We start from the raw sequence: 57259 nt of genomic DNA, 5'->3' as shown, positions 1-57259 counted from the left end.
GGCTTCAAGGCGGTCGGGCAGGGCACCTTCTACGGCATTCCCTATGTCATCCTGATCTTCGTCGCGGTCGTCATCCTGTTCGATTTCCTGCTGCGCCGGGCGACCGCCTTCCGCAAGGTCTTCTACACCGGCAGCAACGAGAAGGCCGCGCTCTATTCGGGCATCAAGACCAACCAGGTGAAATTCTGGGTGACGGTGCTGTGCTCGACGCTCGCCGGTGTCGCAGGGGTCATCTACATGTCCCGCTTCGGGGCTGCCACGCCGACCTTCGGCGCCGGCATGGAGCTGAACATCATTGCCGCTGCGGTCATCGGCGGGGCCTCGCTCAGCGGCGGATCGGGCACTGTCCTCGGCGCCATCCTCGGCATGGCGCTGCTCTCGCTCGTCACCTCGTCGCTGATCCTGCTCAACGTCTCCGTCTACTGGCAGGACATGATCAAGGGCTGCATCCTGCTCGCGGCCGTGTCCATCGATCATTTCATGCACAAGCGGAAGGCCAGCTGACATGCCGATCGCCAAACTGAAACCCAAGACATCAGCGCCGCGTGAAGAGATCGTCATCGCCCGCCAGATGCACCAGGCGCTTGTGCTGCACTTCCTGGAGGGCCTGACGCAGGCGCAGATCGCCGACCAGCTCGGGCTGTCGCACGCCACCGTCAACCGCCTCATCAAGCGCGGCCGTCAGCTCGGCCTCGTCGAGATCAAGATCAGGTCGCCGATGGAGCCGCTGGTCGATCTGGAGGAACGGCTTCTGGCGCTCGGCGGCATCAGCCGCGCCGTGGTGGTGCCGACCGTCTCCGACAATCCCCAGACAGCCCTTCAGGCGGTGGGGGAGGCGGCTGCGAGGCTGCTTCTGGAAGAGATCGCCGACGGCGATACGATCTGCATCACCGGCGGCAAGGGCGTCAGTGCCGTCGTGGCCGGGTTGCAGGCCGCGCGCCGTTACGATGTCGAGGTCATCCCCGCCACCGGCTGCGTGCAGGGAAAACACTATACCGACGTCAATCACGTCTCGACGATGATGGCCGACCGGCTGGGCGGACGTTCCTACCAGATCCATGCGCCGCTCTTTGCCGACGATGCCGCACAGCGCGCGATGCTGATGAACATGCGCTCCGTCGCCGACGTCTTTCAGCGGGCACGCGAGGCCAAGGTCGCGGTGGTCGGTATCGGCTCGATCCTGAGCCAGGATTCGACCTATTACGACCTGCATCCCTCCTCCAGCGAAGACCGCAACGCCATCGAACATTCCGGCGCGAGCGCGGAACTTCTTGCCCATCTGCTGGATGGCGAGGGTCGGGTCTGCGACTACAGCCTCAACCGCGCGCTGGTTTCGCTGACGCTCGGAGAATTCGAATCCATCCCGGCGAAGATCGGCGTGGCGAGCGGCCTCAACAAGGCCGGCTCCATCCTCAGCGTGCTGCGCGGCAACCATCTCGACACGCTCGTCACCGACGAGGCGACCGGTGCGCGCATCCTTGAACTGGCATCCGAAGAAGGACTTTGTGCATGAACGGCGAACAGTTGACCCGTCCAATCGGACGCTCCGGCGTAAATGCCTCCGCCGTCGGCCTCGGCACCTGGGCAATCGGCGGCTGGATGTGGGGCGGCACGGACGAGGCGCAATCCATCGCAGCCATCCAGGCCTCGCTCGAGGCTGGCGTGACGCTCATCGACACCGCGCCCGCCTACGGCCTCGGCCGCTCGGAGGAGATCGTCGGCAAGGCCCTTGCCGGGCGCCGCGACAAGGCCGTCATCGCCACGAAATGCGGCCTCGTCTGGCACACCGCGAAGGGCAATCATTTCTTCGATCAGGACGGCAAGCCGGTCCACCGCTATCTCGGCCGCGACGGGATCATCCATGAGGTCGAGGAAAGCCTGCGCCGGCTCGGCACTGACTATATCGACCTCTACATCACGCACTGGCAGGACCCGACCACGCCCATCGAGGAGACGGTCGCGGCGCTGCAGGAGCTGAAAAAGGCCGGAAAGATCCGGGCGATCGGTGCGAGCAATGTCAACCGGTCGGAACTCGAACAGTATATTGCTACCGGGTCGCTCGACGCGATCCAGGAGCGGTTCAGCATGATCGATCGCGAGATCGAGGCGGACCTGCTGCCGCTCACTCTTGCCAGCGGCGTTTCGACGCTGAGCTACTCCTCGCTGGCGCTCGGTCTGCTCTCCGGCACGATCGGACCGGACCGGGTGTTTGCCGGCGACGACCAGCGCAAGGACAATCCACGTTTCTCGGTCGCCAACCGGCAGAAGGCGACGGATTTTTCCGACGCGATCCGCGCGATCGCGGAGCGGCATGGCGCCAGCATCGCGCAGGTGGTGATCGCCTGGACGCTGGCGCAGCCGGGCGTCACCTTCGCGCTCTGCGGCGCCCGAAATCCGGCGCAGGCGCTCGACAATGCCCGGGCCGGCACACTCCGGCTCAATGCGGACGATCTTGCGGCCATCGACGCCGGTATAGCGGCAAAACTGGCCAATATGGACGGATAACGGACTGTCATCATGAACCGGACAGAGACATTGCACGGGCTTCGTGAGAGCCCGAAGGTGGACGTGTGCGTCCTCGGCGGCGGCATCAACGGGCTCAGCGTCTTCCGCGAGCTGGCGCTGCAGGGCGTCGACGTGCTGCTCGTCGAGCAGGCGGACTATTGCTCCGGCGCGAGTGCTGCACTCTCGCGCATGGTGCATGGCGGCCTGCGCTACCTGGAAAACGGCGAGTTCAGCCTCGTCAAGGAATCGCTCGTCGAGCGTGACCGGTTGCTGCGCAATGCTCCCCACTATGTCGCACCGCTGCCGACCACGGTGCCGATCTTCGACACTTTTTCCGGACTCGCCAACGGTGTGGTGCGTTTTCTCGGCCTCACCCGCCGCCCCAGCCGCCGCGGCGCCATCGCCATCAAGGCGGGCCTCGGCATCTACGATTTCCTGACGCGCAAGCGCGCGCTGATGCCGAAGCATCAGTTCCGCAGCCGCAGGGCGACGCTCTCGAAATGGCCGGCGCTCAATCCGTCGGTCCGCAATTCCGCGACCTATTTCGACGCCTGGGTCAGCCATCCCGAGCGCATCGGCATCGAGCTGTTGCGCGATGGCCTGTCTGCCGGTCCGAATGCAGGTGCGTTGAACTATGCGACGATCGAGGAGGCCGGTGCCGGTCGCTTCGTCCTGCGCGACGGCCTGTCCGGCGAGGCGCTCCCGCTTGAGCCGCGCCTGATCATCAACGCGACGGGCGGCTGGATCGACATTGCGAACGCCACGCTGTTTCCAAGCGAGGCGAGGCCGGCGCCGCTGGTGGGGGGCACCAAGGGATCGCATCTCATCGTCGATAACCCGCGGCTGCGCGACATGCTCGACGGTCACATGATCTATTACGAGAACGAGGACGGCCGCATCTGCATCCTGTTCCCCTATCTCGGCAAGGTGCTGGTCGGCTCGACGGATATCCGCGTCGATGACCCCGGCACGGTGCGCTGCGAGGCGGATGAACGCGACTACATCCTGCAATCGCTCGCCTTCGTGCTGCCGGGCGTCACAATCCGGCCGGAGGAGATCGTCTTCCAGTTTGCCGGCGTGCGCCCGCTGCCGGCCAGCAAGGACAGTTTTACCGGCCGCATCCCGCGCGACCATTTCTGCACCGTGCTGGACGGCCGGAACGGCGGGCCGCCGGTGCTCTGCATGATCGGCGGCAAGTGGACGACCTTCCGCTCCTTCGGCGAGCTCGCCGCAGACATGGCGCTGGAACAGCTGGGCGTGACACGCCGTGTCGATACGGCGGAACGAGCGATCGGCGGCGGGCGCGTCTTCCCGAAAGATCGCGACGCCTGGATCCGCAACCTTGCTGCATCGACAGGTCTTTCCGTCGTGCGCCTCGCGGTTCTCTTCGAGCGCTACGGCACGGAGGCCGAGGATATCGCCCGTTTTATCGCGGCGAAACCGGATCAACCGCTGCCGCACGCTCTCTACAGCACGCGGGAACTCCAATATCTCATCCGCGCCGAGGCGGCCGAGCACCTGGACGACATGCTGCTGCGCCGTACGACGCTTGCGATTTCCGGCGAGCTTTCGCTTGCCATGGCCGAGGCCGTGCTCGAGCTGCTTGCCGCCGAAAAGGGCTGGTCCGCACAGCGCATCGCCGATGAGCGCATCCGTTTTCTAACCCTCATGCGTGAACGCCACGGCGTCACCGAACAAACCCTTTCCGCAAGGAACGAACACAGGAGTGAAGTATGCGAGACAACCGCAAGGTCCGGATGAACCGGCTGTTCGGCAATGGCCGTTGCCTGGATGTGGCGATCGATCATGGTGTGTGCAACGAACCGTCCTTCCTGGACGGACTGGAAGACGTGCCGACCGTTGTGAAGGCGCTGGTCGATGCGGGGCCGGATGCGATCCAGATGAACTATGGCCAGGCCGACCTGCTGCAGGACATCCCCGGCAAGGACAAGCCGGCGCTCGTCATGCGCATCGACATGGGCAATCCCTACAATCGCATTCGCCACCGCGACATGTGGGCCGTGCTGCAGAACGAGGCCGAGCCGCTGATCGGGGCATTGCAGATGGATGCGGCCTGTGTGGTCGTGAACCTCTTCATGCTGCCGGATGAGCCCGATCTCTTCCGCCAGTGCGTGCAGAACATTTCGCGCGTTCGGGCCGATTGCGAGAAATACGGCATGCCGCTGATGATCGAGCCGCTCGTCATGCAGCCCGTCACCGAACGCGGCGGCTACATGGTGGATGGCGATGCGGACAAGATCGTCACCCTGACGCGGCTTGCCCGCGAGATGGGCGCCGATATCGTCAAGGCCGACCCGACGACCAATGCCGAGGATTTCCACCGTGTCGTCGAGGCGGCGCGCTGCCCGGTTCTGGTGCGCGGCGGCGGTAAGGAAGACCTTTCCGCCGTCTTCGCGAAATCTGCCGCCTTGATGCGACAGGGTGCAATGGGCATGGTCTATGGACGCAACATCTACCAGCACGCCAATCCGAGCGCCGTGGTGCGCGGGCTGATGGCGATCATCCATGCGGATGCGAGCGGCGAGGAGGCTTTTTCGCTCTATCAGCAGGGATAACGGGTCGACGAACCTGGGAGGGGTTCCACATGCAAAAATATCTTCTGGGGCTCGATGCGGGCAACACGGTCATCAAGGCTGTCATCTTCGATCTTGAGGGCCGTGAGCTCGCCCATGCCGGGGAGGAGGGGCACAGCCGCATGCCGTGCCCCGGCCATGTCGAGCGGGATCTCGGCGAGCTCTGGGCCAATGCCCGACGCGTTATCCGTATCTGCCTCGACAAGGCGGGCATCGCGGCAAGCGATATCGCTGCGATCGGCTGCGCCGGCCACGGCAACGGGCTCTATGCGCTCGACAGGAGCGGCGAGCCACTGATCGGCATCCAGTCTATCGACACACGCGCGACCGGCCTCGTCGAGGAATGGCTGGCCGAAGGTGTCGGCGACCGCACCTATCCGATCGCCCGCCAGCGCCCCTGGCCATCCCAGACGCCGACGCTGCTCGCCTGGCTGAAGCGCTACCGGCCCGACGTCTTCAAGCGTATCGGTACGGTGTTCTATTCCAAGGATTTCGTCGTCAACCGCTTGACGGGGCAACGCGTCAGCGAGGTCTCGGACATGTCCGGCGCCGGCCTGCTCGACCTTGCGGCGCGGCGCTACGACAAGGCGCTGATGGACGCCTACGGCCTTGGCGACTGCATGGACCTCCTGCCGCCGCTCGTCGAAAGCGCTGACATTGCCGGGCGCGTGACCGAGGCTGTTGCGGCGGAAACCGGGCTTGCCGCCGGCACGCCTGTCGTCGGCGGGCTCTTCGACGTCGTCGCCTCGGCGCTCGGCTCGGGTGTTTCGCGCACGGGCAGCGCCTCGGTCATCGCCGGCACCTGGAGCATCAACCAGGTGATCATCGACGGTCCCGATCTCGACGGTCCGGTCTTCATGTCGTCCACCTTCGACCGGACGCGCTACATGGCGATGGAAAACAGCGCCACGTCGGCCGCCAATCTCGAATGGCTGGTACGGGAATTCTTTGAAGGCGACCATCACGCCGGCGTCTCGCCCTTCGACGCCTGCTGCGCGCTGGCGGCGGCCGTCGAGCCCGCCGCGGATGACCCGCTTTACCATCCCTACCTCTATGGCGCCCAGCAGGATGGCCACGCAAGGGCGGGTTTCTACGGCATGGCCGGCTGGCACACCAAGGGGCATCTGGTGCGGGCTCTGCTGGAAGGCGTCGCCTTCGGCCATCGCCAGCATATCGAGACGATCCGCAAGGCAGGCGCTAGGTTCGAGGAAGCGGTGCTGTCGGGCGGCGGATCGCGCAGCACGCTCTGGCCGCAGATATTCGCCGATGTGCTCGGCGTGCCGGTCTCGGTTGCCGCTTCGCGGGAAACGGGCGCACTCGGTGCGGCGATTGCGGCGGGTACGGGCGTCGGCCTCTTTGCCGACTTCACCGAGGGGGCGGAGGCCATGGTCCGCATGGAGCGGCATTACAGGCCGAATGCAGCCCTTGGCGCCCACTACGCCAGGCGCTACGCACTCTACAAGGACATCGCCGAGGCGATGGCCCCGCTCTGGCGGCGGTTGTCGGCTTCGGAAAGAATGGCAACGGGAGTTGCGGCGTGAACCAGCATGTAAGCGAAACACCCGTCGATGAAGGCACGTACGATTTCATCGTCGTCGGTGCCGGTTCGGCCGGATGCGTTCTGGCCAACCGCCTTTCGGCCGATCCGAAGAACCGGGTTCTGCTGCTCGAGGCGGGCGGCTCGGACCGTTACCATTGGGTCCATGTGCCGATCGGCTATCTCTACTGCATGGGCAATCCGCGTACCGACTGGATGATGAAGACGGCGGCGGAAGCCGGCCTCAACGGTCGTGCGCTGAATTACCCCCGTGGAAAGTTGCTCGGCGGCTGCTCGTCGATCAACGGCATGATCTACATGCGCGGCCAGGCGGCGGATTACGACGGCTGGCGGCAGGCGGGCAATGCCGGCTGGAGCTGGGACGACGTGCTGCCCTATTTCGTGAAGTCGGAAGACAACTACCGCGGAAACTCGGCCATGCACGGGGCAGGCGGGGAATGGCGCGTCGAGCGCCAACGCCTCTCCTGGCCGATCCTCGACGCCTTTCGTGATGCGGCTGAAGAGCTTGGTATCCGCAAGACCGAGGATTTCAACGACGGCGACAACGAGGGCTCGGGTTACTTCGAGGTCAACCAACGCGGCGGCGTGCGGTGGAACACGACGAAGGCGTTCCTGCGCCCCGCGATGAAGCGCAGGAACCTGCGCGTTCTCACCGGTGCCGAGACGGAGCGGCTGGAATTCGACGGCAGGGCCGTGACAGGCGTGCGCTTCCGCCTCGGCGGACGGCTCTGCATCGCGCGGGCCTCGCGCGAGGTCGTGCTGTCGGCCGGGGCGATCAACTCGCCGAAGATCCTGGAATTGTCGGGCGTCGGCCGACCGGACCTGCTGTCCGGCCTCGGGATCCCCGTGCAGCACGAGCTGAGGGGCGTCGGCGAGAACCTGCAGGATCATCTGCAGATCCGCACGGTCTTCAAAATCGAGGGTGCGCGCACGCTGAACCAGCTTTACCACAATCTCTTCAGCCGTGCCGGCATGGGACTGCAATATGCGTTTCGGCGCTCCGGTCCGCTCTCCATGGCGCCGAGCCAGCTCGGCATCTTCGCCAAGAGCGATCCGGCCGTCGCCACGGCCGATCTCGAATACCATGTCCAGCCGCTCAGCACCGACCGGCTCGGCGAACCGCTGCACCGCTATCCGGCGGTGACGGTATCCGTCTGCAATCTCAGGCCCGAAAGCCGCGGAACGGTGCATGTGACGGCGCGCGATGCCGGGCTTCCGCCGGAAATCCGGCCAAACTACCTTTCGACCGCAGGCGACCGGTTGCTGGCGGCCAAATCCATCCGCCACGCGCGCAGTCTCATGCAGGCCAGGGCGATCGCGCAATTCCGTCCGCAGGAAATGCTCCCCGGTCGCGAATATCAGAGCGAGGAGGAGTTGATCCGCCGCGCCGGCGATATCGCAACGACGATCTTCCATCCTGTCGGCACCTGCAAGATGGGCAGCGACCCCATGGCCGTGGTGGATGCCAGACTGCGTGTGCACGGGCTCGACCGGCTGCGCGTCGTCGATGCCTCCATCATGCCGACCATCGTTTCCGGCAACACGAACTCGCCCGTGATCATGATCGCGGAAAAGGCGGCGGAGGCGATGCTGGAGCGGGCCTAACGGCCGATCCGGTCAAGGAAGTGCAAAACAGCGTCGTTGAAGAGCGCCGGCCGCTGTAGCGGCGCGAAATGGCTGACGCCGGGGAGGATGGCGAGTGTGGCTCCCGGAATGGTCTGTGCGAGATAGGCGGCATGCTCGCGGCGGATGAATTCATCGTGCTCGCCGAGCACGATGGTGACGGGGACCGCGATCCCGGCAAGGTCTTCAGCGGTGTAGTTCGGTTCGGTCTCCATCATCCGCGAAACGTCGGCGACGAACGTGTCGAAGATGTCGGGCGTTGCCGACAGGGCCTCGTAGTCCAGGCGGTGCCGGTGGAAACAGCGGTCGAGCACGGGCGTCGGCCGGAACTCGAGCGTGCCGCCCGGATCCATGTTGCAGGCGAAGAAAAAGACGCTGTCGACGCGCTCCGGATGCCGGTCGGCGAGGATGAGCGCGGTGCAGCCGCCATCGCTCCAGCCGAGGAGGCTAGCTTTTCCGATACCGAGATGATCCATCACCGCCACGATATCGCCGGCCATGCGGACATAGCTGAACGGTCCGGCATCGCGGGTGCTGCGTCCATGGCCGCGGCTGTCGATGGCGATGACCGTCTTGCCCGCGGCGACAAGCGCCGGCACCTGGTTTCCCCAGTTCCCGGCATTGCCGAGCCCGCCATGCAGTAGGATGACGGCCGGCCCGTTGCCAAAGACCGCATGCCAGATCCGAGCGCCGTCGTTTTCGACATGACCTTCCACGAGAGCTGAAGGCAGCGGCGGTGTGCCCTGCCGCTCGAACCGCACGAGATCGTCATCTGTAAGCATCGGTCTCTCCTCCCACCTTTCACAAAAGACGCGCAGCGGGGCCGCCTTCCGACATCTCCGGGAAAAAACTGCAGAAAGCCGGCCGCGAAACCGGTGGTGAGCAGCGCGGCATTTGCATAGCTGCATTGCACAATAAATGTTTTCCATCTGGTCAAAAACTGGGCATAGTGCATGCAGTTGATGCACACGGCGGTTTTCCTCCCAGTGCCGCCGCATCAGCTGTTCCCCTCTGGAGGTTTTTAACCTTCACACTTCAATGGGCCGCGATTTTCGCTGGCCCATTTTTTTTGCCTGCCCTTGGCGTTGTGAAAAAAGATCCGTTCGAAATGACGCAGATAGAATGCAATCTTTTGGTTGCATTAGCACTTTCATTACGCTCTTGTGCTCCAATCCCCTTGCTGACGTAGTGGCGCATAACCCGGATTTCCGGTCGCCATGGGCAGGGATGCGCGTAATGAGACTGGCAGGCAAGACGACGGTGATCGCGAACAGGCAAAGGCAACCGGCCCGCGGCACGGCAACCTTTTACCTGCAGAGCCGGGGTTTTGCATGACGCAGTCCCCAAAAACGACACTGCGCCTTATCGCCGTCGCCTGGCCGTTCGTTCTCATCGTCCTTCTGCAGACCGCGCTTGCCACCTTCAGCCTGCAGGTGACCTCGTCGCTGCGTGCCTTCGTGACGGGCGAGAGCCTCTGGTCGAAAGGCCAGCATGACGCTCTCTACTACCTCAACCGCTATGCCGAATCCGGCAACCGCGCCTTCGTCGCGCGCTATCACGAGGCGATGGCGATGCCGATGGGCGATCGTGCGGCGCGGTTGGCGCTGGAGGCCGATCCGCCTGATGTAGATGCGGCCTTCAGGGGCTTCCTCGCCGCCGGCAACCATCCTGACGACATTCCGAACATCATCTGGCTCTTCCGGTACTTCCGTTGGCTTCCGGTCATGGAGGCCAGCATCCGCGACTGGCGCACGGCCGAGGGCGTGCTGATGCAGTTGATCCCGATCGGCGAAGCGATCGATGCCTCGCGGCATATCAATGAGGTCGATCGTCGCGACATCACCCGCCAGCTCGACGAGATAAACGCGCTCGTCACGCCCCTTACGAGGCGCTTCTCGGACCGGCTGGGGGAGGGGATGCGGCAGGTGCAGACCGTCCTCTTCATCAGCAATGCCGCGATGGCGCTGGTTTTCATCCTGCTGATCGTCTGGCGGCTGAACAGTTTCCTGGCGCATCGCCGCAATATCGAGGGCCAGCTTTCCCACAATGCCAATCATGACGGCCTCACCGGTCTGCCGAATCGCCGGCTCTTCGAGGAGCGGCTAACCCGCGCACTGGAGCAACCCGGCAGTCGCCATGCGCTGATGTTCATCGATCTCGACCAGTTCAAAGCCGTCAACGACAATGGCGGCCATGCGGCCGGCGACGAGCTGCTGCGCCGCATTTCGCGCGATCTCGACAAGGCCATTCGTGGTACGGATCTGCTCGCCCGCCTGGGCGGCGACGAATTCGGCATCATTTTGCCGAACTGCTCGCCGGAAGATGCACTCCGTATCGCCCTGCGGCTGCGCGAGATTGCCGAAGCGATCGATTTCGTCTGGAATGGTCATCGTTACTCGATCAGCGCCAGCATCGGCGTCGTTCATCTCGCCGAACGGCGCTTTACGCCGCAGGAGGCGCTGCGGGCGGCCGATATCGCCTGCTACATGGCAAAGGAGAAGGGCCGCAACCGCGTGCATGTCTTCGAGACGACGGATGCGGCGCAGACCCAGTTCACCGCCAATCTCAACTGGGTGCAGCGTCTGCATCGCGCGCTGGAGGAAGACCGCTTCCAGTTGTATTGCCAGGAAATCGCCACCATCGACGGCGACGAGGCACCGGCGGAGCACTGTGAAATTCTGCTGCGCCTGGAAGAGAACGGCAGGTTGCTCGCGCCGGGCGCTTTCATTCCTGCGGCCGAGCGCTTCGGCCTGATGCCTGCCCTCGATCGCTGGGTCGTGCGCCATGCGCTCGACGTCATCGGCCAGCGCAAGGGCGTTGCGACCGGCACCTATTCGATCAATCTCAGTGGCCTGACGCTGAAGGACGAGACGTTCCTGCCCTTCCTGCGCGAGGCGCTGCATCGCAGCCGCGTGCCGGCGGATGTGCTCTGCTTCGAGATCACCGAAACGAGTGCCATCGAAAACCTCGACGAGGCCATCGCCTTCATGAACGCCATGCGCGCCATGGGCTGCCGCTTCGCGCTCGACGATTTCGGCGTCGGCATGTCCTCGCTGACCTATCTGAAGCGCCTGCCCGTCGACTATGTGAAGATCGACGGCAGTTTCGTGCGCGACATGCTGACGGACAAGGCGGACTGGATGACGGTCGAGATGATCAACCAGATTTCGCATCTCGCCGGCCGACGGACGATCGCCGAGTTCGTGGAGAACGCGGACATCCTCGCCGCGCTCCGCACGATCGGCGTCGATTATGCGCAGGGCTACTTCCTCGGCCGCCCGGAACCGTTCCTGCCGGACGCCACAGGCTCCGTCATCCCGCTGCGCCGTGCCGGCGTCGCTTAAGCCTGCTCGGCTCGCTCCAGCGCCTTCAGCATCGTGCGTTCGGCGAGGTTGAGATAGGTCTCCATCAGCGCGGCGGCCTCCGCCGGCTTTCCCTCTTCCAGAAGGGTGACGATCGCGTCGTTCATGTCGACGAAGGGCGAGTGCAGGTGCTCGGGGTCGTTCAAGAGCCCGAAGCAGAGGCGCAGTTCCGCCGAGATGCGCTCGTAGAATTCGGTCAGCCGCGCGCTGTCCGAGAGATCTATGATGGCGGTGTGAAAGATCATGTTGGCGCTGCCGACGCCGACCCAGTCGCCCCGATCACGTTGCTCGCGCGCATTGTTGACTGCCTCGCGCATCACCCGGATTGCCGGATGCTGCTGCCAGGCCTGGCGCAGCGCGCCGCATTCCAGCATGCGCCGTACGCGGTAGATATCGATGACCGAAGACATGGACGGGACGGTGACGAAGACGCCGCGATTGGCCTCGTGGCGCAAAAGCCCGTCCTTGGTCAGCAGGCGGAAGGCTTCGCGCAGCGAATTGCGCGAGACGTCGAAGCGCTCGCTGAAGGCTGCTTCCGAGAGGCGCTGGCCGGGCGACAGCTCGCCCGAAATCAGCAGTGTGCGAATGTGCCGTGCCAAGCGGTCCGCCAGCGGCAGGCCTTCTCCGTCTTCCGTCATGTCATTCTCCCTGCCGGACAGGTTGTGCCCGGCGACCCACTTTCCCGTCTGCCCTTAGCATGAATGCAAGTGCAATGGGGTCGGAAATTGTGGCGAATCTGGTGCTATGTGGTTGGTAAAGCGGCCATAATAAGGAACGATACCGAAATATTGTTGAACAATATTGACATTTTTGTGTAGCAGAGCATGATATTCCCCCATGAGCTACCGTCAGCACGGCGGCAGACCCGGGAGGACACCCATGCAGCAGAACGAGCTTGCGGCAATCCACGCCGTACCCCCGGCGCAAAACAAGGCGACCCAGCGCCGCGCCCTGCTTTCGGCCATGTTCCTGATGTCGATGTCGGCTGTCGGGCCGGGCTTCATCACGCAGACGGCCAATTTCACCGTCAAGCTTGGTGCAGCCTTCGCCTTCGCCATCCTCGTCTCCATCCTGATCGACTTCGTCGTGCAGGCGAACATCTGGCGCATCGTCGCCGTGACGCGCATGCGCGCGCCGGCCATCGCCAATGCCGCGATTCCCGGCTCCGGCTATCTGCTCGCGGTTCTCGTCATCATCGGCGGCCTGTTCTTCAACATCGGCAATATCGGCGGCGCCGGCCTCGGCTTCAATGCGATGATCGATCTCGACCCGAAGATCGGGGGGGCGATCGGCGCGCTGGCTGCCATCGGCATCTTCCTGTCGCGTCGCGCCGGCATTGCCATGGACCGCGTCGTCATCGTCGCCGCCTTCGTCAAGCTGGCGCTGATCGTCTATGCGGCCATTGCGTCCGGCCCGCCGGTCGCCGAAGCCTTCCGCCAAACCTTCCTGCCCGATACGATCGACTTCGCCACCATCACCACCATCGTCGGCGGCACGGTCGGCGGTTACATCACCTATGCCGGCGCACATCGCCTGCTCGACAAGGGCACGTCCGGCGTCGAAAACATCGGTGCCATCAACCGCGCGGCCTTCAGCGGCATCGCGATAACGGGCGTGCTGCGCTACATCCTCTTCCTCGCCATCCTCGGCGTTGTCGCAAGCGGCGTGGTGATCGACCTCTCCGGCCAGGCCGCGAACCCCGCCGGTCAGGCTTTCCATGCGGCCTCCGGCAATATCGGCTTCCGCCTGTTCGGGGCCGTCTTCCTCGCTTCGGCCATGACCAGCATCATCGGTGCGGCTTATACGTCCGTCTCGTTCCTGACGGCCTTCAAGCCCGACATGACCGAGCGCCAGCGCAATCTCGCGACCGTCGCCTTCATCGCCTTCTCGCTGGTCTGCTACATCCTGATCACCACGCCGCCGGCTGCCATGCTGGTCTTCGTGGGCGGCCTCAACGGTCTCGTCCTGCCGATCGGTTTCTCGATCTTCATGTATGCCGCCTGGGCGCGCCCCGACCTGATGAACGGCTACCACTATCCGCGCTGGCTGCTGATCCTCGGCGTCCTGACCTGCGCGCTGACGTGGTATATGGGCTACAAGTCGGCCGGCAACATCTTCAGCCTGCTCGGCGCATAGGGGAGGGGACCATGACAGCGATCGATCTCAACAGCGATCTCGGCGAAAGCTACGGCGCCTGGCGCATGGGCGACGATGCGGCTATGCTCGCTGTCGTCTCCTCCGCCAACATCGCCTGCGGTTTCCATGCCGGCGATCCGGCCGGCATTTTTCGCACGGTGAAGGCGGCTGCGGCAAACGGCGTCGTCATCGGTGCCCACGTTTCCTATCCCGACCGCGTCGGTTTTGGCCGCCGCGATCTGGACGCCACGTCCGAAGAGCTGATCGCCGACGTGATCTACCAGATCGGTGCGATCAAGGGCGTTGCCGCCGCGGCGGGCACGACGGTGCGCTACGTCAAGCCGCATGGCGCGCTCTACAACCGCATCGCCTATGATGCGAAACAGGGCCAGGCGGTGATCGACGGTATCAAGGCGGTCGATCCTTCGCTCGTCCTGATGGGCCTTGCCAATGCGCCGATCCTCGATCTCGCCCGCAAGTCCGGCCTTGCCGTCGTCGCGGAGGCCTTTGCCGACCGTGCCTATACGCCTAAGGGGGAGCTCGTTTCCCGCCGTGAAGCCGGTTCCGTGCTGCATGACGAGAAGAAAATCGCCGACCGGATGGTGCAGCTCGCCCGGGAGGGCACGCTGGAAGCCATCGACGGCAGCACCATCCGCATCGAGGCGCAGTCGATCTGCGTGCACGGCGACAGCCCCGGTGCCGTTGCGATCGCCCAGGAAATCCGCCGCCGCTTCGAGGCGGAAGGCATTGTTGTCAGCTCCTTCGTGGACAAGGCGTGAGGTGACATAATGACGATCCCGACCGCCTATCTGGACCATGCCGATGCCACGGCCGCCCGCAAGGCGCGGTCCACTTACCGGGATGGGCTTGTCGCGCCCACCTCGGGCATCGCGCCCGGCTTCACCCAGGCCAACATGATCGTGCTGCCGCGCGACTGGGCCTTCGATTTCCTGCTCTATGCGCAACGCAACCCAAAGCCTTGCCCGGTGCTCGACGTGTCCGATCCGGGCTCGCCGACGACGCTTCTGGCGCCCGGTGCCGACCTTCGCACCGACCTGCCGCTGTACCGCATCTGGCGGGATGGAAAACTCGTCGAGGAAACGCCTGACGCCACCGCCGCCTGGGCGGAGCGCGACGACCTCGTCGCCTTCCTGATCGGCTGCTCCTTCACCTTCGAGACGCCGATGGTGGAGGCGGGCATCGAGATCCGCCACATGACGGACAGGACCAACGTGCCGATGTACCTGACGAACAGGGCCTGCCGCCCGGCGGGCAGGCTCAAGGGCAACATGGTCGTCTCCATGCGCCCGATCCCGGCCTCGCGCGTTGCCGATGCCGCCACCATTTCCGGCCGCTTCCCGGCCGTGCATGGTGCGCCCGTTCATGTCGGCGCGCCCGGTGAAATCGGCATCGGCGATCTCGCTAAGCCGGATTTCGGCGATGCGGTTCGCATCGAGCCGGGCGAAGTGCCGGTGTTCTGGGCCTGCGGCGTCACTCCGCAGGCGGCCGTGATGGCATCGGGCGTGCCCTTCGCCATCACCCATGCGCCGGGCCACATGTTCATCACCGATGTCCCCGATTCCGCCTATCACGCGTGAGGCTTCGATGCGTTTTCTTCCCGTCAGCCTGACCACCATCCTCGTCGAACTCGCCGATCTCGACGAGACGCTCGCGCTCTTCGCCTCGCTGCAGGCCGATCCCGTCGACGGCATCGCCGAGATGGTGCCGGCCGCGCGCACGCTGATGATCAGCTTCCGCCCGGACAAGGTTTCGGCTTCCGACCTTGCGGGCCGCATCGGCACCCGCGACCTCTCGGCGAAGATCGCGCCGTCGGAGCATCTCGTCGAAATCCCCGTGCGCTATGACGGCGAGGATCTCGGCGATGTCGCCGAATTGACCGGCCTTTCCGTCGAGGAGGCCGTCCGCCGCCACACGGAAAGCGAATTCACCGTCGCCTTCTGCGGTTTCGCCCCGGGTTTCGGCTACCTCGTCGGCGGCGATACGGCACTTCACGTGCCGCGCCGCAAAAGCCCGCGCACCCGCATCCCGGCCGGCTCCGTCGCGCTCGCCGGCGCCTTCAGCGGGGTCTATCCGCAAGCGAGCCCCGGCGGCTGGCAGATTATCGGCACGACGCCGATCAAGATGTGGGATATCGACCGCGACCCCGGCGCGCTGTTCCAGCCCGGTTATCGCGTGCGCTTCTTCGATATGGAGAAGGCGGGCAGGACCGTCAGCATTCCTGCGCCTGCTCCCCGGGTGGAGCGTATCCTTGCAGCTGATGCCCCGCAGTTCACGGTGCTCGCTGCCCCGATGCCCGCTGTCTTCCAGGACCTCGGACGGTTCGGCCAGACGGGACAGGGTGTCTCCGCCTCCGGTGCGCTCGACCGCGGCACCTTCAACGCCGTCAACCGCATCGTCGGCAATCCGGCGAACACGCCGGGCCTCGAACTCACGCTCGGCGGCTTCTCCTTCGAAAGCAGTGTCCGCGCCGTCATCGGCCTTGCCGGCGCGACCTGTCCGGTGACGGTGCGCGACAGCGCGGGTCGCGTGCAGGACTTCGAGCCCTATTGCCCGATCGCGCTGGAACCGGGCGACGTCGTCACGATCGGCCATCCGAAAAAAGGCATGCGCGCCTATCTCGCCGTGCGCGGCGGTTTCGATGTAGTGCCGGTTCTCGGCAGTGCGGCGACCGATACGCTCGCCGTCGTCGGTCCGGAGCTGGTGATCGCCGGGACCGTGCTGGCCCTGAAGAGCGAAACGGCCGGACTGGCGAGCGTTGCCTGCGACGAAGTTCCCGCCTTCGACCTGCCCGCTGCCGGTGACGTGGTGACACTCGACGTGGTGCTTGGCCCGCGCACGGACTGGTTCACGCAAAAGGGCCTGGAAACGCTGACGAGCCAGCTCTGGCAGGTCACGCCGCAATCGAGCCGCGTCGGCATCCGCCTTGCCGGCGATGTGCCGCTGGAGCGCAAGGACAGCGCGGAGCTGCCAAGCGAGGGCACGGCGACGGGCGCCATCCAGGTGCCGCACAGCGGCCAGCCGGTGCTCTTCCTCGCCGACCATCCGTTGACCGGCGGCTATCCCGTCATCGGTGCGGTCGCCGAATACCACCTGGATCTTGCCGGCCAGGTTCCCATCAACGCCAAAATCCGTTTCCGCCCGGTCGGCCCTTTCGCCGATATCGCCGCGACCCGCTAGGAGCAATGCCATGAAGAAAGTGCTGATTGCCAATCGTGGCGAGATCGCCGTGCGTATCCTGCGCGCCTGCCGTGACCACGGCCTCCAGTCGGTCGCCGTCTATGCCGACCCGGATGCGGACGCGCTGTTTGTTCGGCTTGCCGACGAGGCCTATGGCCTTGGCGGCGTGCGCCCGGCGGAAACCTATCTCGATATCGAAAAGCTGATCGCCATCGCAAAACGCGCCGGCGCCGATGCGGTGCATCCGGGCTACGGCTTCCTGTCGGAGAACGCCCGGTTCGCCAAGGCCGTGCAGGACGCCGGCCTGACCTGGATCGGGCCCGAGCCGAAGGTGATCGAGGCGCTCGGTGACAAGGTCGAGGCCCGGCGCATCGCGCTGAGCGTCGGCGCGCCGCTCGTCGCCGGCAGCGATGGCCCGGTGTCTTCGGCCGCCGAAGTGATCGCCTTCGCGGAACAGCATGGTCTGCCGGTCGCCATCAAGGCGGCGCATGGCGGCGGCGGGCGCGGCATCAAGGTCGCCTGGAAGATGGAGGAGGTCGCCGACCTCTACGAATCCGCCGTGCGCGAGGCGACGGTCGCCTTCGGCCGTGGCGAATGTTTCCTCGAACGCTTCCTGGACCGCCCGCGCCATATCGAGGCGCAGGTCATCGCCGACAAACATGGCAATGTTCTGGTTCTCGGCACCCGTGACTGCTCGGCGCAGCGCCGCAACCAGAAGCTCATCGAGGAGGCGCCCGCACCCTTCCTCTCGCTGGAACAGCGTGAGACGATCCACGCTGCCGCCAAGGCGATCTGCGCCGCCGCCGGTTATTCCGGCGCAGGCACGGTGGAATTCCTGCTCGGCGTGGACGGCACGATCTCTTTCCTCGAGGTGAACACACGCCTGCAGGTGGAGCATCCCGTCACGGAAGAGACGACCGGCATCGACCTCGTCATCGAGCAGTTCCGCGTCGCCGAAGGCCAGCGGCTGACCCTGCTCGAGACGCCCGCCCCGCGCGGCCATTCCATCGAATTCCGCATCAATGCGGAGGACCCCGGCCGCGGCTTCCTGCCGACGCCGGGCATGATCACCGTTTTCGATCCGCCGTCCGGACCGGGCGTACGCGTCGATAGCGGCGTCGTCAGCGGTTCCAGCATTCCGGGCGTCTTCGACTCGCTGATGGCCAAGCTGATCGTCACCGGTGCGACGCGCGAGGAAGCGCTGCGCCGCGCCCGGCGGGCGCTGAAGGAATTCCGCATCGAGGGCGTGGCGACGGTCCTGCCGTTCCACCGCGCCGCTATCGATACCCAGGACTTCATCGGAACCGATGGCTTCAAGGTGCACACCCGCTGGATCGAAACCGACTTCGCCGCCATGCCGGATGCGATGGCACGTCCAGAGCCGGCTACCGATCCGACTCTGATCCGCACCCATCTCGAGATCGATGGCAAGCGTGTTTCGCTGGCACTGCCGAGCATACTGCTCGCGGGGCTGGGAGCGGCCGGGCAGGGCACGGGGTCCGTCGGGAGCGGCAAACCCGCCGAGGACGGCATCGCCGCCCCTGTTTCCGGCACGCTGCAGGCCTTCAAGATCGCCGATGGCGCCGAGGTTGCCGAGGGCGAACTCGTGGCGGTGATGGAGGCCATGAAGATGGAAACGCAGGTACTCGCCCCCAAGGCCGGCCGCCTGCGCCTGCGGGTCAAGGAAGGCGATTATCTTCAGGCCGGCGACACGCTGATGCTCTTCGAGGGCTGATCACCCATCCCAAATGGGACATTGACCCGAAAGGGCCGCGCTTGCCTTAATCCACCCAGACTTTTCATCTGGGGGACACATGGCACGCACGCTTGCAAGCACGCCGAAGGCCGACGGTTTTCGCGCACCGGGAGAATTCGAGCCGAAGGCCGGCTGCTGGCTGATCTGGCCGGAGCGGCCGGATACCTGGCGTCTCGGCGCCAAGCCCGCGCAAAAACTTTTCGCGCGGGTCGCGGCGGCGATCGCCGAGAGCGAGCCGGTGACGATCGCCGTCTCCTCCCGCCAATGGCTGAATGCCCGCGCCATGCTGCCGGAAAACGTTCGCCTCGTCGAAATGTCGACGGACGATTCCTGGCTGCGCGACAGCGGCCCGAACTTCGTCATCAACGATCACGGCGCGGTGCGCGGCGTCGACTGGACCTTCAATGCCTATGGCGGCAATGACGGCGGCCTCTATGCGCCGTGGAACCTCGACGATCTCGCCGCCCGCAAGGTGCTCGAAACCGAAAACCTGGACCGCTACCGCTCGACGCTGATCGCCGAGGGCGGCGGACTGCAATGCGACGGTCAGGGCACGCTGATCACCACGGAACAGTGCTTGCTCAACCGCAACCGCAACGGCCATCTCGGCAAGGCGGAGGTCGAAAAGCAGCTTTCGGACTATCTCGGGCTGGAACATGTCATCTGGCTGCCGCGCGGCTTCTGTTTCGACGAGACGGACGGTCATGTCGACGATGTCTGCTGCTTCGTACGGCCGGGCGTGGTGGCGATGAGTTGGACGGAGGAGCGCGACGATCCGCAGTACGAGATCGTGCGCGAGGTGGAGGACGTGCTGCGTTCAGCCCGCGATGCGCGTGGCCGCAGCCTCGAAGTGCACCGTATCCTCCACCCCCGTCCAATCGAGATGACGACGGAGGAGGCGGCGGGCGTCGATCAGGTCGACAGCACCTGGGCACGTCCGGCCGGCAACCGCATCGCGGCCACTTATATCAACTACTACCCCGGCAATTCCGTCGTCGTCGTGCCGCAGTTCGACGACGAGAAGCTGGATCTCGCCGCGAAAGCCAAGCTCGCCGAACTCTTCCCGGAACACCGTATCACCGGCATCGAGAATTCCCGCGAAATCCTGCTCGGCGGCGGCAATGTCGCCTGCATCACTCTGCCGGTCTATGCCGGCCAGACGAAAGCCTGAGGGAGAACACCATGCGCAGAAGAACGCTCGTCTCGGTCCTCGCTTTGCTCGCTGCCATCGGCGGCGCCGAAGCGCAGGAGGAAAAGGTCGTCAACGTCTACAACTGGTCGGACTATATCGCGCCGGATACGGCCGAAAAGTTCGAGAAGGAAACCGGCATCCGCGTCGTCTACGACGTCTATGACGGCAACGAGGTGCTGGAAACCAAGATGCTGACCGGCGGCGCGGGCTATGACGTCGTCTATCCCTCGGCCTATCCGTTCCTGAAAAATCAGGTGAAGGCCGGTGCCTTCCAGCCGCTCGACAAGGCGAAGCTTGCAAATATCGGCAAGCTCGATCCGCAGGCGCTGTCGCTGATCGCGGGCGCCGATCCGGGCAATGTCTTTGCCGTGCCCTATATGTCCGTCACCGACGGCATCGGCTACAATGTTGCGGCGGTGAAGGAGCGCATGGGGGACGCCCCTGTCGACAGTTTCGCCATGGTCTTCGACCCTGCCATCGTGGAAAAATTCGCCGATTGCGGCGTCGCCATGCTCGATGCGCCCGCAGAAATCATCCCGATGGCGATGAATTATCTCGGCATCGATCCACATTCGACCAGCCCGGATGATATCGCCAAGGCGGAAGAATTGCTGCTGAAGGTGCGTCCGCACATCCGCTACTTCCATTCCTCGCGCTATATCAACGACCTCGCCAATGGCGATATCTGCGTCGTGCTCGGCTGGTCGGGCGATATTTTGCAGGCGAAGGCGCGTGCGGCCGAAAGCGAGAAGAAGCTGGAGATCGCCTATGCCATCCCGAAGGAGGGCACGCTGATCAACTTCGACACGATGGTGGTGCCGAAGGACGCGCCGCATCCGGAAAACGCACTGGCCTGGATCGACTTCAACATGCGGCCCGAGATCGCGGCGGCCAATTCCAGCTACGTTTCCTACGCCAACCCCATTCCGGAATCGCTGCCGCTGATGGACCAGGCGGTGGCGAAGGACCCCGGTGTCTTCCCGCCTGACGACGTGAAGGCAAAACTCTTCGTGGTGGAAACGAACGACGCGAAGCTTCTCCGCCTGCAGAACCGCATGTGGACGCGCGTCGTTTCAGGGCAGTGAGGGAAGGGCAAGGCCGCCGTCCCGCGCGGCGGCCATCAGCTCGACCTGCGAGTGGATGCCAAGCTTGCGGTAGACCGTCTTGATGTGGTTGCGCACGGTGCCGGGCGAGATCGAGAGATCGCGCGAAATGGTTTTTGCGCAGCCGCCGTCGATGAGGAGGACGGCGATCTGGCGTTCGCGTGCGCTGAGGTCACCAAGCGACAGCTGGTTTTCGCCAGGCGGTCGCCATTGCCGCCACAGCCGTTCGAGCACCATACGGGTCGCATCGGCGGTGGCTTCGGCGGTCGCCACGTCCTCGGCCCCGAAGGGGCGGGCACCGCGCCGGCGCAGGTAGGTGACGAAGCCGGCGGCATTGCGGTCGAAATTGAAGACGCCGGTGATCTCGTCGAAACTGCCCGACGGTTCGTAGAAGTCACGGTAATAGGCGCTGGTGTGGAAATCGCCCTTGTCCAGAGCGGAGAGCGGCAGCAGAAAATCCTGCCGCGAGCCGGCGAAGAGGCGGAAGAACGGGTCCTGCTGGTATTTTCGGGTGTCGTAGTTGCGGTTCCAGTGATCGGGATCGCGCTCGTAGATGGTGATCGAGGCGCTGTCGCGCAGATAGAGGCCGATATAGACCTGATCCGAGGCGATGAGATCGCGCGCGCCGGCCGTGAAATGGGCCGAAATCTCCTCGGGCAACGTGGCGCTCACCGCAGAGGCGATGCCGCTGCTCCAGCGCTGGAGTTGTTCGAAGGTGAGGTTCGCACGCATGGGAACAGGATAGACGGGGCAGCCGGGAATTCAAGCGGGCCTATCCCGCGGCGCGATCACACCATGACGAGCGGCGGGCTGTGAAGATAGCGGGCGACCTTGCGTTTTGCGGCTATGTCCGTCCAGACCAGTTCGACCTGGCTTGAACGAAGGCCGGTCGCTGCCGCCACAGCCTCGACCGGCAATGCGTGGTTCAACCCGTAGAGGCAGATGTCCATCTTGTCATAGGGCAGGGCGAAATAGAATTCCTCCTGTGTCTGCGGCAGGGAATAGGTGTCGGTCGTCGGCGGGCGGGAGAGGATTTCGGCGGGTACGCCGAGATGGGCCGCAAGCTGGTAGACCTGCGATTTGTAGAGATGGGCGATGGGCTTGATATCGGCCGCGCCGTCGCCATTCTTTACGAAGAAGCCCTGGTCGTATTCCAGCCGGTTGGGCGTGCCGATCACGGCGAAATTCAGCCGGTCGGCATGGTAATATTCGAGCTGCTTGCGGCTGCGCTGCTTCATGTTCGTGGCTGCGACGATACCGAGATAGGCGCTGGCCGGCAGGCGCACCTTGCGCATCTCGCCATCGGGCGAACGCACGACGAGCGAGGAGATGTTGTAGCCGCCCGTTGTCAGCGTGCTATCGAAGACGATCTTGGACGCCCAGCCATCTCCATAGTCCGGCACAGCCTCGCGAATGGCGGCGTCGCGACGTTCATAGCAGCCCATGGCGGCGAGCGCCGGGCCGATATCCTCCAGCGTGCTGTCGATGCCGAAGGTTTGTGCGACGCTGCGCCCGAGCCGCAGGCTTTCGGGATCGGAATCGTTTTCCGGCATGTAGAGGGCAAAGACGTTCTTCGCGCCGACCGCCGTGACGGCCAGCGCCGCCGAGAGGCTGGAATCGATGCCGCCCGACAACCCGAGTACCAGGCCGCGCTTGCGCAGGTCGAGCCGCAGCCGTTCGCGCATCCATTGCGCGATGCGCTCCGCCTCGGCGGCGGGATCGAGCACGAGCGGGGCAAAGGCGGGCGTGTGGGTCATCACTTCGATCCTGTCGGGTTGGCGGGCAAGGCGGCAAGGCGGCGGCTGGCCTTGCCGCTGTCGGTTCGGGGCAGGCTGTCGCGAAATTCGATGATTTTCGGGACCATGTGGTCTTCAAGGTGACGGGCGCAGAAGCGCTGGATTTCGCGTTCCGTGAGATCGGCATTCGAGGCGACGACGACGGCTTTGACAGCCTCCCCGAGCACGTCATGCGGCACGCCGAAGACCAGCGCCTCGGCAATATCGGGCATGCGGCACAGCACCTCTTCCACCGCCTGCGGCGCGACCTTCTCGCCGCGCGATTTGATGATGTCGTCCATGCGGGAAACGAAGGTCAGATAGCCGTCGGCGTCGGCCGTGAAGAGATCGCCGGTGTGGAGGCGAAGAGCTCCGGTGCGCGGCTCAGGTCGTAGCGCACGGCTGGTGGCCGCCGCGTTGCGCCAATAGCCGAGCATCACATGCGGCCCGCTGATGACAAGCTCGCCGACGGTGTCGGGTAAAACCGTTTCGCCCGCCTCGTCCACCACCGTGGCGGTGGTGCCCGGTATGGCGATGCCGACCGAGCCTCGCTTCGCGTCGATTGCTTCCGGCGCAAGCCAGGTAGCACGGGTGCATTCGGTCTGGCCGTACATGCAGTAGATCCGGACATGGGGCAGGAAGGTGCGCAGCCAGTCGAGATGGGCGAGCGGCAGTGGCGCGGCTGCGCTGGTGATGTAGCGCAGGCTTGCAAAGAGCGACGCGTCGAGTTCGCGCGCCTGCATCATCATCGCGGCCATGGCCGGCACGAGCGGAAACCCCGTCACCTGTTCGTTGCGGATCGTCTCGAAGACGGCCTGCGGGAAGGCGAAGGATTTTTCGATGACGAGCGTCGCGCCGCACAGCATTGCCGTCACCAGCTGGTTGAGCCCGTAGCCGAAGGACAGCGGCAGCACGACCAGCAGGATATCGGCAGCAGTGTTTTCGAGATAGCGGGTGATCGACCGGGCAGCGGCGTCGAGCGTGGCGTGGCTGTGCATCACACCCTTGGGTGCACCCGTCGAGCCGGAGGTGTAGATGAGCGCGGCGAGATCGGTGTCGGGAAAATCCTCGGCCGGGGCGAAGGGAGTGGCCGAAAGCGCGGCATCGAAGCAGCCGGCCTCGCCCACGACAAGGCGGGGGAGTGCCGCAAGTTCCGGGCTTTCCTCGACGAGGCGTTGCAGACGGTTTTCGACGATGACGACGGCGGGATCGCAATCCCGTGCGATGGCGGCGAGACGTTCGGTTTTCGTCGAGGGGTTGACAGGGCAGATCGCGGCACCCGCCGTCCACGTCGCCAGCACGGCAACGGCGGTGCGCCAGCCGTTGTCGAGGAGAATGAGCACACGCTCGCCGCGACCGGCGCCGTGGTCGTGGAGCGTCGTCGCAAGGCGTTGGGACAGATCGAGCAGGCGGTCGTAGCTCAGCCGCGTCTCGCCGGAGACGATCGCCGTCCTGGCGCCGTCACGCTCTGCGCTGGCCTGGAGATAGTGCTCGATCCGCATCGCCGCCTGCCGTCAGGCGGCCTGTTTGCGGGCGATGAAGCCGGCAATGCGGTCGATCGTATCCAGATTGGCCGGCACGATATCCGCATCCGTGATGGTGATGGCGAAACGCTCCTCCAGAAAGCCGACCAGTTCGAGAATGCCGGTGGAATCGATGAGGTCGTTGTCGATCAGCGAGAGGTCGGCGGCAAGCGGCTGGCTGTCGTCGCCGAACAGGAAGTTCTCCACGATGAAGGCGCGGATGGCGGTTCTGGTTTCGTCGGACATGTCTGGGATCCCGATCCTTTATGCGCGGTGTGTCGATGGCGCTGCTGCGCCGAGAAGCTGTGTCGAAAGAATGCCGATGAAGGCGGCGTTGTCGCGAAAGCCGCTAGCCTGTCCCTTGACGACTTTCTCCTTGAGTTTTCCGACGGCCGGGCCATTGAAGAGGCCGTTTTCGGCAAGCCGCGCCGGCGAAAGAACGTCGTCGAGATAGGCCGGCGTGCCCGGCGCGGCGAAACTTTCGCTGTCCGGCGCGCGGTACGGCTGCTTCGGGCGATCGATGATCGCCTCGGGCACGAGGCCGCGAGCGGCTTCCTTGAGAATGTGTTTTTCGCGCAGGCCCTGCAGCTTCGTCTCGGGCGGGAGGTTTGCGGCGAAGGCGACGACGCGATGATCGAGGAAGGGAAAACGTCCCTCCACGGCATTCGCCATCATCACCCTGTCCCCCTGGCTGGAAAGGATGTAGCCGGGCAGCAGAAAGGCGGTTTCGAGATACTGCGCCTGGTGCAGCGGATGCCAGCGGCCGAAATCCGCCGGCAGCTGGGCGGCGAGGTCGGCGGCCGCATCATAGTCGCCGAGCGTGTCCTTCAGCTCGGCCGAGAAGAACAGCTTGGTCGCGGCCGTCGAGCGGAAGCGGGGCCGGTGGGAATAAAGCGGATCGTCGAGCGTCTCGGCGCCGAAGGCAAAGAAGCGCGCGAGATATTCCGGCGTCTGCTGGTGCAGGCCGGGCAGGTACGGATAGAGCCGCTGGAAGAGACGGGGACGGCGGGCGGACAGGGGCTGGCGGCCGCAGAAGCGCCGGACACGCGCCTCGCGGAAGATATCGTAGCCGGCAAAGATTTCGTCCGCGCCCTCGCCGGTCAGAACGACCTTCATGCCGCGCTCGCGCACGCGCGCCGCGAGAAGATGAAGGGGCACAGGCGCCGTGCGCAGGATCGGGCATTCGATATGGCGCATCACCTCGGGCATGCCGGCCGCAATCGCCGCCGTCGTGCATTCCACACTGTCGGTCTCGGCGTCGAGCGTCGCGGCCATCTGCCGCTGCCAGCCGCTTTCGTCGTGCTCCTCGCTGCGGAAGGTCAGGGAGAAGGTGCGCAGGCCATGGGTAACCGTGCGGGCGGCCAGCGCTGCGATCAGCGAAGAATCGAGGCCGCCGGAGAGATAGGCGCCGACCGGCACGTCGGCGCGCAGGCGGATGCGGGTGGCGTCCGAGAGCAGTGCCCGCAGTTCCTCGGCCTGCTCGCCCGTTTGGCCAGCCGACGGCACGTCGGCACGATCGGGGAAGGAGAGCTGCCACCATGGTCGGATCGTCCGCTCGCCGTCTCGCACGAGCATCATGTGGCCGGGTGGAAGTTCATGGATGCCCCGGTAGGCGGTGCGGGGTGGGATGGGGCACCAGAGCGTGAAGATCTGGTCGAGCGCGAGCGGATCGATCTGTGCCGTCATGCCGGGGAGCGCCAGCAGCGCCTTGATTTCCGAGGCGAAAAACAGCGCGCCCTCGTGCTCGGTATAGAAGAGGGGGCGAACGCCCATGCGATCGCGCGCCAAAAGCAGCGTGCGGTTGCGCGCATCGTAGAGGGCAAAGGCGAAATCGCCGTTGAAATCCTGCAGGCAGTCGATGCCCCGCGCCTCATAGGCCTTCAGCAGCACTTCGGTGTCGGAGGTCGTGCGGAAGCGGTGGCCGCGGGCTGCAAGGTCCGCGCGCAGTTCCACATAGTTGAAGATCTCGCCGTTGAAGGAGACGGCGAGCGATGCGTCTTCCGTTTCCATCGGCTGGGCGCCGTCGGCAAGGCCGACGATGGAAAGGCGGGTGTGGGCCAGACCGGTATCGCCTCTGACAAGAACGCCTTCGGCATCCGGCCCGCGATGGCGGAGCGCCGCGACCATGCGGGCGAGAGCGTCCGCGGCCCGCTCGGGTGAAAAATTCCCCCCGTGATATCCGGCGATCCCGCACATGGCCGACCTATCCGAAGCGGTCGCCGATGAGGCGCGTCCAGCCCTCGCCGGCAAGGCCATTGAGGAAGGGCTGGCCGTGCGTCAGCGCGGCGAGAATGGCGGGGTCGCGGGCGTGCACGACGGTCGAGGACGTGTGCAGGAAAGCGCATTTCTTGCCGATCATCGCCTGCAACAGCTGCGGCTGCGTGCGGCCCCTGACGGCGACGAGGCCGCGTTCATGGGCATTGCGGATAAGGCAGTCGATGACGATCGCTTCCTGTCCCGGTGCCGCCATCACCTGCACGGCGCGGCCGATGCCGCCGGGATTGCCGTAATAGAGATAGAGGCCGACAGGCTTGCCGGATCGCGCACGCACGATGTGCTGGATGCGCTCGCCATGCAGCGCCTTGCGCTCGGCGTGTTTCAGCATGGCCTCGAGCGTGGGCTGGTCCCAGGCGGGACGCAGGGGAAACTGGGCGACAAGCTCAACGCCGAGGGCGGCGAACTCGGCGTTGTCGGCGGGTGTCGCCGCGAAGGCATCGGCCTTGCCGGCAAGCGGCGCATAGTGCGACCAGGTCTGCTTGCCGCCGCGCCGGCACAGGATGGCATCGCCAAGTTTCGCGACGGGCGACAAGAGGCGCGCGGCCGAAACTTTCCCGGCTACCGCTTCCAGCGCGAAGGCGGCGGGTTTGAGAATACGCAGCCATTCCAGGCTGTAGGAGGCGAGCACGCCCGCGCGCATCGTCCGCCACATGTCGGTGGATATGTCGTTCGAGGTCTCGCTAAAGGACAGGTCCTGCGGGCCCGAGAGCACGTCGCGCAGGAGGCGCGCGCCGGCAAAGGGGTCGCTGTCGCGGTCGTCGCAGGCAAAGGTGCCGCAATTGGCGGCCAGCAGGCGCCGCCCTTCGAACTGCATCTCGACGGGCAACACGCCGAGGAAACCGGAGACGGTGCCGTCGGTGCGCACATGCACGCGCGAGAAAAGGCCGGCGTCGCGGTTGGCGCCGTCGAGGAAGAGGGTGTGGATGTAGGCCTTCAGGTCGTCGTTTGCCGGCTGACCGCTCTTGCGCAGCAGTCGCTGGAAGAGATCCGCGACCGCATCCACATCCCCTGCCTCAAATGAACGTACACTCGCCATTGCGACCCACTCAGAACCTGCCCCATTTCGGCTCCCGGCGAAGAATTGCCGTCAGTTTTCCTTACGTGAGGAGCATGAAGAAAGGGTCAAGAATGGAAAAGCGCCGCCGCCTGGGGCGGCATCTTCGATATTCTGCGGCTTGAGCATCGCCAGAACCGCCTTCGAGAAGAGGATGAACCATTCGGCTGCGCGCAGGGTGAAGGGCGAACCGCCGACGGTGTAGCGTGCGGCTATCACGGTTAGCACGATCGCTGGTCGGTAGGTGGCCGCTTTGGGGGCGGCGATAGGCTTGCCGAGATAGCGGCGCAGGCCGTCATGCCGCCGATCCTGACGCCCAACAAATTGGCAATACCAACAGCGGCAAAAATACCAGTCGCGCTGACGAGAGCCGGCTGGCGCTCAGGTCTTCCTTCATGAATCTCAGGATTCCGGGATGTTTTCTCGGAAGATGACCTGAAGCCGCGGCGGGTGGTGTTCGAATTTCTGGCCGAGGATCGTGTTCTTCAGTACCGAGATCGCTTCGCGTGCCTCCACCCGCGGGTTTTGGTCGATGACGGCATCGATGGTGCCGTCGAGAAGAAAACGCTTGGTGCTCTCCGTCAGTTCGTGACCGACGAAGATGACGGAGGATGCCATGCCGGCTTCGTGCAATGCTTGCCCGATCCCGGCATTGCCGGCGCCGATATTGTAGATGCCGGAGAGATCGGGGTGGCGCTTGAACAGCGCGACCGCTTCCTCATAGGCGCGCTGCCGGTCGTCGCGGACTTCGCGCAGCTCGACGATATCGAGATCGCGGAATTCTTCCATAATGACGTGGCGAAAGCCCATCTCGCGCTCTTCGTGGCCACGATAGGAGAGCGAGCCGGCAAACAGCGCAATCTTGCGCTTGGTGCCGCCGCCGAGAAACCGGCCGAGCAGATAGCCGGCAAGCCGTCCCGCCGCCCGGTTGTCGATGCCCACATAGCCGGCACGCGGGACATGAAGGATATCGGAGGCGAGGGTGACAATCGGCACGCCGGACAGCGAGAGTGCGCGCATGGCCTCGCGCACCGTCGGATGGTCGAGGGCAATCACGCCGACGCCCTGCGTCACGCCGACCAGCGCATGCAGCGTGCGGGCAAGCGTATCCGGATTGAAGCCTTCGATAGACTGGATCCGGATGTCGAGGTCTTCCTGAAGGGCGCCCTGGTTGACGATCTGCGTGAGGAGATTGGCTATGAAGGTGTTCGTGCCGGCCGGCAGGACGAAATCGAGCCGGATTTTTCCGGACGTTTGCAGCGTCTCGGAAAAGGGCGTGGCGAGGTAGCCGAGTTTCCGCGCGGTCTCAAGCACGGCGTCGCGGGTTCTTTCGCGCACCCCCATGCGATTGTTGAGGACCCTGTCCACCGTCGCCGGCGAGACCCCGGCTTCACGGGCAATGTCCATCAATGTCGAGCGCAAAGCCTGTCCTTTCACGAAATGATGGGAAATGATGTATTTCTCTGCGGGCCAAATACAAGGTGGTGCGCATATTTCGAATGGCTTTTCCTCAAAAAACCACAGGAGTGATACCTAGAAACCTCATCATTTCCCGTCAGTTGGCGATATGGTTCATCACTCGATACCTAATTGAGGTCGATAAAAGATGCAATATGATTGCTTTTGATGTTGACATGCATCATTGCGGCGACCATTACTCATCACGCTGACGGGTGAGGAGACCTCTCGGCATGGAGGAGAACATCAATGAGCGAGATTCTGACGGTCTCGCGCCGTGGCCTTCTGGCAGCCGGCGCGAAGACATTTGCATTGACTGCTGCCATCGGTATCGCACCGCAGTTCATCCGTCCGGGCCGGGCCTTTGCGGCCGACGCGCTCGCGCCCGGCATGATCGGCGGTCCGACCGGATTTGAAGGCGCCGAGCGTTACCAGTATGGCGCCGACACGCCGGAAGGCCGCGCCGTCGAGGCCGCCAAGGCGCTGAAGGCCGCCGGCAAGGCGCCGGAGCGCATCGTGCTCGGCCTTTCCGATGGATCGATCGGCCAGCTGACGCAGGCCTTTCCGGCCGGCGCGCCTTCCATCAAGGAGCTGTGGGAAAAGGAAACCGGCATCACGCTCGACATTGTCGGCGTGCCGAACGGCCAGGAATTCACCAAGACGATGCAGGACATCTCCACCAAGGGTGGGGCGTTCGACATCTATGCGGTGGAGTGGAACCGTCTGGGCGATCTCGCCGAGACGGCCGGCATCATCAAGCTCGACGACTATGTCGCGACCCACAAGCCCGAATGGGACGATCCGGAGCGTGGTTACGTCAACGGTGCCAAGGGTGTGTCGCTTCTCAACCAGTATCGTGGCTCGACCTACGGCGTGTCGCTCGACGGCGACTTCCAGACCTGGAACTACCGCACCGATCTGTTCAACGACGAGACCGAGAAGAAAGCCTTTTCCGACAAATACGGCTATGCGCTCGCACCGCCGCGCACCTGGAAGGAACATGCCGACGTCGCGGCCTTCTTCCACCGCCCGGACAAGGGTCTGTTCGGCTCGACCGACCTGCGCAACCAGGGCTGGGGCTATACCAACTGGTATCAGCGCTTCGTCTCGATGGGCTCGCCCAACCAGTTCCTGTTCGGCGACGACGGCAAGGCCCTGATCAATTCCGAGGCCGGCTATCTCGCCACGCAGGAATATGTCGAAACGCTCAGCCACCATTCGCCGGATGCGATTTCCTGGGGCTGGCCGGAACAGTACGGCAATTTCGCCTCGGGTGGTGCTGCGATGACCTGCGCCTTCTCGAACCTGCCGAAGTTCCTCGACAACAAGGCGAACGAGGGCTCCAAGGTCACCGGCAAGATCGGTTCCATGCTGCCGCCCGGCCGCGATGTCGGCGGCCAGCTCGTCAGCCGCTCTGTCCTGTGGCTCAACCTCTCGGCGTCGGTCTCGGCGCAGAGCAAACATCCCGAGGTCTGCTACCTGCTGCTGCAATGGCTGGGTTCCAGCCGCATCTATTCTTGGATGACGGCCAATCCGGGCGGCTATTTCGACCCGTTCCAGCTGTCGAACTTCGCCGATCCGCTGGTGCGCCAGACCTATCATGACTACCACATGGACGTGGTGCGGGAGACGGTGGCGCGAACCGTGCCGTCGATCAACTATCCGGGCGCGACCGCATTCCACAACGCGCTCGATGAAAACCTCATGGCAGCGCTGACCAAGGCGAAGACGCCGGAGGAGGCGATGGCCGATACCGAGAAGCAATGGCAGCGCATCGCGCGACGCACGGGTGAGGACAAGCTGCTCGAAGCCATCAAGTCGAACAAGCAGGCGTGGCCGACGGTGCTCGATCCGCTGGCCGGCTGAGCCGGCATGACCCGATCGCCGGGCGGCCTGTTCGCCCGGCGCCTTCTTCCTGTTTTCGACAAGTGACCTTTGCGATCATGAACCGCTCGCTGACCTTCGAGATCTTCCGCTACACCGCCATTCTTCTGGCGCTGGCGGTCACGCTCATCCCGACGCTCTGGATGGCCTCGATGGCCTTCAAGCCGATTGCCGAATGGTCTGCCGCCGGCGCCGACCTGACCTGGTGGCCGAAGAGCCCGACGCTCGACAACTTCCGCTTCATCTTCGGCACTTCGACCTCCGACCTCATCGTCGCGCTCGACCGCACCGCCGGAAAGCCTATCCTGGCGTCGTTGCTCTCCGCCGTCTTCGGCACGCTGATCGCCATGACGGCGGGCACGGCCGGCGCCTATGGCCTGTCGCGCTTCGGTTCGGGGCAGAACCTGCCGCTCGCGCTCATCCAGCTCCGGCTTTTTCCGCCGATGGCGGTCATGATCCCCGTCATGATCATGTGGGCCTTCTTCGGCCTCGTCGATACCTGGTGGGGGCTGGCCCTGATCTACGGCATCGTCACGCTGCCCTTCGCCTTCTGGCTGATGAAGACCTTCTTCGACGACATGCCGCGCGAAATCGAGGATGCGGCGCTGGTCGAAGGCTGCTCGCGCCTGCGCGTCTTCATGAAGATCACGCTGCCGATGATGCGCCCGGCACTCGCCAGCTCCGCGCTTTTCGTCTTCATCCTGAACTGGTCGGACTATCTCATCGCGCTGCTTCTGACGACGCGCGAATGGGTGACCATCCCGGTCTACATGGCTTCGCTGTCGTCCTCCATGACCGGCCAGCTTTATGGCGCCAAGGCCGCACTCGGCCTGATCGCCGCCGTCCCGCCTGTCATCATGGGCATCGCCATCCAGAAGCATCTGGTGCGCGGTCTGACCTTCGGAGCGCTCAAGCAATGAGCATGCTCGCAACCGAGGAGAAACTCTCCGTGACCGGCGACCGTTCGACGCCCGAGACCCGCATCGAGGACGGTGGACGCCGCCTTGGCCTGATGCTGACGCTGCCGGCCCAGTTGCTGGTGCTCTTCATCGCGGTCTTTCCGCTCTTGATGCAGCTCTATATCAGCCTCACCGACTGGTCGCCGCTCGACGGCATCGGCTGGTGGCAGGCCTATGAACTGTGGAACAACTTCGCCAACTATACCGACCTTGCAGCCGATAGCCGCTTCTGGGATGCCCTAGGTCGCACGGCGCTGGTTATGGCGATCTGCGTGCCGGCCGAATTCCTGCTGGGTCTCGGCCTTGCCATCCTCTTCATGGACAATTTCGTTGGCAAGCGCCTGTTCTATTCCGTCATGCTCATTCCCATGATGGTCGTGCCCGCCGTCGCCGGCTACATGTTCTTCATGCTGTTCCAGTCCGGCGGGCCGGTGAACGACATCGTCTCGACGCTGATCGGCCGCCCCTTCGCGCTCGCCTGGCTGTCGAGCCCCGGTACGGCGCTGATCGCCGTGATGATCGCCGATATCTGGCAGTGGACGCCGCTGATGTTCCTCATTCTGCTCGCCGGGCTCGTCGGCGTGCCTGAGGATCAGATGCGCGCCGCGACACTGCTCGGCGCGAGCTGGTCGCAGCGCTTCCGCACCATCGTCATGCCGAAGATGAAGACGATCATCATCATCGCGCTGTCGATCCGCGTCATCGAGAACTTCAAGATCTTCGACACGCTCTACATCATGACGGGCGGCGGGCCGGGTGTCGCGACGGAAACCATCTCCGTCTATATCTACAAGGTGACGCAGCAGGATCTGATCTGGGGCTATGTCGCAGCTATCGCGCTCGTCATCCTGATCGCGCTTTCCATTCTCGTATCGCTTGCCATCAGCCGCATGAATGCGGCGAAGGAGGCTTGAGCCATGACCGCCATCCACCTTGAAAACCTGGTCAAGCGTTTCGGGGCCTTCACGGCGCTGAAGACGATGGATCTCGAAATCCGCGACGGCGAGTTCATGGCGCTGCTCGGCCCGTCCGGCTGCGGCAAGTCCACGACCATGAACATGATCGCCGGCATGGAGCAGCCGAGCGGGGGGCGCATCACCTTCGACGGCCGCGACATGAACGGCGTCGCCATGGGCCGGCGCGGCGTCGGCTTCGTGTTCCAGAACTACGCGATCTTTACCCATATGAACGTCTACGACAATCTGGCCTACGGCCTGAAAGTGCGTGGGACCTCCGCATCCGAAACCGACCGTCGCGTCAAGGCGATGGCCGATTTCCTGCAGCTGACGCCGATGCTCGACAAGCCCTCGGCCAAGCTCTCGGTCAATATCCTCCAGCGCCTGGCGATCGGCCGCTCGGCCATCGTGGAACCGGCGATCTTCCTGCTGGACGAGCCGCTTTCCAACGTCGACGCGGCCTTCCGCGCCGTCATGCGCACCGAGCTCAAGCATCTCCAGCGCCAGTTCCGCCAGACCATGGTCTATGTCACGCACGACCAGCTCGAAGCGATGACCATGGCGGACCGCATCGCCGTCATGGATCACGGCGTTTTGCAGCAGGTCGGTACGCCGCTGGAGGTCTATAACGACCCCGTCAATCTGTTCGTTGCCGATTTCATCGGCTCGCCGGGCATGAACCTGCTCAAGGGCACGCTTGCCGATAGCGACCGCGGCCTGGTGATCGATCTCGGTGCGCTCGGTGTGACCGCGCCGCTCGATCCCGCGCTCTCTGCCGTGGCGCGGACAAACGGCGTGCGTGAGGTCGTCTATGGCTTCCGCCCGGAGCGTGTGGTGCTGGCAACAGCGGGGCAGGGACTTGCCATGCCCGTCACCTTCATCGAGCGCATCGGCGCGCGCACCGTCGTTCACTTCGGCGACGGGGAGCAGAGGGTGAAAGCCGTGTTCGACAATGATATCGCCGTCCAGACAGGCGAGACCGTCCATGTCGCCGTCGAACCGCGCTTTGCCCGTATGTTCGATGCCGCGACCGGCGTCGCGATCCGGGAGGTTTGAGCATGGCCGGTATTTCCTTCCGCAATGTCACGAAGCGTTTCGGCAAGACCCTCGCCGTCAACAATGCGAGCTTCGATATCCAGCCGGGCGAGTTTTTCTGTTTCTTCGGACCGCCGCTCTCTGGAAAATCCACCGTGCTGAAGCTGATCCTGGGACTGGAGACGCCGGACGAAGGCGAGATCCTGATCGGTGGCAAGCCGGTCAACCGCATCTCGCCTGCCGACCGCAACGTGGCGATGGTGTTCCAGAACCTCGCGCTCTTTCCGCATATGACGGCGGGCGAGAACGTCCGCTTCCCGCTCGTCGAGCGCAAGGTGCCGGAGGACAAGATCCGCGCCCGCGTCGAGGCCGTCGCAGCGAAGCTTCATATTTCCCACCTGCTGCACAAGCCGCCGGCGCAGCTTTCCGGTGGCGAGCGTCAGCGCGTGGCGATTGCGCGCGCACTCGTGCGCGATCCCGTCGCCTATCTCATGGACGATCCGATTTCGGCGCTCGATGCGCGGCTGCGCGAGGAAACCCGCGTGGAGCTGAAACGCATCCAGCGTGATCTCGGCCAGACGCTGATCTATGTCACGCACGACCAGGAAGAGGCCATGTCGATCGCCGACCGTATGGCGATCATGGAAGAGGGCGAGATCCGCCAGATCGGTTCGCCGACCGCCATCTACGATACGCCGGTCAGCCGTTATGTCGCCCGTCTGCTTGGCGCCCCCATGATGAACATCCTGCCCGCGGTGCGCGGCAAGGCGCTGGAAATGGCGGACGGCACGATCAGTCTGCCGCTCGAGGCCGTTCCGGATGGTGCCGCACATGTCGGCGTGCGCCCGGAAGACCTCAAGGTCGAGCCGTGGAACGATGCGCGTCCGGGGCGGCCGGCCACGGTCTACGAGATCGAACCGCTCGGCGGCTACACCGTGGTCACGGTCGATACCGGGGCGGAAAAATTGAAGGCGCTGATGCGTGGCCAGCCGGATATACGGCTGGAAAGTGCGGTGGCACTCAGCTGCAATCCGATCAAGGCGCATTTCTTCAATCAGGCGGGGGAGGCCGTCAGCCTGTGAACGAGCATATCAAACGGGAGGTTACCATGAGCGAAGCCAGGGGTTTTGCACCCGATCCGCAGGTGCGGGTGCGGGAGTACAAGATCGGCTGCATCGGCGCCGGCATGATCATGGCGGAATGCCATCTGGCGGCCTACAAGGAGGCCGGCTTTCCGGTCGTCGCCATCGCCTCGCGCACGAAGGACAAGGCCGCGGCCGTTGCCGAGCGCTGGGGCATTGCGACCGTGCACGACACGCCGGACGCGCTGATCGCTGATCCCGCCATCGACATTCTCGACATCGCCTTCCCGCCGGACCAGCAGCCGGAGCTGATCCGCAAGGCGCTCGCACAACCGCATATCAAGGGTATCCTCGCGCAGAAGCCGCTGGCGCTGACGCTGGAGGACGCCATCGAGTTGCGCGATGCCGCAGCCAAGGCCGGCAAGATCCTCTCGGTCAACCAGAACATGCGCTACGACCAGTCCATGCGCGTGCTCAAGCAGATCCTCGACAAAGGTGAACTTGGCGCGCCTGTCATGGCGACGATCGAGATGCGCGCCATTCCGCACTGGCAGACCTTCCTCGAAGACTATGACCGGCTGACACTGTCCAACATGAGCGTGCACCATCTCGACGTGCTGCGCTTCCTGTTCGGCGACCCCGAGACGATCACGACGCTGACGCGGACCGATCCGCGCACGACATTCGCCCACAAGGACGGCATCACCGTCTCGACGCTCACCTTCCCGAGCGGCGTCATGGCTGTTTCCATGGAGGACGTGTGGTCCGGCCCGCGCGAAGAGGGTTTCGACAGCGACATCTACATCAAGTGGCGCGTCGAAGGCACGGACGGCGTTGCACAGGGCACCATCGGCTGGCCCGACGGTTCGCCCTCGACGTTGACCTATGCCTCGAAGACGACGACCGGCGGCAAGTGGGTCACGCCGACCTGGGACACGATGTGGTTCCCGCATGCCTTCGTCGGTGTGATGGAGCAACTGCAATATGCGGTCAAATCCGGCGAGCCGCCGGCGCTCTCCGTCGCCGATAACGTCAAGACCGTGGCGCTGGTCGAGGCCGGCTACAAGTCGATCGACGAGGGCCGCACGGTCAGGCTTTCCGAAATTTCCATCAATTCATGAATAACGAGGGAGGATTCTCATCATGATGCAAACAGGTATTTTCACCGGCTATTTCCCCTATGCGCTGGAAGAGACGGCGAAGAAGATCCGGGCACTCGACTTCAACACCGTGCAGCTCGACATGCACTTCAAGGATATCGATCTCTCGGCGGGCCAGATCACCAAGGACAAGTGCGTCAAGATCCGCGAGACCTTCCGCGATCACCACCTGCCGATCTCCTGCATCTCGGGCTACACGAACATCATCCATCCTGATAAGGCCGAGCGCGAGCGCCGCGTCGGCTATCTCAAGGAAATCATCCGTAACGCGCGCCATCTCGGCACGCCCTATGTCATCTCGGAAACCGGCACCTACAACACGGAATCCGACTGGGTGCATCACCCGAAGAACAAGACGGAAGAAGGCTTCGAGGAATGCCGCAAGGTCATCGCCGATCTCGCCCAGCATGCCTATGACCACGGCGCGGTCTTCCTGCTCGAAACCTACGTGAACAACGTCGTCGGCTCCGTCGAGGAGACCGTCAAGATGTTTGCGCAGGTCGATCATCCCGGCCTCGGCCTGCTGATGGATCCGACCAACTATTTCGAGACGCACAATATCGACCGCATGGACCAGATCCTGAACCAGGTGTTCGATACGCTCGCCGACAAGATCAAGATCGGTCATGCCAAGGACGTGAAGCGGTCCGGCGACGACAAGTCGGAAAAGCATGCCGATATCGGCGATGCGGATGCGCTGGAAAGCCACACCTTCCGCGGCGTCGGCGAAATCGAGCTGCCGGCCCCCGGCCTCGGTTCGCTGAACTACGATCTTTACCTCAAGCGCCTCAGTGAGAAGCACCCGAACATCCCTATGATCATCGAGCATCTCGACGAGAGCGACGTGCCGCGCGCCAAGAAATTCCTCGACGGCAAGCTGCGCGCCCAGGGCCTTTGACAATCCGGCGGCCGGGCTTCGGTCCGGCCGCCTCTCGAGACAGCATGACCTGCCTGGCAGGGAGAAGGAACAACACGATGGTCGAACTATTCGGGGAAGCGAAGTCGCGCCGCGATGTCGCTGCCAGCGCAGGAAGTTTTTCGCAATTTGCCGGTGTACGGCTGATGACCTTGTCCGACGGTCTCGAGCGCGGCATCCGCATGCTTGAGTTCCGCAGCGGCACGGGCCTGCGTTTCACGGTTCTGGTGGATCGCGCCCTTGATATTGCGGACTGCGAATATCGCGGCATGGCGATCGGCTGGCACTCGCCGTCCGGCTTCCGCCATCCGGGCCTGCACGAATACGAGGGCGAGGGCGGTCTCGGCTGGATGCGCTCCTTCTCCGGCCTGATGATCACCTGCGGCCTCGACCATATCCTCTTCATGTATGACGAGCCGGCCGACCACTATGTCTATGGTCCGAAGAAGACGGTGAAGCATTCCATCCACGGCCGCGTCGGCACCATCCCCGGCAAGCTGGACGGTTACGGCGAGCGCTGGGACGGCGACGATTGTTATCTCTGGTGCGAAGGCACCGTCACGCAGGGCACGGTGTTCGGCGAACATCTCGAACTGAAGCGCCGCATCGAGATCAAGGCCGGCACCAACGATATCCGCATTTCCGACAGGGTGGCCAATCGGGGTTTCTACCGCACGCCGCACATGTTCTGCTACCACATCAATGTCGGCCATCCCGTGCTTGCCGAGGGCTCGCGCTATCTGGCACCCGTGCGCGACGTCGTGTGGGCGGCGCATGCCGGAGCGGATTACGAGAAGCAAGGTGTGGGCTACCGTGCCATGCCGGCGCCACAGCTCGGTTTCCACGAGCAGGTTTGGCAGCATGAAATGGCGGCGGATGAAAATGGCGAGGTGCCCGTGGCGCTGGTCAACGACCGTCTCGGCCTCGGCTTCGAAGTCATCACCCGCAAGGACCAGTTCCCCTGCATGTACGAATGGCAAAACCTGCAGGCGGGGCAATATGCTGTCGGCATCGAACCTTCGACCAACCATGTGCTCGGCCACGGTGCCGCCCGTGACCGTGGCGAGCTGATCTGGCTCGAGCACGGCGAAGAGCGCCACTACGACACGACGTTCCGCATCCTTCCCGATGCCGCAGCGATTGCGGCGAGCGAGGCCAGGATTACGGCGATCGCCCGTCAGCCGGATGCCGATTTCCCAGAGCCTTCCGGCAACCATGTCGTTCTGGAGGGCCGGTCATGAACATGCAGGCGAAGCAGCTAGTGCAGAAGGAAACCCCCATGATCTCGGTTGCCGGCAAGGTCATTCTGTATACCGGCGCGGCTGGCGGGCTTGGTGCGGAAACGACGCTGAATTTCCTTCGGGCCGGCGCGACGGTTGTCGCACTCGACAACGATCCCGCAAAGAATGCCGCCTTGCAGGCATCCGCCAACAAGGAGGGTCTCGAAAACCTGGTGATCCGGGCTATCGATCTTTCCGATCTTTCGGCCCTGCGTTCGTGTCTGGAAGATCTTTCGCGCGAGGTCGGCGGGTTCGACGTGGTCATCAACAATGCCGCGATCTATCCTTCGAAACCCTTCGAGGACTATTCGATCGAGGAAATGCAGCGGGTCCAGCGCATCAATGTGGATGCGGGCATCGTCTGTGTTCAGGTTGCCTTGCCGCATATGCGCGATCGCGGCTGGGGTCGTATCATCAACATCGCCAGCGTCACGTCCAATGGCGGATGGGCCAATCTCTCGCCGTACGTCCAGTCTAAGGGCGCGCTCATCGGTCTTGCACGCGCCTGGGCGCGTGAATTCGGCGCCTATGGCATCACGGTCAATGCGGTGTCGCCCGGCGCTTTTCCGACGGATGCGGAAAAGATTCATCCCGATCCGGAGGGCTATACCCGCTTCGTGCTGGATCATCAGGCGATCAAGCGGCGCGGCAGCGCCAGCGACATCGCCAACGCCCTGATGTTCCTCGCCTCCGACGCCGCCGGCTTTATTACCGGACAGACGCTGAACGTCGATGGCGGCTGGGTGATGAACTAGCGCTGCGGTTGCGAATATGCCATGTCGGGGCGCAGGGCATGGCCGTGCCCATGATGCCTGTCGCCCTGGAGTTTTCGCGTGAGCCAGTCACTCTACCTCGCCGTCGGATCGCTCAATCGCGAGGCGCCCTATTTCCAGGGCGCGCGCGGTGAGGGCCTTACCATCTTCTCCTTCGACGAGGACGCGCTGGAATGGGCGCGCCTTGCCGGCACATCGACCATCGACAATCCCACATTCCTCAGCGTCGATGCGGTCTCCGGTGTCGTCTATGCCAATTCGGAGGTGTTCGGCTGGCATGAGGGCACGGTCAGCGCCTTCCGCTTTTCGCCTGAAACGAACGCACTGACCTATCTCAACAAGCAGCCGACGCTCGGCAGCATCGCGGCGCATAACATGGTGTCGCGTGACCGGCACTTCGTGCTGGTCGCTAACTATTCGATGGGCGGTGATGGGCCGGACCAGTCGGTGGCGGTATTCCCGATCCGGGAGGATGGCGGTCTTGCGCCGGCGGTGGCATCGGTGCGGCTCGATGGTCCACTCGGCCCGGTCGCCGACCGGCAGGAAAGACCGCATGCCCATATGGTAAGCGAGGTTCCGGAGGGCGGTGCGGTGCTGGTTGCCGATCTCGGCCTTGACCAGGTTGCAGAGTACAAGATCTCCGGTGACGGCAAGCTCGTGCAGGCCGCCAGCGTGGCGCTGCCCGCAGGCGCCGGACCTCGCCATATCGCGCAACACGCGAACGGTCGTTTCGTCTATGTTTCTAACGAACTGGATTCCACCGTGACTTTCGTCCTGCGCCAGGCCGGCAAAATGACGGTGGAGCAGACGCTGCCGACCATCCGGCCCGGCGTGGAATCCCATGGCGCCGACATTCATCTGTCACCCGACGGGCGTTTCCTCTATTGTTCCAACCGGGGCGAGGACAGTATAGCGTGTTTCATGGTCGATCAGACGACGGGACAGTTGGCGCTGCAGGACATCATCCCTTCGGGCGGCAAGACGCCCCGCAACTTCGCGCTGACGCCGAGCGGCCGCCATGTGCTGGTCGCCAACCAGAATGGTGATGCAATCGTGATCTTCCGGCGGAACGAAGAGACGGGTGCGCTGACGGACAGCGGAAAGCGCATCGAGATCGGCACCCCGGTATGCGTGAGGCCCTTCATCCTGTGACGGACGAAAAGCAGCCTGCAAAACGAGGCCGCCGAAAGGGCGCCGGAGTGACGATGGCGGATGTCGCTGCCGCTGCCGGCGTCTCGATGCAGACGGTTTCGCGCGCGCTGCGCTTTCCCGACACGGTAACGCCGGAAAACCGCAAGACAATCGACGACGCGATCCGGAAGACGCATTACGTCCACAATCTCGCGGCAAGCCACCTCGCTTCGCATAAGAGCAACACGGTCGCCGCCGTCATTCCGACACTCTCGGCCTCCGTCTTCGCCGAGACGATGCAGCATTTCTCCGAGGTCCTGCATCGCGAAGGCTACCAGATTTTTCTCGGCAATACCGATTACCGGCTGGACCGCGAGGAGGAAGTGATCCGCAGCCTGCTCGGGCGGCGGCCGGATGGTGTGTTTCTGATCGGCACGCACCATACTCGCGCCAGCGTGGCCATGCTGAAACGCGCCGGCATACCGGTCGTCGAGGGGTGGGACATGACGGAAAAGCCGATCGACCGGCTCGTCGGCTTTTCCAATACGGCGGCCATTTCCGAGATGGCGCGGCATCTCGTGCGCTCTGGCCGGACGAACATCGTCTTTGCCGGCGTACTGCGCAAGGGCGACAGTCGCGCAGCCGAGCGGCGGGATGGCTTTGCCGCAGTCATGGAAGAACTTTTTCCCGGCAAGACGCCGCGCATTTCCATATCACGCGACCTGCCTTTGACCATGGCCTCCGGAGCGGACCTGCTGCGCAAGGCACTCGCGCGCTATCCCGAAGCCGATGCCGTGATGTTCTCGAGCGATATCATCGCCTCGGGCGCGCTACAGGAAAGCGTGCGTATCGGGCTGAAGGTGCCGGAGCGCCTTGCCATTACCGGCTTCGGTGACTTTGAACTTGCCCGGCATCTCATCCCATCGCTGACGACGGTCTCCGTGCCCTCGGCGGAAATCGGCCGCGAGGCCGGGCGTCTTCTTCTGGAGGGCATGCGCGGCATCGAATCCGAAACCACGCTCATCGATATGGGCTTCAAGCTGATGATCCGCGACAGCGGCTAGAATGCCGGAATTTCCGGCCGGTGCTCGAAATCGGTGAGCACCTCGCAGCCGGTCGCCGTCACGCGCAGCATGTATTCGAGCCGCACGCCGCCGATTTCCGGATCAAGCGCGGTCGGTTCCACCATGATCACCATGTCTTCTTTCAGCGTCTCGCGTTCATAGGCGACGAGGCGCGGCCATTCATGCACGCCCGTGCCGATCGAGTGACCGGAATGGTGCGCATAGGAATAGCCATGCCGGGTGATCGCTGCCTGCAGGCTCTGGTCGAGCGCGTCGATACCGAGCCCCGGACGAACGGTTTCCATCGCCAGGTCCAATGCGGTGCGGGCGGCGCTGAAGAGCTTTTCGAAGCCGGGCGACGGTTGCCCGATCATCGCGGATGCACAGCTGTCGCCCCAGTAACCGGCGACGCGCGGTGCGAGATCGCAGATCAGCGGATCGCCTCTTTCGAGGATGCGGTTGCCTGGCCACCCCATGAACTGCGACGTACGCTCGCGTCCGGAGATCAGGTCGCCGGTCACCGGCAGCCGTTCACCGGCCCGAGTTTCCATGGCCAGGCGGACGGCGGCGAACACGTCAAGTTCACTCATCCCGGCACGGGTGGTTGAAAGGAACGCCTTCTGGCCCTCTGAGGCCGTCAGCGCCGCTTCGCGCAACAGGGCGATTTCGGTTTTGGTCTTGATGGCGCGCTGGCGCCGGAAGGCCGGTTCTATGGGAACGATCGGATTGCCTTCCAGCAGCGGGAGGATCGAGGCGGGTAGAGCGTGGTGCTCGACCGCGATTTTTCCACCGACCTTGAGGCGCTGCAGCAGGCCCTTCGCCTCCGAAACATAGTTCGCGAAGATATCGGTCGGCTCCTTGAACGAGAAGCCCGTATAGGTGACGACGAGATCGGCCCAGCTGCCGGTTCCTGCCTCCAGATTGGTGACGAGCAGCCCGGTTTCACCGTTCACACCGACGATGCCGAGGCTGGGGCCGCCTGCGAAAGGCGAAGGGCCGGCCTCGATGCCGGAGATATGGCCAAGCGCATAGGCGACGCCGTCGGGACTGGTAAAGAGGCCCCAGTCCGCGCCGGACTGTCTGATCGCGGCGATGGTTTTTGCGAGCCGTTCGTCCATGGGGCTCTCCTCAGATCAGGTTGCGGATGTGCTGGTCGCGTCCGTAAGCCGCAACCAGCAGGAGGATTAGCAGGCCGAGTGCGGACTGGACCAGCGCTTCCGACAGGCCAAAGCCGATCAGCAGCGTGCGCAGTTCGACGAGGACGATGGCGCCGGCGACCGTGCCGACGAAACCGCCGCGTCCGCCGATCAGCGCGGTGCCGCCGATCACCACCGCTGAAACCGTCTGGAACAGATAGGGCGTGCCAACGGTTGCGCTCGATGAACCCGTAAATCCGACAAGCAGGATGCCCGCAAGGGCGGCGAAGGCCGCGCTGAGTGCAAACGTCGTCGTCCACATCGCAACAGGTCGCACGAGGGCAAGTTCCGCCGCCTTCAGGTTGGAGCCGAGCGCATAGAGGCGGCGACCGTAGACCGTTCGCTGCAAGACAAAGACGCATCCGAGTGTCAGCGCGAGCGTGAACGGGATCAGCCAGGGAAAGGGCAGTGGGCCGATCGTTCCGCCGAGCGATACGAAGTCGTTGATAAACGGCGGCGCCGAGCCGGTAGGAAGGCCGCGTGTCCAAAGCTGCACGGCGGCCTGAACGATCGTGCCGACGCCGAGCGTGACGATCAGCGGGTGGATCGAGAGGCCAGCCGATAGCGCGCCGGACACCGCGCCGATTGCGCCAGCGCAGGCGATGACGATGAGAAAGGCCGGTAAAGCCGGCATGCCGCTGCCATAGAGGCTGGCGAAGACGACGTTGGCGAAACCGATCACAAAGGGGATCGAAAGGTCGATGCCGCCGAGGATCATGACGAGCGTCTGGCCCAGGGCGGCGATCGCCAAGAGCGATGCCAGGATCAGCATGGCACGCACCGAGAACGCGCTGCCGAAGCCCGGAATGAAGATCGTTCCGAGCAGGAAGACGACGACCACGCCGATGAAGGCGATCAGGGCGCGGTTGGAGAAGAGGGCGGTCGTCATCGGCTGGCCTTCCAGGTCTGGAACCGTGCTTTGAGCGTTTCGGAATTGAGGCAAACGGCGAGCACCAGCACGACGCCATAGGCGGCCTGCAGCATGAAGGTGGAGACGTTGAAGGAGGTCAGCACGTTCTGCAGCAGGAAGATATCGGCCGCGCCGATGAAGGCTGCCGCCAGCCCGCCGACGCCGCCGGCGAGACTGACGCCGCCAAGGGCGGCCGCCGCAATGGCGATCAGCGTATAGCCGGGCCCGATGTTCGGGTCGCCGGAACCGATCAGCGCGGTTAGCGCAAGGGCGGCGACACCGGCAACCAGACCGGAAAACACATAGGCGAAGAAGCGGATGACGGGCACATTCACCCCGGCGGTAAACGCGGCGCGATCATCGCTGCCGACGGCCATCAGAAGCTCGTAGAATGGCAGCCGCTTGAAGAAGAGCCAGGCGACAATGACGACACTGACGGGGATGAAGGACACCGGGCCTGAAAGCGCAGACAGCCATCCCGGCACGGTGCCAGAGGGCGATGGCAGAATGGAGAGCGCAAGGCCGCTATAGATAAGATAGGTGGCGAGGGTCGCAACGATCGGCTGGATGCGTAGGATCGCGGCCAGGAAGCCGTTCAGGGCACCGGAGGCAAGCCCGAGCAGGAGAGCGGCCGGAACGATGATCCAGGGCGAGGATATGCCGAGATCGCCGATGACCACCTTGATGAGGATGACGTTGATGAGGCCCATGAGTGGACCGACCGATACATCGATGGAGCCGCGGCCGGCGAGGAACGGCAGCGTCGTCGCCATGGTTGCAAGGATCATCGGGGCGGCGAGGCCGAGCACGGTCGGCCAGTTTGCCGGCGAGAACCGAACGGGGTTGAGGACGGCGTTGAGCAGAATGAGTACAACGAAAAGGATCGCTGCGAGGCGTGTCTCGCTGCGATCCCAGAAGCGCGGTTTGTTAAATGTCATCGGATCGATGCTCATGCCTGTGTTCCTTCCTGGCCGAACATGGCGGCCATGACGCGGTCCATCGACATGGAGGCGCGGTCGAGAACCGTGCTGCATTCGAAATCCCGGAAGATCGAGACCGTGTCGCAAAGCGTGAGGATTTCCTCGATCTCGCTCGAGAGGATGACGAGGGCGATGCCGTTTTCGGCCGCAAGCTTGCGGAATGCTTCGTAGAATTTCAGGCGCGTGTTGAGATCGACACCGCGCGTCGGGTCGTTGAGCAGCATGACGCGCGGCTTGAGCGCGAGCAGGCGCGTCAGCAGTACCTTCTGCTGGTTTCCGCCGCTGAGTGCTGAAATCGGTGCATCGGCCGAGGGATAGCGGATCGACAGGAAGTCCGTGTAGGCGGCGAGTTCGTCCTTCAGGCGCTTGCGGTTCAGGATGCCGGCCAGTGAAAAACGCGGCATGGACGGTATTGCGAAATTGTCCAGCACGGAGAGCACGGGGAAAATGCCGGTCGCCCGCCGGTCGCGCGGCAGGTAGACAACGCCGTGCCGCGCCGCCTCGTAGTGATCGCGATAGCCGAGCGGGCCGCGATCTGTCGTCTCGACGGTAATCGCGCCTTCGCGGATCCGGCCGAGGCCGGCCAGTGCCAACAGGAATTGCTCCTGCCCATGGCCTTCGAGGCCGGCGATGCCGGTGATCTCGCCGGCACGGATGGCGCCGGACAGCGGCGCCCTTCCGGGCGCGAGGACGAGGTTATCGTAGCGCAGAAGGATGGTGTCGTCAGGCATGGATCGCCGCCTCCGGGGCCATGAGCTTCAGGAGCCTCTCGGCGGTAATGCCGTCCCGCTCGAGCGTTTCGACGATGTGTCCGCTTCTGAGCACGGTGACGCGGTCGGACAGGCGGCGCACCTCTTCAAGACGGTGCGAAATGAAGATGACGATGTTGCCGGCAGCCGCATAGTTTTCGATCGCATTGAAGACGAGATCGCGGTCGGCATAGTCGAGGGCGGCCGTCGCCTCGTCGAGCAACAGGATGGACGGCAGGCGGACGAGGGCGCGGGCGAGAACGATGAGTTGCTGGCTTGCAAGCGGCAGTTCGCCCGCCGGCGCCGACAACGGAATGGGGAAACGCGAGATTTCGGCAAGCAGCGCCTGGGCGAGCGGCGCGCGCGCGGATTTCGCGATCCGCCGCTTGAGCGGGCCGTCATAACCGAGAAAGATGTTTTCGATAACCGTGCGATGTGGTGCGATCAGCACTTCCTGGAAGACCGTGGAAAGGCCGAGATCATGCATGTCGCGCGGCGTGCGCGGGTTGATCGCGCGGCCGTTCAGGGAAACGGTGCCCTCGCTTTGCGCAACGACGCCGGAGAGGATCTTGAGCATCGTGCTCTTGCCGGAGCCGTTTTCACCAAGGATCGTGTGGATGCCGGCCGTGAACGTTACGGATGCGTCGCTGAGGGCCAACGTCTCGCCATAGCGCTTGGTCAGGTGGCTGACCGAGAGCTCGACGCTGCCCTCGCGATGGGGCGTTGCCCCGCCGTTCTCGGCGACGACGCGATGGATCCGGGACGTCGCGACCGCCAGTCCGGATTGCGGATGTGTCGTAGCAAGCATTCAGAGCAGCCTTTTCATTGCCGAACGCGGCGGGACCACCGCCGGGTATCCGGCGGTGGTCCTCGCACAGGCGATTACTTCGCGCAGGAGGCCGGGACCTTGGCGAAATCGTAGAGCGGCGTTGCCTGGCCGTTCGAGAAATAGCCGTTGAGCAGCTCTTCCGAGAACGGGTCCTGCGGCGGGATCGGGAAGATCGCGGCCGAATCCGGCTTCATGCAGTCCTTGTACCAGGTCGGCAGGTCGGCCTGCGTGATGGTGGGCATCGGCGCAATGATCGTGTTCACGATCGGCTTCTGGCCTTCGATGATGCGCAGGGCGACGCGGAACGCGTTCTGCGCGGCAACATGCGGCGAGACCTCGCCGCCGTAGAATTTAAAGGTGTCCTGGTTTTCGTGCCAGAAGCCGAGCGCATCGCCCGAAATGGAGCCTGCGATCAGCGGGAGAGGCCGGCCGGCCTGCTGAAAGGCCTCGGCGATGAAGCGGGCCTCGCTGCCGGTGGACCACACCGCATCGATCTGCTGCGGCGTCGTTGCCAGCGCCTGTAGAACGGCGGACTTGGTGGTCGTGCCGGTCCATTCGCCGCTCACCTTGCGGGCGATCGTCAGGTTGCCGCTTTCGGCAACGGCCTTGTCGAGGCCTGCATTTTCCTGCTGCACCAGCGGGTGACCGGAAATGCCTTCGACCTGAAGGATGGTGCCGCCATTGGGCAATGCCTCGGCAATGCCCTTGCCCATCTGGTAGCCCCAGAGGTTCTGGTTGTGCATGACATTGATGGCAGCGGGCGTCGTTACCGCGCCTGCGGACGTGATGACGGGAATGCCTGCCTTCTGCGCGTCTTCGATGACGGCATTGAGCGCGGTCGAGGAGCCGGCAATCGTGGTGATGACCGAGCAGCCGCGTTCGATGAAGGAGCGGATCTGTGAGATCTGCTGCGTGGCGTCGCCGTTGGAGTCGGAAACGATGAACTCCGAGACGTCGCCAGCTTCCTTGGCGCCGTTGACGAGACGGGCGAGCTCGTCATTGAAGGTCACGCGCCAGGGATTGCCCATGTAGGATTCCGAATGGCACCAGCGCCACGGCTTGGCCGGTGCCTTGAAGTCGGCGAGGGCGGCCGGCGCCACGTCGACTGCGTCCGTGTAGAGCGCGCGCACGTTTTCGGGCAAAGCCTGCAACGCGTCGGACCGGGCGTCTGCGTATGCGGGTACTGCGGCCGACGAAAGCAGCGCGGCGGCAAGCAAGCTCAGGCGAAAGCCTGACTGAAACGTCTTCATTGATTTCCTCCTCCAGCGGCGCTCGGGCCGCTCCACCTTTACCAATGAATTATCTATTCATCATGCATCCGTTGGTCAATATCAAAGTTAGCGCTCATCAATTCACGCTTGATAATTGCCATGATGAACGGATCATTGTGCCTGCGCAATTCAAAAATAGTTAGCGCTCACTCTGGACAGGCCAAATTTATCCGCTAAGTTGCCGCCAACTTGAAGGCTTGCAGGAGAGCGACCGCATATGGGTGTTTTGTCGGGTATCAGGGTTCTGGATTGCTCTATCGCCATGGCGGGACCGTTTGCGGCCCAGCGGCTTGGCGATCTGGGGGCGGACGTGGTCAAGGTCGAACCGACGACGGGTGAATGGCAACGCCATGTCGCGGCCGGCGGCGCTGGCGGCAATCGCGTCAACGTCTCATTTCTGTCGCTCAATCGAAACAAGCGTTCGCTTGCCGTTGACCTCAAGTCGGAAGACGGCAAGAAGGTCTTGCTGGATCTCGTGAAGACGGCTGACGTCTTCCTGCAGAACTATCGTCCCGGCGTCGCCAAGCGCCTCGGCGTCGATTACGAAACGCTGTCGAAGATCAATCCGCGCCTCGTCTATGTGTCGATGTCGGGTTATGGCGAAGACGGCCCCTATGTGAACCGTCCGGGACAGGATCTCGTTCTCCAGGGCATGTCCGGCGCCATGCTGTCGGCCGGCCGCGAGGGCGAGCCGCCGACGGCCGCCGGTCAGTATCTCGTCGATGCGATCACGGCTTATACGGCTTTCGAAGGCGCGCTAGCCGCACTGTTCCATCGCGAACGGACCGGTGAGGGCCAGCTTGTGCAGGTCAACATGCTGGATGCCATCACGACGATCCAGATGCAGGAGCTTTCGGTCTTCACGGTGGGCGGCAAACCGCAGCAGCGCTCCGCCGAGCCGCATGCCCATGTCTATATCCGCGCACCCTACGGCGCCTTCGCCACCAGCGACGGTTTTATCATCGTCGCCTTCCCGAAGCTGAAGACGCTGGGTGAGGTGATCGGCGAAGACAGTTTCCTGACGATGGACGACGAGGTCGATAGCTGGGCGCGGCGCGACGAAATTTTCGCCAAGACCCGCGACCGGTTGAAGGCCAGGTCCTCGGCCGAGTGGCTCGAATTGCTGCGCGCCGCCGATATCTGGTGCGGCCCGGTCTATGGCTATGCCGATCTCGTGGAGGACGAGCAGATCAAGCACAACGGCACCTTCGTCGATTACGACCATCCGACGGAAGGCCGGGTCAAGACGCCGGGTTTCCCGATCAAGTTTTCTAAAACCCCGTCCACCGTCGAGCGTGGCGCGCCCGTTACCGGCCAGCACACGCACGAACTGCTGAAGGAGGCCGGCTACGACGACGCGGCGATCGCCGCGCTCGTGGCGAATGGCGCCGTCGCGACGGGAACGATCTGACCATGGCGACGATCAAGGCACTGACCTGGGACCATCCACGCGGGTTCAACGCACTCGCCGCAGCCGCAAAGCGGGACGAGGTGATCGCGGCCGGCCTCGATATCCAATGGGAAAAACAGCCGCTCGAAGGGTTCGAGTCGCATCCGATCGCCGATCTCTGCGCGCGTTACGATCTCGTCGTGCTCGACCATCCGCATGTCGGCGAAGCGGTCGGCGGTGAATGCCTGCAATCGCTCGAAAGCGTGTTCGGTGCCGATGTGGTCGAGGCGCTTGCCGCCGAAAGCATCGGTCCGTCCCTGTCGAGCTACCGCTATGCCGGCCAGCATTGGGCACTGCCGCTGGATGCCGCGACACAGGTAATGGCGCTGCGCGCCGATCTCGTCGAAGGCGCCGCACCGGAGACCTGGGCGGCCGTTGTCGATCTTTCCCGCCGTACCGGCAAGGTCGCCCTGTCGCTCGCAGGGCCGCATGCGGCCCTGAGTTTCCTGTCGATTGCCGCCGCCTATGGCGAACCGCCGGCCGGAGCGGACCCGGATGTCCTGGTCTCCGCGGAAACCGGGACTGTGGTCTATGACCTGATGGCGGAGCTGGCGTCGCGCAGCCCGCGTGTCGTCAGGGAAAAGAACCCGATCGGCATTCTCGACCATATGGCCGCGTCTGATGACGTGGTGCTGTGCCCGCTCGTCTATGGCTATGTGAACTATTCGGCGCCCGATGCCGGGAAGCCGGTCGCCTTTGCGAATGCGCCGCGCCGTGTCGCGGGCGGTCGCCCCGGCTCCACGCTCGGCGGAACCGGCATCGGCATCTCGAAGCGTTGCGATCCAAGCCCGGAACTGAAGGCGCATCTGCTCTGGCTGATGAGCCGTGACGCGCAGATCAATTTCATTCCCGCCCATGACGGCCAGCCTTCGCGGCGCGAGGCCTGGTTCGACAATGGCGTCAACCGGCGCTGGAACGGCTTCTACCGTCAGACGGCGGAGACGATCGAGGCGGCTTACGTGCGCCCGCGCCATGACGGCTACATCGCCTTCCAGAGCAAGGCATCCGCGCTCTTGCGCGACGCATTCGAAACAAACGCGGCGGCCGCGAGCGTGCTCGCCCAACTGCAGGACCTCTACCGCGCCCACAGGCGTGGCGGTGAGGAGCGATAGGAGACGACATGACGGAGGAGATCATTTTCGAGGTGGACGGCGCGATCGCGACGATCACCCTGAACCGCCCGGCCAAGCTGAACGCCGTCACGCCCGAAATGGCCGAGGCCATCGTGGCGGCGGTCAAGGAATGCAACGACAGTGACACGATCCGCTGCGTCATCCTGACGGGTGCCGGCGAGCGCGCGTTCTGTGCGGGCTCCGATATCCGCGAACTGGATACTTACGAGACGCCCTGGCAGTTCCGCAATCGCGAGGACTATTGCGATGCCATTCACGCGCTGCTGAAGCCGACGATCGCCGCCGTCAACGGCTATGCCTTCGGCGGCGGGCTCGAAACGGCCATGGCCTGCGACATCCGCATCGCCTCGTCCAACGCGCAGTTCGCCGCACCCGAAATCAAGCTCGGCTGGATCGGCGGCGGCGGCATGGCGGCAGGCCTCGCACATTCGATCGGCCCGTCGAATGCGGCATTGATGATCATGACGGGCGATCCCATCAGCGCCGACAAGGCGCAACAATGGGGCCTCGTCAGCGATGTGGTGAGTTCCGAGGACCTGCTGCCGCGGGCACGGGCCATCGCGAAAACGATCGCCTCCCGCGCGCCGATCGCGGCGGAAACCGCCAAGCTCAACCTCAAGGCCGCAGCCTCGATGCCGCACGAAAAGGCCGTCGAATACGAGCGCGACCTCCAGACGATCTGCTTTGCCACCGCCGACGCCCAGGAAGGCCGCCAGGCCTTCAAGGAGAAGCGCCCGCCGGTCTTCCGGCGGCGATAGGAGCGGGCCATGAATACGGGACTTTCCACGCTCAAGCGTCTCGGGCGCCACCGCGAAGCATCGGTTCTCCTGATGCTTTTCGTGGTCGCCGCCTATCTTTCCTTTGCCAGCGAGTATTTTCTGGCGCCGCGCAATCTTTTGAACATCGGCAGGCAGGCGTCGGTCGTCGCCATTGTGGCGCTCGGCCAGGCGCTGGTCATCATCGGCCGCGGCATCGATCTGTCGGTCGGTTCGGTCATCGGCCTTTCTGCCGTGGTCGCGGCCGTCGTCATCAGGGATACGGGGCTTGAAAGCGTCGGCCTCATCGCGGGTCTTCTCACCGGCCTCGGCTGCGGCATCGTCAACGGCCTGCTCTATACGCGGCTGAAGATCAATCCGTTCATCGCCACGCTCGGCACGCTGTCGGTCGCGCGCGGTATAGCGCTCCTGATGACGGGCGGCATTCCGGTTCCGATGGGCGGCTTCGCCGAATTCGTCGGCGCGGGCCGCATCGCCGGCATCCCGGTCTCCTTCCTGCTGATGATCGTTCTGGCCGTCGTCGTGCATGTCTTTTCCGTGCGCACGGTGCGCGGCCGCGAGATCTACGCGATCGGCGACAATCCGAAGGCGTCGCGCCTCGCAGGCGTCGATCTGAAGGCGACGCGCCTCTTCATTTTCGCCTTCTGCGGCCTGCTGGCCGGTCTCGGCGGCCTCATCCTGTCCGGCAACCTGGCAAGCGCCGATCCCAATCTCGGCGTCGGCTACGAACTCGACGTCATCGCCGCCGTCATCCTCGGCGGTACGGCGCTCAGCGGCGGTCGGGGCTCGATTGCCGGCGTCGTCATCGGGGCGCTGCTGATGGCGCTACTCAACAATGCTTTCGTGCTGCTCGGCATTTCCGCCTACTGGCAGGTCGTCACCAAGGGGCTGGTGATCATCTTCGCCGTGGCGTTGGACGGCCTGCAGCGCGGCAGCGAAGACGATTGATCAACCCAGTGGAGGAGATGAACATGATCAGCAAAATCACGAAATTGACGGCTGCGGCCGCATTCGGTGTCGCATCGGTATTTTCCGTGGCGAACGCGGCGGAACCGCCGAAGGGCGGCACGGTCGCCGCCGTCGAAAACACGAAGGGGCCGATCAAGATCGCCTTCCTGTCGTTCCAGAACAATCCGTTCTGGACCCCGGTGACCGACGGCGCCAAGGCCGCCAACGACTATCTGAAGGGTTTCAACGCCACGGTCGATTTCGTCGATCTCGGCAACGAGCTTTCGGCCGAAGCGGTCGTCGCCGGTATCGAGGGCGCGCTGGCCAAGCAGTATAACGGCATCGTGGTCGTTCCGATCTTCGACGGCACGGCCCGCATCATCAACGAGGCGACGGAAGCCGGCGTGCCGGTCTTCAACATCGTCGCGGAAGGGGCTGCTCCCTCCGAGCGCCTCGCCTTCATCGGTCAGGATGCGACATCCGCTGGCGAGCAGATCGGCAAGTTCATCCAGGAAAAGATGAACGGCAAGGGCAAGCTCGGCGTGATCACCGGCTATTTCGGCGCCACGCAGCACACCCAGCGCATGAACGGTGCTGTCGATTATCTGAAGGCCAATGCGCCAGATATCCAGATCGTCGGCCCGTTCGAGAACAAGGACAAGGCGGAAGAGGCCTATTCGCTCGTTCAGGACATGATGACGTCCAATCCCGATCTGTCGATGGTCTATGTCACAGCGGGCGGCCCGTTCGGCGCGGCGAAGGCCGTCAAGGACCTCGGCCTGACCGGCAAGGTCGGTGTCGTCGGCTTCGACCATACGCCTGACAACATGCAGTATCTCAAGACCGGCGAAATGGTCGGCCTGCTCGACCAGGCGCCTTACCAGCAGGCTCTGGATGCAAGCGTGCTGCTCTATAACTACCTCGCCGCCGGCACTGAGCCGCCGGCCAAGGTCATCCCCGTCGTCGGCAACCTGCTGACCCCCGCCGATGCCAAGTAACGTCATCGAAAACACGACCGGCGCGCCTCGCGCCGGTCACGCTCAGCCGCTCGTTCGCGCCCGCGCGGTCGCAAAGGCCTTTTCCGGCAATGCGGTGCTGCATTCCGTCGATCTCGATCTCCATCCGGGCGAGGTGGTCGGGTTGCTCGGGGAAAACGGCGCCGGCAAATCGACGCTGATGCATATCCTTTCCGGCGGCCTTACGGCCGATTCCGGCACCATCGATCTTGCCGGCGAGCCGGTGCGGTTCGGCAATGTCGGCGATGGCATCGCCGCCGGCATCAGCTTCGTCCACCAGGAGCTTTCGGTGGTCGGGGCACTTTCGGTCGCGGAAAATCTGTATCTTGGACGCTTTCCGCGTACACCGTTTGGCTTCGTCGACAAAGCGCTGATGCGCGCCTCGTCCAAGGCCTTGCTTGAAAGGGTCGGCGCCGGGGCACTCGACCCTGAGCAGGAAGCGGGCGGGCTTCGCGCCGGCGAGCAGCAGCTGATCGAGATCGCCAAGGCGGCCGGGCGCCAGCCGCGCCTGCTGATCCTCGACGAGCCGACCTCATCGCTGACGCCGCACGAGGTGGAGAGCTTCTTTTCCTACGTCCGCAATGCGCGGGATGCCGGCACGGCGATCATCTTCATCACGCATCGCCTCGAAGAGGCGCTGGGCCTCTGCGACCGACTGGTGGTTCTGCGCAACGGCGCCATCGTCAGCGAGCGCAGACCGGCAGAGACAAGCCGGGAACAGCTCATCGCCGACATGACCGGAAAGCCGGCGATTTATGATTACAAGCCGCGCACCATCGATGAGAAGACCGTCGCGCTGTCGCTGAAGAACGTCTCTGATGGCACGCATCTCGAGGACATCAGCCTTGAGGTGCGGCGAGGCGAGGTCCTCGGCCTGTTCGGCCTGGTCGGGGCCGGACGCACCGAACTTCTCGATGTGATTCATGGCGTCAGATCCGTGAAATCAGGGCAGTTGACCCTCAATCAGCAGCACTTCGCGCCTCGTGATCCGAGCGAGGCGGTGAAAAGCGGCGTGGTGCTGGTGCCGGAGGGGCGCAAGACGGCGGGCATCCTCCCGCAACATTCCGTGCGCGACAATGCGGCCATTTCTAGCCTGCGGCGTTTCGCCGGTCGGTTCTTCTCCGATCGAAGCGGGGAGGCGGGCCGCATGGCAGCCTTCGCCAAAAGCCTCGGCATTCGCATGGCGAGCGACACGCAGCCGATCTCTACGCTGTCGGGCGGCAACCAGCAGAAGGTCATTTTCGCTCGCGCGCTCATGGCCGAACCGCAGCTGCTGCTTCTCGACGAGCCGACGCATGGCGTGGACGTGGGAGCGAAGGCTGATCTGTACACCATCATCGCGCAGGCCGCCGAACGGGGCCTGACCGTGCTCATGGCCTCGTCCGAGGTGCCGGAAATCCTAGCCCTTTGCGACCGCGTGGCGGTGCTGTCGAAGGGCCGGCTTGCCGGTATTCTCGAGCGGGCGGAAATGAGCGAAGACCGAATACTGACATTGGCTTTCAGGGAGCATTGACCGTCGTGACCGATACTATTTCAAGCTTTACAACAGGATGTTTCGTCGGCCGGGTCTGGTCGCCGGAGGTCGAAGGGCCGGTCCTCGTGACGATCCGCGGCGGCCGCGTCTACGATATCACGGCGAAGGCCTGCGCTACGGTGCGCGATCTTCTGGAGCTGGAGGCGCCGGCGGAATTCGTCCGCAACGCGCAAGGCCGCGATCTCGGGCCGCTTGAAAGCCTGTTGTCGCACAGCGAGCCGGACCGCTCTCAGCTTCACCTGCTGGCGCCGATCGATTTTCAGGCGATCAAGGCCTGCGGCGTCACCTTCGCCCGCTCGATGATCGAGCGTGTCATCGAGGAGCGCGCGGCGGGCAATCCCGAGCGTGCAGCAAACATCCGTGAAAAGGTGTCGCAGATCATCGGCGCCAGCCTTCGCGACCTGAAGGCAGGATCGGAGGACGCTCAGCGGGTGAAGTCCGCGCTGATCGAGGAAGGCCTGTGGTCGCAATATCTCGAAGTCGGCATCGGCCCTGACGCCGAGGTCTTCACGAAATCGCAGATCATGTCTTCCGTCGGGACGGGTGCGGCCGTCGGCCTGCATCCGATTTCGAAGTGGAACAATCCCGAACCGGAAATCGTGCTTGCGGTCGATAGCGAAGGCCGCGTCAAGGGGGCTACCCTCGGCAATGACGTGAACCTGCGCGATGTTGAAGGGCGTTCGGCCCTGCTGCTCGGCAAGGCCAAGGACAACAACGCCTCCTGCTCGATCGGTCCGTTCATTCGCCTGTTCGACGAAACCTATACGATCGACGACGTGCGCAATGCGGAACTGGACCTGCGCGTCGAAGGCAAGGACGGCTTCGTGCTGCGCGGAAAAAGTTCGATGAAGGAGATCAGCCGCGATCCGCTGGATCTCGTTGCCCAGACGCGCGGTGCCCATCACCAGTATCCGGATGGTTTCGTGCTGTTCCTCGGCACGCTTTTCGCACCGGTCGAGGACCGCGGTGCGCCCGGACAGGGCTTTACGCACAAGGTCGGCGATGTCGTGACGATTTCCAACGACAAGCTCGGCGCGCTCGTCAACACCGTGAGGCTCGCAACCGAGTGCCCGCCTTGGGTTTTCGGAGCGTCGCATCTGATGCGCAATCTCGCTGCGCGCGACCTCCTTTAGGACCAACCCGCATGACGCCGACGATGCCGTCGGCAATCATGCGCGCGCCTCGGGGGAAGACAACAGGACAGCGATTACCGCCGACAAAGCTGTCTTTCCCGCCGGGTCGCATTGGCGGACCTTCACATCGTCAAGCGTTCCAACAGGAAATCGGGAAGCGCGCCATGCGCTTTGGAGATCAGGGCGAGATCGCCTTCGGAACTGGTTGCAAGCACGCCCGTTCGAACAAGGCACGACGCGAGGTCCGCGCCGACGGCGCCCGCGATGTCGTGTTCGATGCTGTCCCCGATGCAGACAATGCGATCGGCAGCGGTGTTGGAGACCAGGGATTGGGCGTGTTGGTATATTGCGGGGTAGGGTTTTCCAAACCAACGGACGGGACCACCGAGAGCCTCATAGGCAAGCGCGATACTGCCGGCTCCAGGCGCCGTCCCGCCACCCGTTGCCAGTTTGTGGCGATCGGGGTTCGTGCAGTAGCAGAGGATCCCGCGTTCCGCTGCTGGCCTCAGTCGATCACGATAGGTCGAAAGCGGAACCCTCTCCGCCTCACTTCCCGAGATGATGACGATATCGGCGCGCGCTGCATCCTCCGTGCTTTCAAAGCCGAGCCGTTCGGCAAGATTGCGATCACCCCCGCTTGAAATCGTCAGGCATCGCATGACGCCGGCGTTGCCGCCGGTCTCCTGGGCGAGAATGCTGTAGGCGACGTCGCCGGAGGTCAGGAAATGGTCGAAACCTGCCCGGTCAAAGCCGAGTTTGACCAAGCGCTCGGCGTTGTATTCGCCGCTGCGGCCGGAGTTTGAAAGGATGACGACGGTTTTTCCGAGTGCTTTCAGATGACGCAGTGCTTCATTGGCGCCGGGATATGCGCCTTCGTCGTCGCGCAGCACGCCGAACTGGTCAATGAAGAAGGCGTCGAAGCGCGCCGCCAAGGCGGCAAGAGTGATGTGCTGTGCAGTCCTCAAGGCCAGCGATCCTTTCCGGCAAGAACAAGGGAAGCGGTGCCGACGGACGCTTCGGCCGAGCGCGCCGAAAGAAAGGGAACCGCGAGCGTATTTTCCCGCATTCGCGTCCAGGCCGGATTGGCCGCCCCCCCGCCGACCGTGCGCACAGACAACAGCTTCGGGCCGCCCAGCTCAGCAAGCCGGTCATAGCCCGATTTCTCGATGGTGGTTATTCCCTCGAGAATTGCCTGGAAGAAGGTGACGTCATCGGCCGGGCGCGGGCTCAGCCGGGGCGGGTAGGTGGGGTCGTTGACAGGAAAACGCTCGCCTGCCGTCGCCAGCGGGTAGTAGGCGAGACCGGTCGAAACGTCCGGCTGCAGTTTCGGTGTCATGGATTTCAGTTGGTCGTCATCGAAGAATTTCCGGATGACCGCACCGCCCGCGTTCGACGCGCCGCCGGCAAGCCAGAAATCGAGGATGCGGTGCGAGTAAATTCCAAAGTTGGCCGCATTTATCGGCCGCGCGCATGCAAGTTTTACAACCAGCGTGGAGCCGAGCGCGGTGACGCCGTCGCCGACTGTCGAAGCGCCCGTAGCCAGGAAAGAGGCGCAGCCGTCCGTCGTCCCGGCGAAATAGCGGCATTCCGGTGGCAGGCCGAGCGCGAGCCCCCCTGCTGTGATCGTCGACAAGGGTGAGCCGGCCCGTTTGACCGCAGGCAGCAGGGCAATGTCCATTCCGCACGCTTCCAGCCAGTCGGGCCAACGTTCGGCAGTAAGATCGTAGCCGGTCTTGAGTGCATTGTTCTCGTCACTCGTCGCGCTGGCGAGACCGAGATTCATCAGGATCCAGTCGGCCTGGTGCACGATTGCCTGCACGCCAGGTCGGCGGGACAGGTGGATCGCGCGCGCGAGCGCGGAGGTCGCCCCACGTGCTGGACTGTCCGGGGGCGCCTCGGTGTCGATGCGCTCGACAATGGTGCGATCGGGGCAGGGATCGTTGTACATCATTGCCTCGCCCACCGGCATCCCGCGGGCAT

51 protein-coding genes (2 of these 51 running past the window's edge) are annotated in these 57259 nt (G+C 64.1%); 33 read left to right on the top strand and 18 right to left on the bottom strand.

What is annotated here, in order from left to right:
• The 7 genes in view from MUO32_RS03390 to MUO32_RS03360 are tightly spaced (at most 29 nt apart) and all read left to right on the top strand, a layout consistent with a single transcriptional unit that may run on beyond the window.
• Positions 1-504 carry the 3' portion of an ABC transporter permease gene (locus tag MUO32_RS03390; RefSeq protein WP_257946819.1) on the top strand. It extends 486 nt beyond the left edge of the window, so 504 of the gene's 990 nt are visible here — the last part of the coding sequence; the start codon falls outside the window, past its left edge; its stop codon occupies positions 502-504.
• Position 505: 1 nt separating this feature from the next.
• Positions 506-1513, top strand: coding sequence for a sugar-binding transcriptional regulator (locus MUO32_RS03385; RefSeq protein ID WP_257946818.1), 1008 nt, complete (start codon positions 506-508; stop codon positions 1511-1513).
• Positions 1510-2505, top strand: coding sequence for an aldo/keto reductase (locus tag MUO32_RS03380; RefSeq protein WP_257946817.1), 996 nt, complete (start codon positions 1510-1512; stop codon positions 2503-2505). Before MUO32_RS03385 ends, MUO32_RS03380 begins: the two co-directional genes overlap by 4 nt.
• 12 nt (positions 2506-2517) lie before the next feature.
• Positions 2518-4266 carry a glycerol-3-phosphate dehydrogenase/oxidase gene (locus MUO32_RS03375; protein WP_257946816.1) on the top strand — a complete coding sequence of 583 codons (1749 nt, stop codon included), beginning with the start codon at positions 2518-2520 and terminating at the stop codon, positions 4264-4266.
• Entirely contained in the window at positions 4263-5081 is an 819-nt protein-coding gene (locus MUO32_RS03370; RefSeq protein ID WP_257947159.1) for a class I fructose-bisphosphate aldolase, read from the top strand. The genes MUO32_RS03375 and MUO32_RS03370 overlap by 4 nt, the downstream gene beginning before the upstream one ends.
• Positions 5082-5110: 29 nt before the next feature.
• Entirely contained in the window at positions 5111-6640 is a 1530-nt protein-coding gene (locus tag MUO32_RS03365; protein WP_257946815.1) for an FGGY-family carbohydrate kinase, read from the top strand.
• Positions 6637-8262, top strand: coding sequence for a GMC family oxidoreductase (locus tag MUO32_RS03360; protein WP_257946814.1), 1626 nt, complete (start codon positions 6637-6639; stop codon positions 8260-8262). Before MUO32_RS03365 ends, MUO32_RS03360 begins: the two co-directional genes overlap by 4 nt.
• On the opposite strand, the gene MUO32_RS03355 is transcribed toward MUO32_RS03360, so the two are convergent.
• Positions 8259-9062 (bottom strand): alpha/beta fold hydrolase, encoded by an 804-nt coding sequence (locus MUO32_RS03355; protein WP_257946813.1) that lies wholly within the window; start codon positions 9060-9062, stop codon positions 8259-8261. The genes MUO32_RS03360 and MUO32_RS03355 overlap by 4 nt on opposite strands.
• A 549-nt stretch (positions 9063-9611) precedes the next feature.
• Here MUO32_RS03355 and MUO32_RS03350 point away from each other — a divergent pair.
• Entirely contained in the window at positions 9612-11624 is a 2013-nt protein-coding gene (locus tag MUO32_RS03350; RefSeq protein ID WP_257946812.1) for a bifunctional diguanylate cyclase/phosphodiesterase, read from the top strand.
• Here the strand turns inward: MUO32_RS03350 and MUO32_RS03345 are convergent.
• On the bottom strand, positions 11621-12280 hold the full coding sequence (locus tag MUO32_RS03345) for a GntR family transcriptional regulator (protein ID WP_257946811.1): 660 nt from the start codon (positions 12278-12280) through the stop codon (positions 11621-11623). The genes MUO32_RS03350 and MUO32_RS03345 overlap by 4 nt on opposite strands.
• Before the next feature lie 241 nt (positions 12281-12521).
• On the opposite strand from MUO32_RS03345, the gene MUO32_RS03340 reads away from it, so the two are divergent.
• The 7 genes from MUO32_RS03340 (at position 12522) to MUO32_RS03310 (ending at position 21009) form a co-directional block, all read left to right on the top strand.
• Positions 12522-13778, top strand: a complete 1257-nt coding sequence (locus MUO32_RS03340) for an NRAMP family divalent metal transporter (RefSeq protein ID WP_257946810.1) — start codon at positions 12522-12524, stop codon at positions 13776-13778.
• Positions 13779-13789: 11 nt separating this feature from the next.
• A complete protein-coding gene (locus tag MUO32_RS03335) occupies positions 13790-14557 on the top strand; it encodes a LamB/YcsF family protein (protein ID WP_257946809.1) in 768 nt (255 codons plus the stop codon).
• Positions 14558-14566: 9 nt separating this feature from the next.
• The gene (locus tag MUO32_RS03330; RefSeq protein ID WP_257946808.1) at positions 14567-15376 is read left to right on the top strand and encodes a putative hydro-lyase; all 810 of its coding nucleotides are present in this window, start codon (positions 14567-14569) and stop codon (positions 15374-15376) included.
• Between the two features lie 7 nt (positions 15377-15383).
• The gene (locus MUO32_RS03325) at positions 15384-16976 is read left to right on the top strand and encodes a 5-oxoprolinase/urea amidolyase family protein (RefSeq protein WP_257946807.1); all 1593 of its coding nucleotides are present in this window, start codon (positions 15384-15386) and stop codon (positions 16974-16976) included.
• A gap of 10 nt (positions 16977-16986) precedes the next feature.
• Positions 16987-18711: a biotin carboxylase N-terminal domain-containing protein gene (locus MUO32_RS03320; protein ID WP_257946806.1), complete on the top strand. Its 1725-nt coding sequence runs from the start codon at positions 16987-16989 to the stop codon at positions 18709-18711.
• Positions 18712-18790: 79 nt separating this feature from the next.
• Positions 18791-19903, top strand: a complete 1113-nt coding sequence (aguA, locus tag MUO32_RS03315) for an agmatine deiminase (RefSeq protein WP_257946805.1) — start codon at positions 18791-18793, stop codon at positions 19901-19903.
• An 11-nt stretch (positions 19904-19914) separates the two neighbouring features.
• Positions 19915-21009, top strand: coding sequence for a polyamine ABC transporter substrate-binding protein (locus tag MUO32_RS03310; protein WP_257946804.1), 1095 nt, complete (start codon positions 19915-19917; stop codon positions 21007-21009).
• Here MUO32_RS03310 and MUO32_RS03305 read toward each other — a convergent pair.
• From MUO32_RS03305 to MUO32_RS03270, 8 genes are all read right to left on the bottom strand, one after another.
• On the bottom strand, positions 20998-21759 hold the full coding sequence (locus MUO32_RS03305; RefSeq protein ID WP_257946803.1) for a LuxR C-terminal-related transcriptional regulator: 762 nt from the start codon (positions 21757-21759) through the stop codon (positions 20998-21000). The two genes, MUO32_RS03310 and MUO32_RS03305, sit on opposite strands and share 12 nt — an antisense overlap.
• 56 nt (positions 21760-21815) lie before the next feature.
• Complete coding sequence (nadE, locus tag MUO32_RS03300) at positions 21816-22784, bottom strand: NAD(+) synthase (protein WP_257946802.1); 969 nt, start codon at positions 22782-22784, stop codon at positions 21816-21818.
• The gene (locus MUO32_RS03295) at positions 22784-24304 is read right to left on the bottom strand and encodes a class I adenylate-forming enzyme family protein (protein ID WP_257946801.1); all 1521 of its coding nucleotides are present in this window, start codon (positions 24302-24304) and stop codon (positions 22784-22786) included. The genes nadE and MUO32_RS03295 overlap by 1 nt, the downstream gene beginning before the upstream one ends.
• 12 nt (positions 24305-24316) lie before the next feature.
• On the bottom strand, positions 24317-24571 hold the full coding sequence (locus MUO32_RS03290; protein ID WP_257946800.1) for an acyl carrier protein: 255 nt from the start codon (positions 24569-24571) through the stop codon (positions 24317-24319).
• Positions 24572-24589: 18 nt separating this feature from the next.
• Entirely contained in the window at positions 24590-26521 is a 1932-nt protein-coding gene (asnB, locus tag MUO32_RS03285) for an asparagine synthase (glutamine-hydrolyzing) (RefSeq protein WP_257946799.1), read from the bottom strand.
• Between the two features lie 7 nt (positions 26522-26528).
• Positions 26529-27605: a hypothetical protein gene (locus tag MUO32_RS03280; protein ID WP_257946798.1), complete on the bottom strand. Its 1077-nt coding sequence runs from the start codon at positions 27603-27605 to the stop codon at positions 26529-26531.
• Positions 27606-27689: 84 nt separating this feature from the next.
• Entirely contained in the window at positions 27690-27875 is a 186-nt protein-coding gene (locus tag MUO32_RS03275) for a hypothetical protein (protein WP_257946797.1), read from the bottom strand.
• 183 nt (positions 27876-28058) lie between these two features.
• Positions 28059-29078: a LacI family DNA-binding transcriptional regulator gene (locus MUO32_RS03270; protein WP_257946796.1), complete on the bottom strand. Its 1020-nt coding sequence runs from the start codon at positions 29076-29078 to the stop codon at positions 28059-28061.
• Positions 29079-29363: 285 nt separating this feature from the next.
• On the opposite strand from MUO32_RS03270, the gene MUO32_RS03265 reads away from it, so the two are divergent.
• The 11 genes from MUO32_RS03265 (at position 29364) to MUO32_RS03215 (ending at position 41354) form a co-directional block, all read left to right on the top strand.
• Complete coding sequence (locus MUO32_RS03265) at positions 29364-30980, top strand: extracellular solute-binding protein (protein WP_257946795.1); 1617 nt, start codon at positions 29364-29366, stop codon at positions 30978-30980.
• A 77-nt stretch (positions 30981-31057) separates the two neighbouring features.
• Complete coding sequence (locus MUO32_RS03260; protein WP_257946794.1) at positions 31058-31918, top strand: carbohydrate ABC transporter permease; 861 nt, start codon at positions 31058-31060, stop codon at positions 31916-31918.
• A 92-nt stretch (positions 31919-32010) separates the two neighbouring features.
• Complete coding sequence (locus MUO32_RS03255; protein ID WP_374708596.1) at positions 32011-32871, top strand: carbohydrate ABC transporter permease; 861 nt, start codon at positions 32011-32013, stop codon at positions 32869-32871.
• A 3-nt stretch (positions 32872-32874) separates the two neighbouring features.
• Positions 32875-33969, top strand: a complete 1095-nt coding sequence (locus MUO32_RS03250; protein WP_257946792.1) for an ABC transporter ATP-binding protein — start codon at positions 32875-32877, stop codon at positions 33967-33969.
• A gap of 2 nt (positions 33970-33971) precedes the next feature.
• Positions 33972-35030, top strand: coding sequence for an ABC transporter ATP-binding protein (locus tag MUO32_RS03245; RefSeq protein WP_257946791.1), 1059 nt, complete (start codon positions 33972-33974; stop codon positions 35028-35030).
• Positions 35031-35056: 26 nt separating this feature from the next.
• Positions 35057-36151, top strand: a complete 1095-nt coding sequence (locus tag MUO32_RS03240) for a Gfo/Idh/MocA family protein (protein WP_257946790.1) — start codon at positions 35057-35059, stop codon at positions 36149-36151.
• Positions 36152-36173: 22 nt separating this feature from the next.
• Entirely contained in the window at positions 36174-37088 is a 915-nt protein-coding gene (locus MUO32_RS03235; protein ID WP_069061958.1) for a sugar phosphate isomerase/epimerase, read from the top strand.
• 77 nt (positions 37089-37165) lie between these two features.
• Positions 37166-38347 (top strand): aldose 1-epimerase family protein, encoded by a 1182-nt coding sequence (locus tag MUO32_RS03230; protein ID WP_257946789.1) that lies wholly within the window; start codon positions 37166-37168, stop codon positions 38345-38347.
• 2 nt (positions 38348-38349) lie between these two features.
• The gene (locus MUO32_RS03225) at positions 38350-39141 is read left to right on the top strand and encodes an SDR family NAD(P)-dependent oxidoreductase (protein ID WP_257947158.1); all 792 of its coding nucleotides are present in this window, start codon (positions 38350-38352) and stop codon (positions 39139-39141) included.
• Between the two features lie 78 nt (positions 39142-39219).
• On the top strand, positions 39220-40311 hold the full coding sequence (locus MUO32_RS03220) for a lactonase family protein (RefSeq protein ID WP_257946788.1): 1092 nt from the start codon (positions 39220-39222) through the stop codon (positions 40309-40311).
• A gap of 53 nt (positions 40312-40364) precedes the next feature.
• Positions 40365-41354 carry a LacI family DNA-binding transcriptional regulator gene (locus tag MUO32_RS03215; protein ID WP_069061954.1) on the top strand — a complete coding sequence of 330 codons (990 nt, stop codon included), beginning with the start codon at positions 40365-40367 and terminating at the stop codon, positions 41352-41354.
• Here MUO32_RS03215 and MUO32_RS03210 read toward each other — a convergent pair.
• The 6 genes from MUO32_RS03210 to MUO32_RS03185 form a co-directional block, all read right to left on the bottom strand.
• Positions 41351-42472: a Xaa-Pro peptidase family protein gene (locus MUO32_RS03210; protein ID WP_257946787.1), complete on the bottom strand. Its 1122-nt coding sequence runs from the start codon at positions 42470-42472 to the stop codon at positions 41351-41353. The genes MUO32_RS03215 and MUO32_RS03210 overlap by 4 nt on opposite strands.
• A 10-nt stretch (positions 42473-42482) precedes the next feature.
• Entirely contained in the window at positions 42483-43439 is a 957-nt protein-coding gene (locus tag MUO32_RS03205; RefSeq protein WP_257946786.1) for an ABC transporter permease, read from the bottom strand.
• Positions 43436-44413 carry an ABC transporter permease gene (locus MUO32_RS03200; RefSeq protein ID WP_257946785.1) on the bottom strand — a complete coding sequence of 326 codons (978 nt, stop codon included), beginning with the start codon at positions 44411-44413 and terminating at the stop codon, positions 43436-43438. The genes MUO32_RS03205 and MUO32_RS03200 overlap by 4 nt, the downstream gene beginning before the upstream one ends.
• Positions 44410-45171, bottom strand: a complete 762-nt coding sequence (locus MUO32_RS03195; protein WP_257946784.1) for an ATP-binding cassette domain-containing protein — start codon at positions 45169-45171, stop codon at positions 44410-44412. Before MUO32_RS03195 ends, MUO32_RS03200 begins: the two co-directional genes overlap by 4 nt.
• Positions 45164-45997, bottom strand: coding sequence for an ATP-binding cassette domain-containing protein (locus MUO32_RS03190; RefSeq protein WP_257946783.1), 834 nt, complete (start codon positions 45995-45997; stop codon positions 45164-45166). The genes MUO32_RS03195 and MUO32_RS03190 overlap by 8 nt, the downstream gene beginning before the upstream one ends.
• 74 nt (positions 45998-46071) lie before the next feature.
• Positions 46072-47268, bottom strand: coding sequence for a substrate-binding domain-containing protein (locus tag MUO32_RS03185; RefSeq protein ID WP_257946782.1), 1197 nt, complete (start codon positions 47266-47268; stop codon positions 46072-46074).
• Between the two features lie 238 nt (positions 47269-47506).
• On the opposite strand from MUO32_RS03185, the gene MUO32_RS03180 reads away from it, so the two are divergent.
• The 7 genes from MUO32_RS03180 to MUO32_RS03150 are packed head-to-tail and all read left to right on the top strand — an operon-like array spanning position 47507 to position 55279.
• Positions 47507-48700, top strand: a complete 1194-nt coding sequence (locus MUO32_RS03180) for a CaiB/BaiF CoA-transferase family protein (protein WP_257946781.1) — start codon at positions 47507-47509, stop codon at positions 48698-48700.
• Between the two features lie 2 nt (positions 48701-48702).
• Entirely contained in the window at positions 48703-49851 is a 1149-nt protein-coding gene (locus MUO32_RS03175) for an extracellular solute-binding protein (protein ID WP_257946780.1), read from the top strand.
• A gap of 8 nt (positions 49852-49859) precedes the next feature.
• The gene (locus MUO32_RS03170) at positions 49860-50630 is read left to right on the top strand and encodes an enoyl-CoA hydratase/isomerase family protein (RefSeq protein WP_257946779.1); all 771 of its coding nucleotides are present in this window, start codon (positions 49860-49862) and stop codon (positions 50628-50630) included.
• 9 nt (positions 50631-50639) lie between these two features.
• Entirely contained in the window at positions 50640-51596 is a 957-nt protein-coding gene (locus MUO32_RS03165; protein ID WP_257946778.1) for an ABC transporter permease, read from the top strand.
• A gap of 23 nt (positions 51597-51619) precedes the next feature.
• Positions 51620-52594, top strand: a complete 975-nt coding sequence (locus MUO32_RS03160) for a sugar ABC transporter substrate-binding protein (RefSeq protein ID WP_257946777.1) — start codon at positions 51620-51622, stop codon at positions 52592-52594.
• Complete coding sequence (locus tag MUO32_RS03155; RefSeq protein WP_257946776.1) at positions 52584-54125, top strand: sugar ABC transporter ATP-binding protein; 1542 nt, start codon at positions 52584-52586, stop codon at positions 54123-54125. Before MUO32_RS03160 ends, MUO32_RS03155 begins: the two co-directional genes overlap by 11 nt.
• Before the next feature lie 5 nt (positions 54126-54130).
• Positions 54131-55279, top strand: coding sequence for a fumarylacetoacetate hydrolase family protein (locus MUO32_RS03150; protein ID WP_257946775.1), 1149 nt, complete (start codon positions 54131-54133; stop codon positions 55277-55279).
• A gap of 122 nt (positions 55280-55401) precedes the next feature.
• On the opposite strand, the gene MUO32_RS03145 is transcribed toward MUO32_RS03150, so the two are convergent.
• Positions 55402-56244, bottom strand: coding sequence for a TIGR01459 family HAD-type hydrolase (locus MUO32_RS03145; RefSeq protein WP_257946774.1), 843 nt, complete (start codon positions 56242-56244; stop codon positions 55402-55404).
• Positions 56241-57259, bottom strand: partial view of an FGGY-family carbohydrate kinase gene (locus MUO32_RS03140; protein ID WP_257946773.1) — the 3' portion only. Its footprint extends 259 nt past the window's final position; only the last 1019 of its 1278 coding nucleotides appear in the window; its start codon lies beyond the right edge, outside the window — the gene reads right to left on this strand; its stop codon occupies positions 56241-56243. Before MUO32_RS03140 ends, MUO32_RS03145 begins: the two co-directional genes overlap by 4 nt.

The organism is Shinella sp. CPCC 101442 (genome assembly GCF_024704725.1).
Taxonomy (GTDB): domain Bacteria; phylum Pseudomonadota; class Alphaproteobacteria; order Rhizobiales; family Rhizobiaceae; genus Shinella.
Note: the sequence above shows the minus strand (reverse complement) of the source record. Positions and strands in the feature narration are given on the sequence as shown.

What these genes read in the sequence shown, in the direction of transcription:
- MUO32_RS03195 (WP_257946784.1), bottom strand. Translation starts at nt 45,171, where the DNA reads ATGCCTGACGACACCATCCTTCTGCGCTACGATAACCTCGTCCTCGCG.
- MUO32_RS03210 (WP_257946787.1), bottom strand. Translation starts at nt 42,472, where the DNA reads ATGGACGAACGGCTCGCAAAAACCATCGCCGCGATCAGACAGTCCGGC.
- MUO32_RS03245 (WP_257946791.1), top strand. Translation starts at nt 33,972, where the DNA reads ATGGCCGGTATTTCCTTCCGCAATGTCACGAAGCGTTTCGGCAAGACC.
- MUO32_RS03200 (WP_257946785.1), bottom strand. Translation starts at nt 44,413, where the DNA reads ATGAGCATCGATCCGATGACATTTAACAAACCGCGCTTCTGGGATCGC.
- MUO32_RS03385 (WP_257946818.1), top strand. Translation starts at nt 506, where the DNA reads ATGCCGATCGCCAAACTGAAACCCAAGACATCAGCGCCGCGTGAAGAG.
- MUO32_RS03290 (WP_257946800.1), bottom strand. Translation starts at nt 24,571, where the DNA reads ATGTCCGACGAAACCAGAACCGCCATCCGCGCCTTCATCGTGGAGAAC.
- MUO32_RS03355 (WP_257946813.1), bottom strand. Translation starts at nt 9,062, where the DNA reads ATGCTTACAGATGACGATCTCGTGCGGTTCGAGCGGCAGGGCACACCG.
- MUO32_RS03365 (WP_257946815.1), top strand. Translation starts at nt 5,111, where the DNA reads ATGCAAAAATATCTTCTGGGGCTCGATGCGGGCAACACGGTCATCAAG.
- MUO32_RS03335 (WP_257946809.1), top strand. Translation starts at nt 13,790, where the DNA reads ATGACAGCGATCGATCTCAACAGCGATCTCGGCGAAAGCTACGGCGCC.
- MUO32_RS03170 (WP_257946779.1), top strand. Translation starts at nt 49,860, where the DNA reads ATGACGGAGGAGATCATTTTCGAGGTGGACGGCGCGATCGCGACGATC.
- MUO32_RS03235 (WP_069061958.1), top strand. Translation starts at nt 36,174, where the DNA reads ATGATGCAAACAGGTATTTTCACCGGCTATTTCCCCTATGCGCTGGAA.
- MUO32_RS03375 (WP_257946816.1), top strand. Translation starts at nt 2,518, where the DNA reads ATGAACCGGACAGAGACATTGCACGGGCTTCGTGAGAGCCCGAAGGTG.
- MUO32_RS03295 (WP_257946801.1), bottom strand. Translation starts at nt 24,304, where the DNA reads ATGCGGATCGAGCACTATCTCCAGGCCAGCGCAGAGCGTGACGGCGCC.
- MUO32_RS03240 (WP_257946790.1), top strand. Translation starts at nt 35,057, where the DNA reads ATGAGCGAAGCCAGGGGTTTTGCACCCGATCCGCAGGTGCGGGTGCGG.
- MUO32_RS03320 (WP_257946806.1), top strand. Translation starts at nt 16,987, where the DNA reads ATGAAGAAAGTGCTGATTGCCAATCGTGGCGAGATCGCCGTGCGTATC.
- MUO32_RS03175 (WP_257946780.1), top strand. Translation starts at nt 48,703, where the DNA reads ATGGCGACGATCAAGGCACTGACCTGGGACCATCCACGCGGGTTCAAC.
- MUO32_RS03190 (WP_257946783.1), bottom strand. Translation starts at nt 45,997, where the DNA reads ATGCTTGCTACGACACATCCGCAATCCGGACTGGCGGTCGCGACGTCC.
- MUO32_RS03180 (WP_257946781.1), top strand. Translation starts at nt 47,507, where the DNA reads ATGGGTGTTTTGTCGGGTATCAGGGTTCTGGATTGCTCTATCGCCATG.
- MUO32_RS03165 (WP_257946778.1), top strand. Translation starts at nt 50,640, where the DNA reads ATGAATACGGGACTTTCCACGCTCAAGCGTCTCGGGCGCCACCGCGAA.
- MUO32_RS03370 (WP_257947159.1), top strand. Translation starts at nt 4,263, where the DNA reads ATGAACCGGCTGTTCGGCAATGGCCGTTGCCTGGATGTGGCGATCGAT.
- MUO32_RS03155 (WP_257946776.1), top strand. Translation starts at nt 52,584, where the DNA reads ATGCCAAGTAACGTCATCGAAAACACGACCGGCGCGCCTCGCGCCGGT.
- MUO32_RS03310 (WP_257946804.1), top strand. Translation starts at nt 19,915, where the DNA reads ATGCGCAGAAGAACGCTCGTCTCGGTCCTCGCTTTGCTCGCTGCCATC.
- MUO32_RS03305 (WP_257946803.1), bottom strand. Translation starts at nt 21,759, where the DNA reads ATGCGTGCGAACCTCACCTTCGAACAACTCCAGCGCTGGAGCAGCGGC.
- aguA (WP_257946805.1), top strand. Translation starts at nt 18,791, where the DNA reads ATGGCACGCACGCTTGCAAGCACGCCGAAGGCCGACGGTTTTCGCGCA.
- asnB (WP_257946799.1), bottom strand. Translation starts at nt 26,521, where the DNA reads ATGTGCGGGATCGCCGGATATCACGGGGGGAATTTTTCACCCGAGCGG.
- MUO32_RS03160 (WP_257946777.1), top strand. Translation starts at nt 51,620, where the DNA reads ATGATCAGCAAAATCACGAAATTGACGGCTGCGGCCGCATTCGGTGTC.
- MUO32_RS03345 (WP_257946811.1), bottom strand. Translation starts at nt 12,280, where the DNA reads ATGACGGAAGACGGAGAAGGCCTGCCGCTGGCGGACCGCTTGGCACGG.
- MUO32_RS03265 (WP_257946795.1), top strand. Translation starts at nt 29,364, where the DNA reads ATGAGCGAGATTCTGACGGTCTCGCGCCGTGGCCTTCTGGCAGCCGGC.
- MUO32_RS03330 (WP_257946808.1), top strand. Translation starts at nt 14,567, where the DNA reads ATGACGATCCCGACCGCCTATCTGGACCATGCCGATGCCACGGCCGCC.
- MUO32_RS03255 (WP_374708596.1), top strand. Translation starts at nt 32,011, where the DNA reads ATGCTGACGCTGCCGGCCCAGTTGCTGGTGCTCTTCATCGCGGTCTTT.
- MUO32_RS03230 (WP_257946789.1), top strand. Translation starts at nt 37,166, where the DNA reads ATGGTCGAACTATTCGGGGAAGCGAAGTCGCGCCGCGATGTCGCTGCC.
- MUO32_RS03260 (WP_257946794.1), top strand. Translation starts at nt 31,058, where the DNA reads ATGAACCGCTCGCTGACCTTCGAGATCTTCCGCTACACCGCCATTCTT.
- MUO32_RS03205 (WP_257946786.1), bottom strand. Translation starts at nt 43,439, where the DNA reads ATGACGACCGCCCTCTTCTCCAACCGCGCCCTGATCGCCTTCATCGGC.
- MUO32_RS03380 (WP_257946817.1), top strand. Translation starts at nt 1,510, where the DNA reads ATGAACGGCGAACAGTTGACCCGTCCAATCGGACGCTCCGGCGTAAAT.
- MUO32_RS03215 (WP_069061954.1), top strand. Translation starts at nt 40,365, where the DNA reads ATGGCGGATGTCGCTGCCGCTGCCGGCGTCTCGATGCAGACGGTTTCG.
- MUO32_RS03225 (WP_257947158.1), top strand. Translation starts at nt 38,350, where the DNA reads ATGCAGGCGAAGCAGCTAGTGCAGAAGGAAACCCCCATGATCTCGGTT.
- MUO32_RS03350 (WP_257946812.1), top strand. Translation starts at nt 9,612, where the DNA reads ATGACGCAGTCCCCAAAAACGACACTGCGCCTTATCGCCGTCGCCTGG.
- nadE (WP_257946802.1), bottom strand. Translation starts at nt 22,784, where the DNA reads ATGACCCACACGCCCGCCTTTGCCCCGCTCGTGCTCGATCCCGCCGCC.
- MUO32_RS03250 (WP_257946792.1), top strand. Translation starts at nt 32,875, where the DNA reads ATGACCGCCATCCACCTTGAAAACCTGGTCAAGCGTTTCGGGGCCTTC.
- MUO32_RS03340 (WP_257946810.1), top strand. Translation starts at nt 12,522, where the DNA reads ATGCAGCAGAACGAGCTTGCGGCAATCCACGCCGTACCCCCGGCGCAA.
- MUO32_RS03325 (WP_257946807.1), top strand. Translation starts at nt 15,384, where the DNA reads ATGCGTTTTCTTCCCGTCAGCCTGACCACCATCCTCGTCGAACTCGCC.
- MUO32_RS03185 (WP_257946782.1), bottom strand. Translation starts at nt 47,268, where the DNA reads ATGAAGACGTTTCAGTCAGGCTTTCGCCTGAGCTTGCTTGCCGCCGCG.